Below are 56523 nucleotides of genomic sequence, written 5' to 3'. Positions count from 1 at the left end.
GGTATCGTAATGCAGTTTAATAAGCTTTAGGGTTCCCGCTTTCGCGGGAGTGACGAGCTAGGCGATAAGGATGTTGGTTCAATTTACCTTTAGGTCTAAAAATGCGATATCAAAGGGTTTGGTAATTGCTTTAAGATTGCTTCGTTCCTCGCAATGACGGGTATCGTAATGCAGTTTAATAAGCTTTAGGGTTCCCGCTTTCGCGGGAATGACGAGCGAGTGGTGCGATGAGCGGGCTGCTGTGTTGGGTGTGGACATTATAGTGGGTGTTGGTTTTTGTTTGGTGTATTGTTTTGAGTTATTTAAACCTGTATTGTAGTGTAAAGCCCGCAAGTTGAGGTACGAAACGAGGACTTGTAACGTAAAGCAGGGCTGACATTAATAGTAGAACTGTATGTGCTTTTCTGAATAAAAATCTGTGTAATCATTTTAATCTGTGTAAGCATCTACTTAAATTAGCCGTCTATAAATCTATATATGAATACACATTTTCAATCTATTGCAAGCGCATTAACTATTTCGATTAAACAGGTTAGCGCAACGTTAACTTTATTAGATGAGGGGGCAACTGTGCCTTTTATTTCACGTTACCGAAAGGAAGTAACGGGGAGTTTAGATGAGGTGCAGGTTGCTGCGATACGAGATTTAGCGCAACAGTTAAGGGATTTGGATAAACGACGCGAAGCGATTTTAAAATCGCTGACTGAGTTAGAAAAATTGACGCCCGCTTTGGAAAAACAGTTGAGCGAGGCCAAAACACTTACGGCTTTAGAAGATATTTATTTGCCCTATAAACCGAAACGTAAAACTAGGGCATCGGTAGCGAAGGAAAAGGGTTTAGAGCCTTTGGCATTGCGTATTTTGGCACAAAGTAGAATTGATCCGTTGCAAGAGGCTGCGGGTTATGTTAATGATAAAAAAGGTGTAGCGAATGAAACGGAAGCTTTGGCTGGGGCGAGAGATATTATTGCTGAATTAGTGAGTGAAAATGCTGAAGCTAGAACTAAAATGCGCCATCATTTTATGCAAAAAGCGACTTACAAGACTGTTTTGGTAAAAGGGAAGGAAGAAGCAGGTATTAAATATAAAGATTATTTTGAGTGGGAAGAGAGTGCTAAATCGGCACCATCGCACCGTGTGTTGGCCATGTTGAGGGGTGAACAAGAGGGGTTCTTGAAGTTAGATGTGCTTCCTCTGGATGAGGCTGCGATTGCTGTATTGGAAAATCAGTTTATTACGGCTCATAATGCAAGTGCAGATCAAGTTCAATTGGCCATAACTGATGGATATAAAAGATTGCTTCGCCCTGCAATGGAAACAGAATTAAGGGCTACGATTAAACAAAAGGCAGATGAAGAGGCTATTAAAGTTTTTGCAGAAAATGCTCGTCAGTTGTTATTAGCTGCCCCAATGGGGCAAAAAAATGTATTGGCTATTGATCCTGGTTTTAGAACGGGTTGTAAGGTTGTTTGTTTAGATAAACAAGGTCAGTTAGTGGTAAATACTACTATATATCCACATACTGGACAAGGAAATTTAAAGGATGCGGCTTGGCAATTGACACAACTGTGTGAAAAACATGCTATCGAAGCAATTGCTATTGGTAACGGTACTGCTGGTAGAGAAACGGAAGCTTTTGTACGCGGATTAAAAATCCCTAATGTGGTTGTGGTGATGGTGAACGAAAGTGGGGCCTCTATTTATTCGGCATCACCTTTGGCTAGAGAAGAATTTCCAACGCAGGATATTACGGTTCGTGGAGCGGTTTCTATTGGTAGGAGATTGATGGATCCGTTGGCAGAATTGGTAAAGATTGATCCGAAATCTATTGGTGTTGGTCAATATCAGCACGATGTTGATCAGCATAAGTTGCAACAAAGCTTGGATGATACGGTGATGAGTTGTGTTAATGCGGTTGGGGTTGAATTAAATACGGCATCTAAACAGGTGTTGGCGTATGTTTCTGGTTTGGGAGATACGTTGGCACAGAATATTGTGAATTATCGCAATACGCATGGGGCATTTAAAAATAGAGAGAGTTTAAAGAAGGTTGCTCGTTTGGGCGATAAGGCTTTTGAGCAGGCTGCTGGTTTTTTGCGTATCCGCGATGCGAAACAGGTGTTGGATAGAAGTGGAGTGCACCCTGAACGTTATGATTTAGTAAATCAAATGGCGAAGGATTTAGGTTGTACTGTTGATGAATTAATGAAAGATGTAAATCTGCAAAAGCAAATAAACTTGCAGCGTTATGTAAGTGCAGAAGTTGGTTTGCCCACATTAACGGATATTGTAAAAGAGTTGGCTAAGCCTGGTCGCGATCCGCGTGAGCAGTTTGAAGCGTTTAGTTTTGCCGATGGAGTGAACTCGATAGAAGATTTAAAACTCGGAATGAAATTATCGGGCATTGTGACTAACATTACCAATTTTGGTGCTTTTGTAGATATTGGTGTTCATCAGGATGGTTTGGTGCATACGAGTCAGTTGGCAAATAGATATGTTGCAAACCCGAATGAGGTAGTAAAAGTAAGTCAGGTTGTTGAGGTAACAGTGGTTGATGTGGATGTGGCGAGGAAAAGAATAGCTTTATCGATGAAGACCGAAGATAGTCCGAAAGACCGGAGGTCGGGAAATCAGAAAGATAATGGAGCAAAGAATAAGGAGCAAGGAGCAAAGAGTTTTGTGCCAAAAGAGAAACCAAATTTTGCAGCTAAGCCACAACATAAATCTGAGCCTAAAGAAGTGGATGGAGATTTGCAAGCAAAGCTGGCGGCGCTGAAGGGAATGTTTAAGTAAGCTCGTTTCATCGTCTTTGCGAGGTTCATTCTCCGATTGTCATCGTTAATGACCGTAGCAATCTCATTTTTGAGTTGTTTAGAATGAGATTACTTCATTCCTCGCAATGATGGACTTATGTTATAACTCTATCTGTCTTTTAATGCTTTCTTCTAAAGAAATTAGTGTTTCAGTACGTTGAATACCTTTTACGGCTTGTATTTCTTCATTTAGTACATGGCGTAAGTGATCAGTATCACGACAGGTTATTTTAGCGAACATACTATACGAGCCTGTGGTGTAATGTAGTTCGACTACTTCTTTTATTTTGCTGAGTTGTGCTACAGCATCTTTATATAATGAGCCTTTTTCTAAATAAATACCTAAAAAGGCGGTAATATCAAATCCTGCTTTTTTTGGGTCAATAATTAAATGCGAGCCTTTGATAATTCCTAGATCTATCAATTTTTTCATCCTCACGTGTACTGTTCCGCCAGAAATGATGAGTTCTTTTGCGATTTCGGTATAAGGTTTAGTTGCATCTTGCATCAATTGTGTTAAAATCTGAATATCTAGGTTGTCAATTTCTAAATTTTGAGTTTCTTTTTTAAGCATAATTTTCTTAAATTTTATTGATAATGCTAATTTATTACAATTATTGTAAAAATAAAATAAAATGATTAAAATATTTGCAACGTATTTGTTATTTGTCTTATGTTTGTATCAAGCAAGTACAACGAAATAGTTCTTTAACATTTGCTTATACTCTGTAGGGTGGTGAAATTGGCAGACACACCTCCTTGTCTCGGTGGTGGAGAATATGGGAAATCCGGTAACGGTACAACCGCTCTATGAAGGTTCGACTCCTTCCCCTACAGCAATTAGTCCGAAGTCTATAGTCGGCAGTCCGAAGTCAAAACGACTAAAGACTATTGACTAATAAATCAAGACTTTTTAATAATGTTGGGTGGTGAAATTGGCAGACACACCTCCTTGTCTCGGTGGTGGGGATTATGGGACAAACGCAATTTATGGGTTGACCACAAATTAATTTTGAATTGCAGCTAACTACCCCTTGAAGGTTCGACTCCTTCCCCAACAGCCAGTTTTATAAATAATAAGTTAGTTAAGGAAAGCGGCCCAGGTACAGGTCGCTTTTTTTGTATGAGGAATTTAGATCTGGCTGCTTAATAAGAAAGCCGCAGATTTGCAGATTATAATTATAAAATAATCTGTGAAGCTGCGGCTATACTATTGCTAAACTTTAAAGTCAAGTTCAGCGAAAAAGATGCTGAAATAAATTCAGCATGACGAATGGTTATTTTATTCCGTACTTATCACTAAACTTTTTATCTAATTGTTTATGCAAGTTATCTAGGTTTATATCTCTTCCTTGGATAAATGCTTGTTCAACTTTGTTACCAATCATATCTAGTGCGTCTCCACTTGAGATAAAGAATGTGGCGTCTTTTCCAATTGCTAAGCTGCCTGTAGTTTTATCCACTCCCATAGCTATTGCAGCATTTAGGGTAATTGTTTTTAGGGCATCCTCTTTACTCATTCCCCAAGCAGATGCTGTACCAGCCATAAAAGGCAAATTACGTTGTCTCCAGAAGCCATCACCCCCATCAAAACTAATCACAACTGTAACGCCGGCATTGCTTAAACGAGCCACATTTTTATAGGGCATATTTACGTCGTCATCAACATTGTTAGGTAAAGATTGAGGTTTTTTAACGACAACAATCACATTGTTAGTTTTCAAGAAATCGGTTAGTAAATAAGCATCATCACCACCTACAATTACTGGTGTAATTCCGAATTTCTTTGCAAAGTTAACTGCAGCTACAATTTCTTTTTGTCCATCTGCTGTGATAAATAATTTTTGTGTGCCATTAAACAAACCTTTCATTGCAGCCAAACGTGTATTGGTTACTGCTGGATTTGTTTCGGTATATGCTTTAGCTTCTGAGAAAAACTTATTTAACTCAATTATGGCGTTGTTGGTGCGTTCGTTTGGATCAACAGCGGTTGCACCAACTGGAAGTCTACCGCCAAAACCAAATCCACCTCTTCCTCTTGGAGTAACTGGCCATGTCATGTGCATTGCATCTTCCTTTTTAATAACTGCATCTTCCCAGTTCCAGGCATCTAATTGTACAACAGATGAACTGCCTGAAATAGTACCGCCCGAAGGTGTAATTTGAGCCATTAAAATACCATTACTACGTAAAGTATTAATTACTTTTGAATCGGTATTATAGGCAATTATGGAGCGAATATGTGCGTTGTTTTCTCCTAGCTCATCATCATCAATAGTTGCTTTTACTGATTCGATTTCAATTAACCCTAAATTTGTTGCCGGAGAAATAAAGCCTGGGTAAATATGTTTACCATTTGCGCTGATTACTTTAGCATCTGTTAGTGCTAATTTAACTACTGTTGCGTCTCCAACACCAATAATTTTACCTTTATCAAATATTAAATAACCGTTTTCTATTACTTTTCCATCGCCCACGTGAATAACGGCTCCCATTACCACTGTTTTTTGTGATTGAGGTTTTGCAGGAGAAATAGTTGCTTGTCCGTAAGTTAAACTTACCGTAACAAATAAGGCGATTGCAGTACTTATATACTTATTCATGATTGTTTGCTCCTTCCATTTCTAATTGATTTTGTTCTGCCCAATAATCTTCTTCAGTTTCACAAGCGTACAAACGAGGAGGTCTGTTACCAAAAGCACGTTGAGTACCTGCGCCAGCACTTTTAGTAGCTGCAAGTTTTTGAATGATACGGGCCTTTTCTGCTTTTTGTGCAACTTGTAAAGCAGCATCACGATCAATATCCCAGTATGGAATACCATCAATAAAAGTTTTTTCTGCTTTTGCGTAAATAGAAAGCGGGTTAGCTGACCAGATTACAACATCAGCATCCTTACCAACCTTTAAGCTTCCAACTTTGTTGTCAATGTGCAGCATTTTAGCAGGATTTAACGTAACTAATTTCAAGGCTTCTTCTTCAGAAACACCGCCGTATAAAACAGATTTACCAGCTTCCTGATTTAAGTGACGAGCCATTTCAGCATCATCGGAGTTAAATGCAGTGGTAATACCTACGTTATGCATAATTTTTCCGTTGTAAGGGATGGCATCTTGAACTTCCATTTTGTAAGCCCACCAATCTGAAAAGGTTGAACCTGCAATACCATGCGCTTTCATTTTATCGGCTACTTTATAACCTTCCAAAATATGTGTAAATGTGTTGATTTTAAAACCTAAACTATCGGCCACATGAATTAACATATTGATTTCACTTTGTACGTAAGAGTGACAGGTAATGAAACGCTTGTTATTTAAAATCTCTACAATTGCATCTAATTCTAAATCTCTACGAACATTATTTCCTTTAACTGCCAAGGCTTTTTCATATTCTTTGGCACGTGTAAACTCATCTACAAATGTTTGCTCAACGCCCATACGGGTTGATGGAAAACGCTGATTGTTTGAAGAAGAACTCTGCTTTACGTTCTCGCCTAATGCAAATTTGATGAACCCATCGGCACCTGCAAATTTTAATTCTTCTGGTAATTTGCCCCAACGTAATTTAATTAATTGGGATTGTCCGCCAATTGGGTTTGCCGAACCATGTAAGATTTGAGATGAAGTAACACCACCAGCCAATTGACGATAAATGTTGATGTCTTCAGAGTTAATAATATCTCCAATTCGAACTTCAGCAGAAACTGATTGTGCACCCTCATTGATACCACCTGTTCCAGCAATGTGTGAATGTTCGTCAATTAGACCAGCAGTAATGTGTTTGCCAGTTGCATCAATTACTTTAGCTGAACCAGCAGATAAATTTTTACCAACAGCTTTAATTTTTCCACCCTCTAAAAGTACATCCGCATTTTGTAGGATACCCTCTTTTTCATTTGTCCAAACTGTTGCATTTTTTAATAAAACAGTTTCTTGCGTAGGAGCTTTTTCACTACCAAATGCAATAAATGGATAAATAAGTGGACCATTTGCGATAGCTGGTTTAGCAGGCTCATCACGTTTTGGCATTTCTTTAGCAGCTTCTGTAAACGAAGCTTTCCAGAAACCCGCAGGAGTAGAATTAATTACTACATCACCACTAAATGCTACTGGATTTCCATTTGTTAAATAACCACTTAAACGTACATCTCCAACTGGATTTTTCTTTAAGTTAAACCCAATTGTTACCCAATCTCCAGTACGTGTAAAAGTGGCTGTAGTTTTAACGCTGTCAGCGCCTAAACGCTCAATTGAAGCCATAGGTGCTGCTGCAGTTCCTGTAATTCTCAATACGGTTGAACCCACACCATCAATAGTTAAATTGTATGTTCCACGTAAATCGGTCACATCCATTTTATTAACGATAAAGCGTTTTCCTTGTACCCAGTTTTCGAAAATGATATTTCCAGCTTTAAAAATATTATCAGATGTAATAAGAAAATTGGCCAATTTACCTTTTTCGATAGAGCCAACTTTATCGCTCACACCTAAAATAGATGCTGGTATTTCTGTAACCGATTGTAAAGCTTGTTTTTCTGTTAAACCGTTAGTTATCGCTTGTTGAATGTTTGTCCAGAAATCTTTTGGCGTTTCTAAACCAAAGGTTGTTAACGCAAATCTCACTCCTGCTTTTTCTAACACACCTGGATTAGTTGGTGCTAATTCCCATCCCTTTAATTGTGCTAAACTTAAGTTTCTAGCTTCAGTAGGATCTTCAACATCAAAAGCTTTAGGGAAACTAATTGGAATAATTAGTGTTGCACCTGTTGCCTTAACTGCATCAATACGTTGATATTCATCGCCAGTAGATTTGATGATGTAGGATTTACCAAATTCTTTCGCAATTTTATCAACACGTAAAATATTTGCCCAACCATCTGCCTCAAAAAGCTGAGGTAAAGTTTGTTGTTTATTAAATTGTTCTAGGGAGATATTGTATTCTTCTTTTTGATTTTTATACCAGCTTGCATCTAAATAAGTTTGACGCAATAATGAAATAGATCCCATTAATGAAGATGGATAATCATTGGTTGAAGTACCTCTGTTAAATGAATAATTCGCTGCACTTTGATCGTTAAGCATTACATCATTTTCTTTGCCATCGTTTAAGGTAACAGCCGAAGATGTACCACGAGCAATTCCATCACGATTAATTACGTTTACACTACCAAATCCTGCTTTGCGTAAATCATCAGCTTTTTTGGTATCGATTGTAAAAATTGTTCTTACTTCAGTTTCTGGACGAATACTTTCATTCCAGCTGTAAGCACCCTTTTTAGTAGAGGTAAAAACAGATTGTCTTCCGAAGAAACCACCTGCTGGAGCAGCACGTTGTGTTTCAGGAATTCCGTAAGATGTAAACGCATCAATTAAAGAAGGATAAATATATTTTCCTTTTAGGTCTATCACTATATATCCCTTTGGAATAGCGGTACCTGTACCAACAGATTGGATGGTTTTGTCTTTGATTAGCAACACACCGTTACTAATGGTTTGATTAGCGTTAACTACAATGTTTGCGTTTGTAAAAGCGTATAATCCCGGTCTAACATCAAAAGAACCATTAACGGGATAAGTTTGCTGCGCAAACAAAAATGCAGTAGAAAACACCAACGCGAGCGCAAGTAGAATTTTCTTCATCATGTTTAGTTTGTTAAGTCTTTAAATCTATTGATAAATAAAGATTTAAATAAATTCTATCCTATATTTTACAATTTTTGCGAGCAAAATATATTTTTTAGAAGAGCAGCGTATTTGTAAATTGCTTTTAACAAAAAAAGCTACCCATTTTTTTAATGGATAGCTTTGTAGACTGCATGATTCTTAAAATCCGTAACGGAAACCTAATTGGAACTGATATGGATTACCTGATGGATTTACAACACCAGAGTTATTTACACGATAAGTAAATGCTTTAGTTGTAGTATTGTAATTTGGAACTGCTGGAGAAGTTACTACACCAGCACTATTTTTTACTTCAGGTATACCCAAGGCATAAAGTGCTTGCGAACCTAATGTTTCAGTTACGCCCCATTTCTTATTCAATAGGTTACCTAGATTAAAGATATCTCCAGAAATTTCGATGTTGTGGGTTTTGTATAGCTTAATTTTTTTGCTAATTCTTAAATCTACTAAGCCAAAAAAATCATTAATACCACCATTTCTCTCTGCTATTTTACCTTCGTATTTTAGGATATAATCTTTTAAACTCTGGCTTGCTAAGGGATTATCTAATAGCGTTTGTAAACCTGCTTTAACATTCGCAGGTGTATTCGAGTTATTTCTGTCAAAAATATAAGCTAAATCATTTGTTGAAACAAAGTCTCCATTATTGTTTGCGCCAGAAAGTAGGCTATAACGAGTTCCGCCAATACCAGAATAACGAACACCAATTTTTATACCATAGAATGTTGGTAATGTACCATAAATAACCACTTTATTACGGAAATGATTATCAGAATAAGTCATGTTGCTCAAATTTCTTGGATCATCTTTTACGGGAAGTGATAATGTTGCAGAGTTGGCTACATTACCATTAAAAGATGTATTGTCCCTAGTATCGTTTAAAGTATAACTAGCACTAATTTCACCGTCTTTAAAATATTGCCAAGTTGCATCAATTACAGCAGCAAATTGATTTACTTTTCCTTTGCTATTTAATTCCAATACTCTACCGAATTGGGTATTTAAACGTCCTGTCTTCCAATCAGCAGCACCACTAGCTGGAATTGAAGGTACAAACACACCTCTATTATCCTCATTAGTTAAAGTAAAAAATGGATTTGCAGCCATATTTCTATCTACGTACATGTAGTTGTGTCGGCCAAGTGTTGCATAACCAGTTATACCTACTTTAAATTTATCAGTAATTAATTTAGTATATGATAAATTGGCTTTATACACTACAGGTATTTGTGCATCTTCTGCATAAGTGTTAATTGTAGGTACTTGGAAAGCAGTTAACGATGGTGTAGGTACTGAACCATCTCTATAGCCAGGGAAATTTGGTGTTGGAACATCAACTCCGAAAACATCTACTGTTGCTAAGTGCTTACCGTCAAAAGTAAGATTGTTGATGGTTACATAATTGTTTACATCCGAACCAAAGATACCAGCTCCCAAACGAACATAATCAGTATGTTTTTCATTAATATCCCAGTTTAATTGGATACGTGGTTGTAACAATAGTTGTGAAAGTTCATGATCTGTTCTCACACCTAATGCATCAAACAAAGTTTGGTTTAATGGAGATTTTGGATACTTGCTATAATCTAAACGTAATCCTCCTGTAAAGTCTAGTCCTAAACCTAACTTGGTTTGCATTTGACCATATACAGCTGCATTCCAAATGCCTGCTGTTACAGTTGGGTCTGCAACCAATGGTACTTCACGATAAAAACGATTTGGAATAAGGTTAGTGAAGTTTTGAAGAGATGTTTGCGCAGTTGCCCCACTTCCACTATTTGTATATTCGAAACGTCCATTTACTTCACTGCCATATAATGATGTGGCATCAGTATACATTAAATCTGCTCCAAAAGTAAATTTGAATTTATCTGTGTTGTAGTAAAAGTTATCTACCAATTGGAAAACATTATTTGTAAAACCCTCTTGACCAAAACGGTGACCACCTATTTGAACCGAAGTAGATTTTGTAGTTCCGTCGGTTAATACTGAAGTTAGATTACCGACAACTGCTCTTGGAATAGCAAATCCCAATTGATCACCTTGTGTACTTGCTTGATAAGTATAAAGATGCTGAACTTTTAATTCGTTTGTTATTTTGCTATTTACGGTTGTACGTAAAGTTGCTAATAAACTATTATCTACGTTTTTATCGTTCCCATAACTTTCAAAGAAATTAATGGCTGTATTATCAGCTAAACCAAGTGGATTTCTGTCATTCGTATAATTATCACGAATGGTTAGCAAGTTTTTATCGTTAATCTGCCAATCTAGACGAGCAAAAGCAGCATCAGAACCACGTTTTTTATCGAAAGAGCCAAATTGTGCAGAGTTTGCAACACCGTATTTACTTTGTGCAACTGCCAAAAAGCTATTTAAGGTAGCATTTGTAATATTAAATCTTGCTTCGTCTGCAGGTGTATTGATATCTGCAATAATTAACGGACGAGCATCTCTCTGATGATCCCAAGCTACAAAATAATGTAATTTATCCTTAATGATTGGACCGCCTAAAGTAAAGCCATACTGATAAGTTGAAAAATCGTTATCACGTTTAACACCTCTAATGTCATAAGGGCTTGCTAACCAGTTTGCACGACCGTAAGAAAATGCACTACCACTAATTTGATTTGTTCCAGATTTAGTAACAGCACTGATGGTACCACCACCTGCACGACCAAAAGTTACGTCGTATTGATTGGTAACAACTTTAAATTCGCGAACAGCTTCAATAGAAATTGAATAAGGAGCGCCACTTCTGCTCGTTGTACTTCCAGCAGATGTAGGATTTTTAGCATTCATTCCGTCAATGGTATAATTAGTAGATGAACCTAACTGTCCAGAAATACCACCACCACGACTTAATGGAGATAAATCCATTAATGAAGAAAAGTTACGACCATTAACAGGTAATTGCGTAATGGTTTTTGCCGAAATTTCTGTAGATGCACCAAACTGTTGCACCTTGTTTTTTAACCCATTTCCATTAATTTGAATTGCTTGCAATGTTTGAGCTGTACTTTGCATAGTAATATTTGCCTTTACTAAATCACCTTGGTTAAGCATGTAACCAGATAATGTTTGATCGCCTAAACCAATATAGCTTGCCTTAATAGTATAGGGGCCACCTAAAGGAAGCTCTTTAAAAGTATAATCGCCATTAGTGTTGGTGTTAGATTTTGTAGTAAAACCTGTAGATTCATTTTTTACAACTACAGAAACACCAGCAATTGGTTTGTTCTGCTCGTCTTTAACTACACCAGAAATGGCGGCTTGTGTTGTTTGCGCATATGTTTTCACATTGCATATAAAACAAAACATTAAAAAAGATAATAAGAGTAGTTTTCTCTTCATGATGATTGAATAATTTAATTTTCACAAAATTCTCTTGCAGAAATTAACTGATTTTACTGCTCTAGTTAATAAATTGTAAAGACACTACCTTATCGTGTAATTTTGGATTATCTTTATGTTAAGAAAGGATATAAATTGCACTGAATTTGAATTACAGTTATTAAGGATTTAATTATTTATTATTTTTGAAATAAAAACGCTATGAATTTTTATCAAATTTTAAAGAGTGCTCACTCGGGTTGGAGATATATTGTTTTTGCTTTACTAGTAATTGCAGTTATTAATGCTCTGTCTGGATGGTTAGGCAAAAAAGCATATACAGAAGGCAATAGAAAACTGAATGTTTTCACTTTAATAAGTGCACATATTCAGTTGTTATTTGGATTAGGATTGTACTTTATTAGTCCACTTACAAAAATTGCTTCCTCTGAACCAATTGGTCGTTATTGGAAGATGGAACATATTAGCATGATGATTTTAGCCATTATCTTAATTACAATTGGCAATTCGAGATCAAAAAAAATTGCAGATAGTGTAGCTAAACATAAAGCAGTTGCCATTTTCTTTGGTTTGGCATTAGTGATTATTGTTGGAGCAATTTTTATGATGGTAAAAGCAGATCCTTCTAGAACCTTCTTTGGCGTTTCTTAAATGATTTCATGAATAAACTTAGTTTAGCACTACATATTTTAGGAGTATTTATACTTAGTTATTTAACCTTTGATCTTTTTAAAGGAGATTTTGCATTGTCCGTAATTCCAGGATGGCACACTACAATCTATCCACCATATTTTATAATTTCTTGCATAAGCCTCAGCTTCGCTTGGATTTTTGCCGTTTTACTAATCTGGAATGGTTATTTTAGGATTAAAAAGAAGTAGAGGACTGGAAACATTAATAAAAATCTTAAAATATTTTGATTATTTAACTTTTTGTATATTTTTGCTGCTCAATGATTAACAATAACTTACATACATGGCAATGGCGTGATACTCAAAAGAGTTTCGTCGTAGCTTTGTGCACCTTATAGTTTATCAACCTAAACCTAAACCACATTTAAAACCCGACGTAACCACACGCCGGGTTTTTTGTTATAAAATAAATTCGTTTTACGAGTTAAAAGAGAAGAATGAAAACATATACAATACAAACACATGTTAAAAAGCGATTAGCAGATACTACTACTCCTGTAAGTATTTATTTGCGTTTACGCGATGTTTTTCCGAACACCATACTATTAGAAAGTTCAGATTATCACAGTCGTGAAAATGCAACTAGTTATGTTTGCGCTGAGCCAGTTGCTGGAATTATTCTCCAAGAGGGAAATCTGATGACATATTTTTCTGATGGTACAAAAGAAACAAAAACCGATTTCGTTTTAGCAGATGAAATTGCTGGTTTTAAAGCTCGCTTCGATCCAATTCACCAAATAAGAGACAAACATATTTCTACAGGTTTATTTGGCTATTTTACATGGAATGCGGTTCAGCATTTCGAGGATATTTCGTTTACTTCTACTACGCCAGATGATGAGAAAATTCCAACCATGCAATACCATGTGTATAGATACATTATCGCAATAGACCATTTTAAAAACGAAGTTACTTTGGTTAAAAATGTATTTAATGAGGATGAAAACGAAGATTTAACGAAAGTCGAATACATTATTCAAAATAAAAACTACCCAGAATATAGTTTTAAAACCAATGGTGAAGAGGAATCTAATTTAACTAATGAAGGTTTTATGGATATGGTGGAACAAATGAAAAAACATATTTACCGTGGCGATGTTTTTCAAATTGTACCATCAAGAGCTTTTAGTCAAGGTTTTTTGGGTGATGAATTTAATGTATATCGTTGTTTACGGTCTATAAATCCATCTCCGTATTTATTTTATTTCGATTATGGCAATTTTAAATTGTTTGGTTCATCGCCAGAAGCACAAATCACAATTGGTAATAACGTAGCGAATATTTTTCCGATTGCGGGAACATTTAAACGCACTGGAAATGATGAAGAAGATGCAGCTTTAGCTAAGAAATTAGAGCAAGATCCAAAAGAAAGTGCTGAACACGTAATGTTAGTTGATTTAGCTAGAAACGATTTGAGCAGACATTGTAGTGGAGTGGAAGTGAAATCGTTTAAAGAAGTTCAATATTATTCGCATTTAATTCACTTGGTTTCAAAAGTAAGTGGAAATTTGCAAGATGGTGTAAGTGCGTTTAAAGTTGTAGCAGACACCTACCCAGCAGGAACTTTAAGCGGTGCACCAAAATATAAAGCCATGCAATTAATAGATCAGTATGAGAAGTTAGGTCGTAATTTTTATGCTGGTGCCATTGGTTATATGGGCTTTAATGAAGATTTTAATCATGCGATAATGATTAGAACTTTTATGAGTAAAAATAACCATTTACATTATAGAGCTGGAGCAGGAATTGTAGCGGATTCTATTGCGGAGAATGAATTAAATGAAGTGAATAACAAGATAGCGGCATTGCGTAAAGCAATTGTAATGGCAGAGGAAATATAATGAAGAAATCAATTTTAGTAATCGATAATTACGATAGTTTCACCTATAATTTGGTGCATTTAATTAATGAATTAGGGTATGAAGCTGTAGTTTGGAGAAATGATAAGTTTGCATTAGAAGATGTAGCTGCATACGATAAAATTTTACTCTCTCCAGGGCCAGGAATACCAGAAGAAGCAGGGTTGTTATTGGAAGTTATCAAAACTTATGCACCAACAAAAAGCATAATGGGCGTTTGTTTAGGTCAGCAAGCAATAGCCGAAGTTTTTGGAGGAAGTTTATTGAATTTAGGGAGACCGATGCATGGAATAGCTACGCCAATTAAAGTGTTAGATAAAAACGATTTAACATTTAAAGATTGCTTGGAACCAATTGAAGTTGGACGTTACCATTCGTGGGTAGTTGACCCTGCAAATTTGCCTGCAAGTTTAACAGTTACCGCAATTGACGGTGATGGACAAATTATGGCTTTGCGTCACAAGGAATTTGATGTTTGTGGTGTGCAATTTCACCCAGAAAGTGTATTAACACCTTATGGAAAACAGATGATGAAAAATTGGTTGGATAATTAAAAAACGTGTCATTGCGAGGTACGAAGTAATCTTACAACTATGGTGATTTTGTCACTTTAAGATTGCTTCGTACCTCGCAATGACGGTAATAAATAGATAATGAACATTTTAGATAAAATAGTTATCCGTAAAAAGGAAGAAGTAGCTGAGGCTAAGCAAAAAGTTTCGGTTGACCAATTAGAGAAGAGCCCGAATTTTTATAGAAAACCTTTAGTTTTTAAAGATTTTTTGCTAGATGAAAAGCGAACTGGAATTATTGCTGAATTTAAACGTCGTTCACCATCTAAAGGTTTGATAAATGGTAAAGCTGATGTTGCTGAGGTAACTAAGGCTTATAATTTAGCTGGAGCTTCTGCATTATCTGTTCTAACAGATATTGATTTTTTTGGTGGTACAACCGAAGATTTATTTAAAGCTAGAGCGGTAAATCAAATCCCAATTTTGCGAAAGGATTTCATGATTGATGAATACCAAATTTTGGAAGCAAAAGCATGGGGTGCCGATATTATTTTGTTAATCGCGTCTATCTTAACGCCACTACAAATTATAAATTTCGGCAAACTAGCACAAAGTTTAGGCTTAAACGTTTTGTTAGAAGTCCATAATTTGGAAGAGCTGGAAAAATCAATTTGTCCGCACTTAAATGCCATTGGTGTAAATAATAGAAATCTTGGAGATTTCACAGTCAACATTCAAACTTCGTTCGATTTAGTAGATAACATTCCAAGTGAATTTTTAAAAATTTCGGAGAGCGCAATTGATAATCCTGAGGTTATTAAACAACTAAAAGCAGTGGGATATAATGGATTTTTAATTGGAGAAAACTTTATGAAAACGGATAATCCGGGCTTGGCAATTAAAGAGTTTGTAGAGCAGCTTTAAAGTGCTTATTGTTGTACAAGCTTTGCGTTTTAAACCCGACAGCAGCGAGCACGACGCGTAGCGAGTAAAGCGAATGGCGGGACTAAAATTGCTATAAAAAACTGTCTTTGCTTTTCAAAAAAAATCAAACATTAATCTCTATGTAAGGTTTTGTTAGTGCAAAGCCAAACGAATATAGATTTTGTATCTTTGTAAATATACATGGGAAAACAAAAAACATACGATACTGCCCTTAAACAAGAAAGAGCGGTACTTGTTGGGGTGATTACACCTGGAGAAAAACCTGAACAAACAAAGGAGTATTTAGATGAGCTGGCCTTTTTGGTAGATACAGCTGGTGGTGTAGTAGAAAAAACTTTCACTCAGAAAATGTTGAAACCCGATAGGGCAACATTTGTTGGAACGGGTAAATTGGAAGAGATACAAGCTTATGTAAAAGCTGAAGAAATAGATATGGTTGTTTTCGACGATGAATTATCGCCATCGCAACTGCGGAATATTGAGCGTGAGCTTCAGGTTAAAATTTTAGATAGAAGTAATTTAATCTTAGATATTTTTGCCGGTAGAGCACAAACAGCGCAAGCAAAAACACAAGTAGAACTGGCCCAACTACAATATCTATTGCCTCGATTAACGCGTTTATGGACTCACCTAGAGCGACAAAAAGGTGGTATTGGGATGCGTGGACCTGGTGAAACACAGATTGAGAGTGATAGAAGGATGATTTTAGAAAAAATCTCTTTACTGAAAGAACGCTTGAAGTTAATTGATCGCCAGAATGAAACACAGCGCAAAAACAGAACGCAATTAATTCGTGTGGCATTAGTAGGTTATACGAACGTGGGTAAATCTACTATTATGAATATGCTGGCTAAATCTGAGGTGTTTGCAGAGAATAAATTATTTGCAACATTAGATACAACCGTTCGTAAAGTTGTAATAGAAAATTTGCCGTTTTTACTTTCAGATACTGTTGGATTTATTAGAAAACTACCTCACCATTTAGTAGAATGTTTTAAATCAACTTTGGATGAAGTAAGAGAAGCTGATATTTTAATTCATGTGGTGGATGTTTCTCATCCGAATTTTGAGGATCAAATACATACCGTTAATGAAACTTTAAATGATTTAGGTGCAAGGGATAAAGACACCATCATGATATTTAATAAAATTGATGCGTATGTAACCCCAAAAGCAGACGAATATAACGAAGAAGAAGAAACCGCACCTTTAACTTTAGGAGATTTTAAAAAGAGTTGGATGGCGCACCACAATGCACCAGCAATTTTTATATCGGCTACGAAAAAAGAAAATATCGAAGAGTTTAAACAATTGTTATACGATAAAGTTAAGGCTATACATACTTCACGATATCCTTACGATAAGTTATTATATTAGCTGGAACAATAACCATTTTTAGGATGAAGAAACTAATTTTATGTAGCATTTTCTGTTTTTTATGTAGCGTATCAAAAGCTCAGATAGTAAGTTTAAGCACAACAGAATTAACAAAGTTGAAAGGTTTGATTAAATCTGATGACGATGTTAAAAAGCAGTGGAATGATTTATTGAAAACAGCAGATGAATCGCTCACTGCGGCTCCAAATCCTCCTGATACTATTTTAACAGAAGGTATTTTACAAGGCGATCCACGTAAAACCAGAACTTGGGCTTCGTTAGAAGATATGCAAAAGGTTTATTCCCTAGCATTGGCCTACAAAATTACTGGAGAACGGAAATATTTGGCAAAAACGAGTGAGTTTTTATTGGCTTGGGCGAAAAGAAACCAACCACAAGGAAATCCTATTAACGATACAAATTTAGATCGTATAATTTTTGCCTACGATTTGGTTAAAAATGATTTATCAGATGATATTAACTTGGCGACAAATCTTTGGTTAATGAGAGTTGGTTTGCAAGAAATAAAAACCTTTAATAAAGCGGCGAGTGGAAAGAGTTTAACGTATATGAACAACTGGAACTCACATCGCATTAAGGAAGTTGCAGAAGTTGCATGGGCGATTAACAATGATAGCTTAAAAACATGGGTAATCGATGTTTATAAAAAACAAATCGCAAAAAACTTATACCCTGATGGAAGCAGTTATGATTTTCATGAAAGAGATGCTTTGCATTATCATATTTATGATGTTGATCCATTAATGGTTGCTGCTACAATTTTAAGTAGAGATGGAAAATTTGGTGAAAATCCTTACAGTTATACCTCAACAGAAGGAAGTTCATTAAAAAAATCCGTCGATTGGTTAGTTCCATTTTTTACAGGAGAGAAAACACATGCTGAATGGGTAAATTCTAAATCATCTTTTGATAAAAAAAGAGCGGCGAATGGAGAAAAGGGTTATATTGCAGGAACACTATTTAAGCCACAAGAAGGAAGATCAAGTATTGCTTTGGCAAATTATTTCGATAAAGGAATGTTGTCTATTTATCAAGCAAATATCAATAGCATATCGAAATATCCTACATGGCAGTTTGTGTTAAATGAGGTAAAGAGAAAATAAGATTATGGAAAGTAAAAGACAACAGAAGTTTGCAGGATTATTACAAGAAGAACTTGCTGCTATTTTTCAACGTGAGGGAGCAGCTTACTTGCCCAATACATTGGTTACCATTACAAAAGTTCGGGTTTCGCCAGATTTGGCTGTGGCTAAAGTATATTTAAGCTTTTTAAATACCAACAATACAAGTCTATCTGTAGCTACAGTTAATTCGCATGCCAGCGAAATTAGATATAAATTAGGTTCACGTATTCGCCATCAGGCAAGAGTTATTCCAACACTTTCATTTTTTGTTGATGACACCAATGAATACGTTGAGCACATGGATAAAATTTTCGATAAAATTGCCAAAGAACGTAAGGATACCGACGAAGAAGACAATGAACAATCCTAAGTACATCCGCGAACCGGGAAACTTCTTTACTCATGTTATTCCAGCGCTTTTAGCAATTCCAGGATTATACCTTTTACTTCAAAAATCACATACTTCTTTGGAGTATTTGGCAGCTTTTATTTATGGAATTGGCATATTGATTTTATTTGGTGTAAGTGCAACTTATCACAGTGTTCCTAAAACAGAATATGGCATTCGTTTCTGGCAAAAATTTGATCATTGTTGTATTTATTTAATGATTGCAGGTTCTTTTACACCAACTGCTTTATTGGTTTTTGACGGTTGGTTACAATGGGTGCTATTTGGTGCAGTTTGGTTAATTGCATTAATTGGTTGTTTATTAAAGATATTTAATCGTTTAAGAAGTCAGGCACTATCTACAGGATTGTACATTGCAATGGGCTGTTTAATTATTCCTTTTGTGCAAAAAATGTTACAAGTTTTACCAACTACATCAATTGTTTGGTTAATTATTGGCGGAATATTTTACGTAGGAGGCACCTATTATTATGCAAAAGATAAACCATTAAATAGATTTTTCCATAGTCATGAATTGTGGCATGTGTTTGTGAATTTTGGTGCGCTCTCTCATTTTATTTATAATTACGTTTACGTTTTTAATGTGTGATGAACTCCTTGCAAAAACTTCAGGTTTTTTTAAATAACCATCAAATTGGAAAAGTTGTGGATTTCAATCTATCAACTGATAAGTTATTGTCTTTCGATTTTACCTCAAGTAATATAGAGTTAACACCAGAGATTTTAGCAGATACAACATTATTTTCCCTTTGGGTTGATGAAAAATTAGCAAAAAATAATGCTAAATACGGTATTGGAGGTTACAATGAGCATCGTACAATTTATAGTAGAAGTACTCATTTCGATACGGTTGAAGAGCCACGTAGACTTCATTTAGGGATTGATATTTGGGCTCCAGCAGAAACTCCAATTTATAATTTTTACGATGCAAAAGTGCACAGTTTTCATTTCAATGATAATTTTGGAGATTACGGCGCAACTATAATATTGCAATACCAATTGGATGACTTGATATTGTACGCACTCTATGGTCATTTAAGTTTAGCCTCGTTAACAGGTTTACAAGAAGGTGAATTTATTCCGAAGGGAAAACAATTTGCAAGTTTTGGTATCCCAGCAGAAAACGGATATTGGCCACCACATTTACATTTTCAGTTAATGTTTGATATGGAAGGTTTCAAAGGTGATTATCCTGGAGTTTGTCAGTTTTCTAAGCGTAATGTGTATTTAAGTAATTGCCCAGATCCTGCATTAATTTTGCAACACACTTTTACATCGGCTTTGCCTTAAATTTCGTAAATTTAAATATGTTCAAAATTGCAGCAGCTTTTCTTCTGTTAATTTCTGTTTCAGTTGGTGCGCAAGAACCTCAACTAAAAGGTGGTTTATCGTCTTATTTAACTGAACACAAAATTTATCCACCATATTCCTTACACAATTGTATTCAAGGAACTGTTAGTATTGGGTTTAAATTAAACGCAAAAGGAACAATTTACTATTCAACTGTTAAAAAAGGCATAGGGACTGATTTAGACGATGAAGCGTTACGATTAATTAGAATGACTAATGGAAAATGGATAGTTCCATTAACTCACGACACAACAACTTTAGTAATAGTTTCGGTTAATTTTTCATTAAGTGGTTATGATTGTGATCGAAAAGATAAAAAGGAAATTGCTTTAGCGATTAAAGCATATAAAGACGAAAAAGAGTTGATTGATGTTGTACTCAACTTTTACCGCAATAAAGAAAAGGGAAATTACAAGCAAGAAGATGAGATTAAAATTTTGCAGATTAAAGCTGATTTAGGAATTGATGATGAATATTTAGATGATAGAGTTAATGCTGGACTTAGAAAACAAAAGCAAGGCGATATACAAGGTGCTTGCGAGGATTTTAACTTTGTAAAATATATGGGCTCAGATAAAGCAAATGATTGGCTTGTAAAATACTGTAAATAATATGCGCTTACTTTATCGTTCTCTAGCTTTTTTAGATTTAATATCGTTGGTTTTTATGAGCATGCAATTGTGGAATATTGCAAACCATTATACAGAACTACCTAACCAACTCTCTGTCAAAATAGAAGCTATGCTTATGTTTCCAATGTTTTTGTTGGTTTTAGTTGGCGCCTATGGATTGTTTTTTACAAAAAAGTTTGGCTTCATTTTATATTATATTCAATTCCCTTTTAGACTTTATTTGTGGGTTTTTACACTTGGTTTTATCACATTATTACCAGAAGCACTCAATAATTTCGAAGATAAATGGCCTAATATCTTATTGAAAGTCTGCATCATGGCAGAATTTATTAGGCTGTATTTAACTGTAAGAGGGCACCTTAAGCTGAAGGGCCAGCAATAATTCTAATTGCTTTTGGAATTAGAGTTGCCGCTATCTCATTCACTTTACCTATATATTCACCATCAACCTGAAAATGTACTTTATGTTTGGTCGTTATTTTTAAATTCGATGCTTGAAAACGCTGAATCTTTTTAGGATTCCATGGTAATTTGCTAATCCATATTTTAAGAATTTCCATTACCGCATATTCTTTTACCAGAATAATTTCGAAAAGATCATCGTCCAATTTTCCATCGGGATTTATTTCTAAACCTGTGCCATAAGCTGTTGCATTTGCAATAGCTACCATGGCAGCTTTGTGTTTAATTAACTTTTTTCCAATTTTAAACTCAACTTCCATTTTCCGATGATTCCAGAATGCCTGCCATGCAGCTTTAGCATACGTCCACATTCCACGCTCATTTAGTTCATCAAATCGTTTTACTAAATACGCATTAAAACCAATATCAGCTAAATGAATGCACAATTCGTCGTTAATAGAAATAGTATGTATTTGTTTTGGTTTACCGGTTATTGCAAGTGCGAGTGCATCTTTTATTTCCAATGGGATATTTAATTCCTTTGCCATACCATTTGCAGATCCTGCCGGAATAATGCCAATAGGAGTGGTAGTTTCTAACAAACATTCGGCAACAAGTTTTAAAGTTCCGTCTCCACCAACAGCAATTACGCGATCTGCTTTTGAATTTTTAATGGTCGTTTTTAAATCAGCAATTGCGCAGTCTTTTGGCAATTCATAAATTTCAAAATCTTCATCTTTTGATTTAAAAAATGCTTTTATTTCTTTTTTATAGTCGATAGTATCGTTGCCAGAACCCGGGTTTACGATAAAGAGCAATTTTTGAGTTTTCGATTTCACAGATGGTTATTTAATCTTTCATACAAACAACTGATGTTAAACTCTGTTTTAATTATATCATGAATAACGCTGCAAGTGTAAAAGTATATCACGGTTATGGTCACACACAAAATTTAGTGGTATATGGTCATGTGTTTAAATTTAAAGCAAAAACCACACAAAATTTCAGCAATAATCTTTTTGTAAATATTGTTCATCTATTTAAACTTTTTGTAGTAAAACCTTATGCTTTTGCAAGAGTTAGGTTAAATTTTTATGGGCAAATTGTTTATCAAAAAGCAGAATATGATGGTTTTTTTAAATTTGAATGGAAAGCCGAACAAGATATTTCAGCAGGTTGGCATACGGTAAAGGTTGAGGCATTAAATGACGAAAGTGATGAAGTAATTGCAGAGGCAGAAGGCAAAATATTTATACCACACATTACCCAATATGCTTTCATTTCTGATATTGATGATACAATTATGATTTCTCATTCGGCAACCATTGCAAGGAGATTAAGAGAGCTTTTCATCAAAAATCCACGTACGCGAAAAACATTTCCATCTGTACAAAAACATTATCAATTATTGGCAAAATCACATACAGAATCAGATCAGCAAAATCCATTTTTTTATGTATCGAGTAGCGAATGGAATTTGTACGATTATTTAGTAGAAACCTTTCGTTTTAATAAACTACCAGAAGGTGCTTTTTTATTGAATCAACTTAAACGTTGGAAAAGCTTAATTAAAACAGGTAAAACCGAACATCAGGGGAAATTGCTAAGGGTAATGAGAATTATTGATGCGTTTCCAAATCAACTTTTTGTTTTTTTTGGTGATAATTCACAGCAAGATCCAGCCATTTATCACGCAATTGCTGAGAAATATCCGTTAAATATTGCAGCGGTTTATATTAGAAATATCAGACCATCAAAACAAACTGAAACGGAAAATTTATTATCACAAATGGAACAACAAAACATAAAAACTTGTTTATTTTCACATAGTGATGAAGCAATTGCGCACTCGAAAAAAATCGGATTAATTAAATAAAAATCAACTGATATGAAAAGAATATTTTTAGGATTTATCCTCGTAATTATATTGCAAGCGTGTTCTACTATGAACACAGATTCCATTAAAGGCACAAAATGGGTTTTAACAGAATGGCCTGGACAAACAATGCCAAATACGAGCAAAAAGGCAACTTTAAACTTTGATAATGAAAACAAAGTTAGTGGTAAATCTTTCTGTAATGGGTTTGGTGGAACGACAACCATAACAGGTAACACTATTAAATTTAGCGAACTAATTGGAACGATGATGTTTTGTGAAGACGTTGGTCAGGCAGAAGGGAAATACACCGAAGGACTTAGAAATACAACTAATTTTAAATTAGTGGATGGGAAATTACATTTACTCAATGGGGATAAATTATTAATGGTTTTTAGCAAGGCAGAATAATTTAGCTAATCGATTTGCCAAAAGGAGAAAAAGCTAAATTCATCAATTTAAAATGCTGCAATCCAAATGGAATGCCTACAATAGTGATGCAAAATAAAAGACCAAAAACTAGGTGAGTTAATACGATCCAAAATCCACCAAATACCAACCAAATGATATTCATTATGGTTGATAAACAACCAATATTTGAAGAAGTATCGGTTATTTTAACACCAAATGGTGCTAAACCTACTATCGCAAATTTAAAACACTGAATACCAAATGGGATACCTACAATGGTTAAACACAACACCAGTCCTCCAAAAATATATTGAAAGAAAATAAAAATTCCTCCAAAAATAACCCAGATAATATTGCCGATAAAACTCATGTTTTTAAGACAGGGTTGATGGATTTTTGTTACAATTCAATTTGTTATAATTGCACATGGTTTTCAGACTGCTTGAAGATGTTTTAATTTTTCCAGATACTGCTTTGGCTGAGCCAGATGGATTATTAGCTATTGGTGGAGATTTAAGTGTAGAGCGATTACATTTAGCTTATCAAAGCGGAATATTTCCATGGTTTAGCGAAGGCGAACCTATTTTGTGGTACGCACCTCATGAACGTTGTGTAATTTATCCCGATAGGTTAAAAATTAGCAAAAGCATGCGTAAAGTTTTGCAGTCTTATATGTTTAAAATAACAGTTAATGAGGCATTTGAAAACGTGATTAAACATTGTTCAATAACTCCTAGAATTGGTCAAGATGGAACATGGATTACCACTGAAATGCAGCAAGCCTATATAAAACTTCATGAAAAAGGTTTAGCGCACAGTGTAGAAGTTTGGCAAGATGACAAACTAGTTGGTGGTTTATATGGAGTTAAAATAAACAATGTTTTCTGTGGAGAAAGTATGTTTAGTTTGGTAAGCAATGCTTCTAAAGTTGCTCTAGTTCATTTGAGTAAAAACATGGGATTTGACTTAATTGATTGTCAATTGCCAAATGAACATTTAATGAGTTTGGGCGCAGAAATGATAAGTAGGGAAGAATATTTGAAGAAGTTAACGTCACTTTAAAATCTCATCAACCTGATCTCTTGTCATTCCAGCTTTGATAGCCGGAAAATATAAAGCAGAGATTATGTGTATATCGAAATCTTCGATTTTTATATAGTTGTTATTTTTAATGGTAAAAACACTTCCAGGAGCAAGTTCAGAATTGCCTGAAAATCCAATACATTTAACAATATTTTTTTTGATGGCATTTTTAACATTTGCTCTAGTACCAAATTTTTTAGTGTTAACTAAACTTTGTGCCCAATAAATTTCACCACTATTTGTCGTCCTTATTCTGTATGAACCAACAGCTTCTAATGGCCTATTTGTAGAAGTATAAGCTTGGAAATCTGCTGGTTTTTCTCCAAAAACTAACATTAAATTTTCTTCAGATTCATTATTTGCTTTTTTAATATCAAGAGGTGTTATTTTTTTGAGCAAGTTGAAAAAGGAATCGACTTCTTTAACAATATAATCGGAAGTATCGCCGTAGATTTTATATCGAATAGGCTTTGCCCATTTTGATAATGTTTCATATTCCCCAATTTTTTTTCTCTTGTACACAACTTCATCGAAAATAGCTTTTTCGTTTTCAGTTAACTTTTGAGCAAAAGAATTTATGCTCGATATAATTATCAGAAATAAAATAAGTGTTGTTTTAGAGATCTTCATATATGCAATTTAATGAATATTCGACATACAAAGAACAAAAACTAATTCAATAACTCTCTAATATCATCTTTACTTAATGATTTAAAGAAACTTTCTTCAGTAGTAATTAATGAATTTGCTAATGATTTTTTACGTCTTTGCAGAGCCAGAATTTTCTCTTCAACTGTATCTTTCGAAATAAATTTATAGATAAAAACCTTTTTATCCTGTCCAATACGATGGGTACGATCTATGGCTTGTTGCTCAACTGCAGGGTTCCACCACGGATCTAAAATGAAAACGTAATCTGCTTGTGTTAAATTTAAACCTACTCCACCTGCTTTTATGGAAATCAAAAACACTTTTAAATCCTTGTTTTCTTGAAATTCAGCAACAATTTCTCCACGATTTTTAGTGCCGCCATCTAAATAAGCAAAAGGAATTTCTTGTTTTTCAAAACAATCTTTAAATATGCTGAGGTGTTTTACAAACTGAGAAAAAATCAACACTTTATGGCCGCCTTTTAGAACATTATCTAAAGTGTGCATTACATTTTTGAACTTACCAGAATCAGAAGTATACTCTTCGTTAATCATCACAGGGTGATTTGCTAGCTGTCTTAAAGCTGTTAAACCTTGTAATAATTGAACTTGTTTTTTAGCATAAGTTCCATCATCCATACTAGTTAAAAGATCATTTCTATAAGCAGATTTAGTCTTTTCATATTCTGCCGCTTGATCTTCGCTCATATCGCAATAATAAATTTGCTCTGTTTTTGGAGGAAGTTCTGCGGCGACTTGTTCTTTCGTTCTACGCAATACAAATGGCTTAATAATCGCCTGTAATTTCTTCGCTTTTTCTTCGTCTTTTCGTTTTTCTATTGCTTGTACATACTCTTCGTTAAAGAAAGATTGTGTACCCAATAATCCTGGGTTTAAGAAAGTAAGTTGCGTCCATAAGTCGCCAACAGAATTCTCTACAGGTGTACCACTCAAAACCAGTTTATGTCTAGATTTTAACATTCTAACTGATTTGAAAGACTTAGAAGATGGATTTTTTATATTCTGACTTTCATCTAAAATAATGTAGTTGAAGTAGAATTTGCTAATAATTTCTATATCAACACGTGTAATGCCATAAGTTGTAATTACGACATCGTACTTGTCGAAAAGGCTAATGTCCTTATTACGGAAAGTACCCGTATGTGCATGTATTTTAAGTTTTGGAGTGAACTTTTTTGCTTCGTTTAACCAGTTATAAATTAACGATGTTGGCATTATAATTAGCGAAGTGCTATGTGTTGTATTGTGCTCATCTTCCTCTTTTAGCTTTTGTAACATGGCCAGAGTTTGAATGGTTTTACCCAAACCCATGTCATCTGCAAGACAACCACCAAAATTATATTCGCGTAAAAAACTAAACCAATTGTAACCAGCTTTTTGATAATGACGCAAATCTCCTTTAAAATTTATAGGCATTTGTGTGTCATTAATATGATCGAAATCGTTTAATCTTTGAAGTTTGCGATCTAAAGTTACATTCGCTAAACTATCTTCGGCTAAATCGTTAATTAAACCAATATGATGTTTTTTTAATTTTAGATTTTTAGACCCATCTGCTAGGCTAAATAAGCTACTATATTGTGTAAACCATTTTTCTGGAATGATAGCAATATCGCCATCTGGCAAAATAAACTCTCTTTTTTTATGAAGAATATGCTGTTTTAACGATATAAATGGAATAGGATGAATACCAAAATATACAATTGCATTGATGTCAAACCAATCATTATCTGCTGTAATTTCGAAATCAATTTTATTAGCCCCAAATACAAAACGCTTACTACTACTGGCTTGTTCAATTTCAAAACCCTGCTCTTTTAAAGTCTCAATATGCTCATTTACCCAAGTAATAATAGCATAAGATGGATTGTCATTTTCACTCAGGTTTGGCAATTCTAAATGGTGAAAAAGTGCACTTATTTTTTTTAATCCTAAATTTTGTAAGGCAGAAAATTTCTGTTTTTCCCAATCAGTATTACGTTTAATGCGAGTAAAGGTATAGTTGTCTTCGTCTTTGCTTAAACGAACAGTAACTTTATGTTCATTACCCATTGCAAAGGCATAAGGTCCGTATTTAAAATAAAGTTGAATTTGTGAAACACCCCCATCAACATAAATAACTTTAATGATAGCAGTTGGATCATGTTTTTCTGTTCTAATTTCAAATCCTTCTGCATATACATGATGTTTTTCTATCAACGGAGCTACAAATTTTTCGAAATAGGTTTCTTCTGTGGCTTTTGGAATAGCGATGTAACGTTTGTTTAAAAACGGAACAAATTTCTTCCCCTCAATATCACCTTCAAAATAATAAAGTACATCATTTAATAACATCCAGGCAGGTTGATTGCAAACTACTTGAGCGTCTTTAAACATAAAATCGATGCGTAAACCCTGATATTTTATGGTTGGAAAATAGCGAGTTTCTGTTTCTCCGCGTCTAAAATGAAAAAGTACAGTTGCAGGTTCAGTCGCTAAATCTATTTTTCGCTCTGCTGGCCAACCGTCTTTATCCATTAAATATAAACCATCTTTTAGTTTAAGGATTTCCAGAACTTCTGCTAATTTCTTTTCAATCTTTGGTCGAACGTTTTCATAAAATTTTTCATCATAAAATTTGCTAAAGAATTCAAATGGTCTAATTACTTTTTTATGGTATTTCTTAATGATGAAATCCTGTTCAGTTTCATCTAAAATCTTGATCAATTTAAAATCAACATCTGTCAAATGTTTGGCAAATTCTTTGGCAGTATGTGTAAATAAACGCTGATAAGTTAACGAAAAATCGCCCTGTGGATTAAGCTGAACAATGTGAGGTTCAATTAAATAGCCTAAAAACTCATGCTTACATAAGGAATATACGATTTTGCAGGGTTTGGAGCTATTTACACGTAACATTGGTTAAGGGCTAAAAGAAAAAAGATAAGGAGCTAAAAATTTCTAAACATACAGTAAAATGTTGTTTAATCAAATAACTTGAAAACATTTATTTCAATAAAATTTCACTGTTATTACTCAATCTAATAATTAGCGGACCATTTTTCTACTTGAGTTCGTCGAAAAATTACAGGCGTTCGTCGTGATTGAACTGCTTGTGGTATAAAAGACTATAAAACACTGCAACCTTTCTCACTAAACGGCGTCTTAATTACGAAACCTGCCAGCAAGGGCTTGCAGAAAAAACAAATTATAAATAACAGATTAACAATCACATAAAAATATTAAAGTTATGAAAACTTCTATTAAAACCCTATTCGCAGCAGCATTAACACTAGTAGTATTAACCAGTTCTGCCTTCGCATCAACAGATGTAAAAGAAAACAACGTTACGACCTTAAATCAGGTAAAAAACATTAACAAAATTGTAGTAAACGGTAATGTTGAAGTAATTTTAGTTCAAGCACCAACTGAAAGCGTAAAAGTGTACGATAGCTACTATTCGAAAAATGCTTTAGTGCAACAAGAAAATGGTGTATTACGCATCAGCTCTTTTCAAAACGAAACATTAACTGTAGCAGTTTATGTACGCAATCTTTCTTCAATTGAAGGTGGAGACAATTCAAGAATCAAAACATTTGGTAAAGTAAATTTCTTAAGCTTAGATGTAATTTTAAAAGATAAAGCAACTGCTGATCTTAATACCACTACAGTTAATTTATATACTTCTGTAAAAGATAATGCAAGCTTAAAATTAGGTGGTTCAACTACTGATTATTATGCAGTATTAAGCTCAAATGCAAAATTAAACATGGGTTGTTTTGTAGCTGAAACTTCAAGTGTGAATTCTACTGCAACTGTGTATGCAAAAGGCCCAATTGCGCAAACTTTAGAAAACATAAAAATCTCTGATGATTTATACGAATTAGGAAAATAAACAACCCATCATATATCAGTTTTTTAAAATGAAAAAGCGTCCCTAACTGGAACGCTTTTTTTATTTGTAGAGAAGTCCTTCAGAATTATAAATCAAATTTAATTCCCTGTGCTAAAGGTAATGTGTTGGCATAATTAATGGTATTGGTCTGTCTACGCATATAAGCTTTCCAAGCATCTGATCCACTTTCTCTACCACCACCTGTTTCTTTTTCACCACCAAAAGCACCACCAATTTCTGCGCCCGATGTGCCAATATTAACATTTGCAATACCACAATCAGAACCTTGAGCAGATAAAAACTGTTCAGCTTCTCTTAAATTCAATGTCATAATTGCAGAAGATAATCCTTGAGGAACACCATTTTGCAAAGCGATGGCCTCATCTAATTCTTTATATTTTATCAAATATAAAATTGGGGCAAAAGTTTCATGCTGTACAATTTTATAATCGTTTTTAACTTCAGCAATGCAAGGTTTTACATAGCAACCCGATTCATAATTTGAACCACTTAAAACACCGCCTTCAACAACGAAATTTCCCCCTTCTGCTTTACATTTTTCAATAGAATCTAAATAACTCGCAACGGCATCAGTATCTATTAATGGTCCAACATGATTGTGTTGATCTAAAGGATCCCCAATTCGTAATTGCCCGTATGCTTTAACCAGTTTAGCTGTAAACGCATCGTATACACTTTCGTGAATAATTAAACGACGAGTAGTAGTACAACGTTGTCCGGCTGTACCAACTGCACCAAACACAGCTCCGATAATAGACATATCTAAATCTGCATCTTTGGAAATAATGATCGCATTGTTTCCACCTAATTCTAGTAAACTTCTACCTAATCTAGCACCAACAGCAGCACTAACAGCCTTACCCATTCTCGTAGAACCTGTTGCCGAAACTAATGGAATTCTAGTATCATTACTTAACAACTCTCCAACCTCTCTATCTCCAATAATTAAATTAGAAACACCTTCGGGTACATCATTAGCTGCCAAGACTTTTTCTATAATATGCTGACAAGCGATAGCCGTTAAAGGAGTTTTTTCTGATGGTTTCCAGATGCAAACATTTCCACAAACCCACGCCAAAGCTGTATTCCAACTCCAAACAGCCACTGGGAAATTAAAAGCAGAAATTATTCCAACAATACCTATTGGATGCCATTGTTCATACATGCGATGATTTGGTCGTTCGCTATGCATAGTTAAACCATATAACTGACGAGATAAACCCACTGCAAAATCACAGATGTCAATCATTTCTTGTACTTCACCAAATCCTTCTTGCAAGCTTTTTCCCATTTCGTAAGAAACCAAAGTTCCTAAGGCTTCTTTGTTTGCTCTTAATGCCTCACCAAATTGACGCACTATTTCGCCTCTTTTTGGAGCAGGTACAGTTCGCCAGTGTAGAAATGCTTCCTGTGCAGTTTTTACTACTACATCATAATCTTTTGCAGAAGCAACTTGTACTGATGCTATTTTTTTACCATCTACTGGTGAATGGCTTTCAATAATTTTTTCGTTAGCTGTTTTACCCCATTTACTGCCCGTACTATAAGCAGGATTACTATCTTCAATTCCTAGCTGCTTTAAAACAGCGTTGATATTTGTTTTCATGTGATGATGTTTAATCTGAAAATCGATTTATACAAAACAACAAAAAATTAAGCAGGTTTACCAATTATAAATAGCTAGTAATGTTTGCAGTTTCTGCTTACCTTGTAACTTTATCTTTCAAATTAAATCAAAATAAAAAATATAAACCATGAATAAACATTTTATAGCCGGATTAATGAGTCTGGTAATTTTAGGTGGAATTTCTTCTGCAAATGCGCAAGAAGAAAAGGAAAAAGTAAACCCAACCTATCGAGCAACTGCCACAAAAGTTAACGATTTAGTGCACACCAAATTGGATGTAAGCTTCGATTACGCAAAGCGATACTTATATGGAAAAGCTTGGATAACATTAAAACCGCACTTTTATACTACAGATTCCGTAACGCTTGATGCAAAAGGAATGGATGTTAAAAGCATTTCTGTAGTTGGGACCAAAGGAAATACACCTTTAAAGTTTACGAATGATAAAGAGAAATTATACATACAGCTAAATAAAAAATATGTTAAGGATGAAAAATATACCTTATACATTGATTACACGGCAAAACCGAATGAATTAACCATAAAAGGCAGTGCAGCTATCACTGATGCAAAAGGATTATATTTTATAAATCCTGATGGTACAGAAAAAGATAAACCAACACAAATTTGGACACAGGGCGAAACAGAAGCTTCATCTGCTTGGTTCCCAACTATTGATAAACCTAACCAGAAAACAACTGCCGAAATTTCGATGACAGTTTTATCTAAATATGTGACTTTATCAAATGGTAAATTAGTTTCTCAAAAAGCAAACACAAACGGAACAAGAACCGATATCTGGAAAATGGATTTGCCGCATTCACCGTATTTATTTATGATGGCTGTTGGCGATTTCAAAATTTATAAAGACACCTATAAAGGAAAAGAAGTAAATTATTATTTAGAACCAAAATATGCACCTTACGCTAAAGCAATTTTTGGTAAAACACCTAAAATGATGGGTTTCTTTTCTCAAGTTACTGGAGTTGAATATCCTTGGAATAAGTATTCGCAAATTGTTGCCCGAGATTATGTTTCTGGAGCAATGGAAAATACAACTGCTACTTTACACGGTGAAGCTGTACAAGCAACGGATAGAGAATTGTTAGACGGCGATCAAGAAAGTACTATTGCACATGAATTATTTCACCAATGGTTTGGCGATTATGTAACTGCAGAATCATGGTCGAATATTACGGTTAACGAATCATTTGCTGCTTTTTCTGAAATTATTTGGAAACAATATGATGCTGGTAAAGATGCAGCAGATAGAACGAGATATGAAAAATTAAACACCTATTTATCATCTACCAAAAATGGTGAAAGTCCAAATTTAGTTCGTTTCAACTATAACGATAAAGAAGATGTTTTTGATAATGTGAGTTATCCAAAAGGAGCGGTAATTTTATATGCATTGAAAAATCAAATGGGAGATGATGCCTTTTTCAAATCTTTAAACCGTTATTTAACAACAAATGCTTTTAAAAATGGAGAAGCTCAACAATTGCGTTTAGCTTTTGAAGATGTAACCGGAAAAGATTGGTCACAATATTTTAACCAATGGTATTATGCTGGTGGACACCCAATTTTAGATGTGAAATATGATTATAAAGATGGAAATGCAATTATAAATGTTAAACAAATTCAAGGTGCGGATGTACAAACATTCACACTTCCTATAAAAGTTGACATTTATATTGGTGGTAAAAAAACGACTAAAGAAATTGTAATTAATAGTAGAGAACAGAGTTTCAGTTTCCCTGTTTCCTCAAAACCAGATTTAATTGATTTTGATGCTGACAAAATTATAGTTGGACAAGTTAAGGAAGATAAAACTTTAGAAAATTATATTTTCCAATATACAAATGCTCCATCTTATGCGAATAGAATTAAAGCGATTGAGCAAGCAACGTTAAAAAATAAGGAAACTGCAGCTCAACAAATGCTGTTATTAGCATTAAAAGATCAAAGTGAAGTTTTAAGAGCATTAGCGATTAAAGGATTCAATGTAAAAGATGAAACCATAAAAGCTATGGTTGCGCCAACATTGGCTACTATGGCCAAACAAGATAAAAATTCAAATGTTAGAGCAACTGCTTTAGCCAGATTGGCTACCACTGGTGATAAAGCTTATTTGCCTTTAGCAAAAGAGAGTTTAAACGATCGTTCTTACAAAGTAATTGGTACTGCTATACAAACAATAAATATGTTAGAACCCTCTTCGTTAAGTGGAGTTCTTACAAATTTAGATGCGGATACTAGAGCGCATATTCCTTCTCAATTGGCACAGGTTTACGCAGCTTTAGGAGATGATAATTATAATGATTTCTACCTAAATATTGTGAATACAGAGGGAATTAATAAACTGGCACAAGTAGTAGGTTTTTATTCTACATATTTGAGTAAAAACACAAATCCTAAAATTACGCAATCTGGTATTCAAGCTATCATTACAAATATGGATAGAACTAAACTGACCCAATATTTTGGTAAACAATTTGTCCAAATATTTACAACTGCAGAACAAGCTAAATTAAAAGCCGCAGAAACAGCTAGTAGCCAAGAAGCAAAAGATAACTTAATTAAACAAGCAGGGTATTTTAAAGCAGGCGCTGATGAACTAGCTAAAAAATAATTCCAAACATAATTTAAAAGCCGCAGATTTGTAGACTAATTAATCTACGAATCTGCGGCTTTATTGTATCGAATCAACTTACAAATTACAATTATCTTTTCTTCTGGTATCGATAATATAAATAATTTTCCAGCCATCTTCTCCTTTAAAAAGTTGAAAAGAATTAACGCCGCAATGGCTAAATTTTTCACCCACATAAAATTTGTAATCCGTCCACACGCTGGCAAGGTTAGCATCAATTAATATTTTAGTAAATACAATACGTTCATCATATTTTTCGGGATGCGGAGCACCAATACTTTTAATAAAATCGCTTACGTTTTCTGTCCGAACTACAAAATTTCCCTCTTTGTTTTTCGCGATAGTTTGCATTGTGTTTTGAGTGGCAAAAGCCTTGCGTATCATGGCGGTATCGGCATTTCTCATACCGTCAAATAACAAATTAATGGCAGATTTTACCGCTGTTTCCTCACTGTATGATTGTGCATAAAGCTGAATGCTTCCGAACAATGAAAATAATAGAATAATGCTTAATCGTTTCATGACTTGAATTTTACTGATTTAAGTTAAATATATGGTATTTTTGTAAATAGTTAAAAGAACAAAGTTGGAGATCAACTACCCATTACCATTCACATTAGCTTAAGGCTAAATCTTTTATTATTAATCAATTACCTTGTTGAGTGTGTGTATGTTGAAAATTATTTTCGTAATCAGCCTGTAAATAACGTAAACTTATAAGGTATTTGAAATAATAGGGTTGTTCTTTAAATATTCGAGAAATGGAAGAAGAATTTGAATTTGATTTTAATGATGATGCGCAACATTCAGTAGAGCGTTACGAAGAGATGATCCGAAACCAGGATCAATACTTTTTTGATGCGCAGGCATTTGAATATATAATTGACAATTATATAGAAAAGAACGATCCCGTTAAAGCATTGCAGGTTATAGAATATGCTTTAAACCAACACCCGTATGCTGCGGTTTTTTTAATTAAACAAGCCCAGTTATTATTGTTTACCAATCAGGTAGATAAGGCATTTGCTGCACTAGAAAAAGCAGAAATGTTAGAAGCATCTGAGCCAGATATTTATGTGTTACGTGGAAATATTTATCAAAACTTAGATCGCCATGCGGAGGCTTTAGAAAATTTTGAAAAAGCGTTAACTCTAGCAGAAACTACCGATGAAATTTTATTGCAAATGGCATACGTGTATCAAAATATGCACGATTATGAAACTGCAATTGTTTATATCAAACGTAGCTTAGAACAAAATATGGAAAATAAGGATGGTTTGTATGAACTAGCCTTTTGCTATGATATTTTAGATAAACAAGAAGAAAGCATTCAGTTTTACCAAGAATATATTGATAGCGATCCGTATTCTTATGCGGCGTGGTATAATCTAGCAAACTCCTATCACAAATTAGATTTGTTTGAAAAAGCAATTGATGCATACGATTATGCTATTCTAATTAAGGAAAACTTCGCTTCAGCATACTATAATAAAGGAAATGCTTTAGTGCAATTGGATAAATATCAAGAGGCAATAGACGTTTATAAACAAACTTTTGAGTACGAACCACCTAACGCAGATACATATTGTGCAATAGGAGAGTGTTACGAGAAGCTCGAGAAAATGGACGAAGCCCGTTCTTACTACAAGAAATCTGTAAAAATGGATTCTAAAATGGCTGATGCTTGGTTTGGAATTGGCGTAACATTAAACTTTGAAGAACGTTTTTTCGAATCACTTCATTTCTATAAAAAGGCCTTAGAATTGGATGAAGAAAATCCAGATTTTTGGTTTGCAATGGCCGATGCACATTATAAATTGGGTCAAATAGAAGAATCGGTAGAAGCGTATTACAAAGTTTTAGAATATAATCCGCTAGATATTGAGGCCTGGTTAGATTTTTCAACTGTGTTGTATGAACAAGGAAAACTGGTAGAGGCTTCAGAAACGATGGCAGAGGGGATTAAAAATAACCCAGACGCGGCAGAGTTATATTACCGAATGGTGGCTTATTTATTTGCACTTGGCCAAAGTAATGATGCTATTGCGTATTTAGAAACAGCTTTGGTTACCGATCCAGAAAAGCATTATATTCTGTTTGAATATTTACCTCAATTGCAAGATAATGGATTAATCATTGAAGTTATCAATAAGTATATCAAGTAGAAATTAACAAGAAATAATAGCTTTATATTAAAAAATAGCAGAGTTTTTTTAACCTTTGCAGCATATATGAATTACAAATTAAAAGATATTCCTGATCGTTCAGTAAAACCTCGTCAAAGTGGTTTAACAATGGTGATGGATAAAGGCCTAAGTCTTAGACAAGTTGAAGATTTTATAGATATTGCAGGCGTACATACAGATATTGTAAAATTAGGATGGGCAACCTCATTTGTTACACCTAAATTAAAAGAAAAACTAGCTATTTATCGTGATGCTGGTATTCCAACTTATTTTGGAGGAACATTGTTTGAGGCTTTCGCAATTCGTAACCAATTTGATGATTATCGCAAAGTTTTAGATGAGTTTGGAATGGAATACGCAGAAATTTCGGATGGTTCTATGGATATTGAGCATGATGAAAAATGCGAATTTATTAGAAAACTTTCATCTCAAGTAACTGTAATTTCTGAAGTAGGTTCTAAGGATGCAGCTAAAATATTTGCCCCTTATAAATGGATTGCTCTAATGAAGGCCGAAATCGAAGCGGGTTCGTGGAAAGTTATTGCTGAAGCTCGTGAAGGAGGGAATGTTGGTATTTATCGTGGGACAGGTGAAGTTAGAGAGGGACTAGTAGATGAGATTTTAACACAAATACCTGAAGAAACGATTATTTGGGAAGCACCTCAAAAAGAACAACAGGTTTGGTTTATCAAGCTAATTGGTACAAATGTTAATTTAGGTAATATCGCACCAGCGGAAGTAATTCCATTAGAAACTATTCGCTTAGGCCTAAGAGGAGATACTTTTGATTATTTCTTAAATAAAAAATAACTCGTTTTTTCGAGAAATGCATTGCCGTCGACTTTTAGTCGACGGTTTTTTTATAAAATATGAGAACATTCGGATTAATTGGCTTTCCTTTATCACATTCATTTTCAAAAAAATTCTTTTCAGAAAAGTTCGAGAATGAAAAAATTGCAGATTGTAGCTATGAATTATTTCCGATTGAAAATACAAACGATATTCAAGATTTAATTGCTGCAAATCCATCGCTTTGCGGATTAAATGTAACTATACCGCATAAAGTAAATGTAATTCCGTTTTTGAATGAAATTGATGATGCAGCAGAAGAAATAGGTGCAGTAAATTGTATTTCTATTAATCAAAATGATGATAAACTAAAATTAAGAGGATACAATACAGACGCATATGGTTTTTCTGAATCGTTAAAACCACTACTGGAAAAACATCATCAAAAGGCATTAATATTTGGAGATGGAGGGGCTGCAAAAGCTGTTAAATATGTCCTTAATCAGTTAGGTATTTCGTATTTAGTAGTGGTTAGAAATCCTGCTCCAAATGCAATTTTATATTCAGCAATTACTAAAGAAATATTGAATGAATATACTATACTCATTAATACAACTCCACTGGGAATGTTGCCAAATTTAGATTCTTACCCGCCAATTCCATATCAGTTTTTAACAGCACAGCATTTAGCGTACGATTTAGTATATAATCCAGAAGAAACTGAATTTTTGAAGAAAGCAAAAAATCAGGGGGCAAAAATTAAAAATGGATTAGAAATGCTATTTCTCCAAGCAGAACGTTCATGGTATATTTGGAATTCATAATATGAAGAAAAATATCCTCTTGCTGTTCATTTTGTTAGCTTTTTTTGCTGCTTGTACAAGTGAGAACACAAATACACCAAAACCTAAGGGTTATTTTCGTATTCAATTCCCAAAAAAGCAATACAAAGTTTTCAATTCAGATTGCCCCTTTACGTTTGAATATCCTGTATATGCTCAAATCACAGTGGATAGCGATAAAAATGCACAACCTTGTTGGAATAACATGAATTTCCCTCAATTTAATGGCAAACTTCATCTTACTTACCACGGTGTTTTTTCGGAAAAGAATTATAACGAAATGACAGAGTCTGCTAGGACATTAGCCATGAAACATACAATTAAGGCAAATTCAATCGACCAAAGATTAATCAATTATCCTGATAGAAAAGTATATGGGATTTATTATGCGATTGAGGGAAATACAGCGTCTTCAGTACAATTTTTCTTAACTGATAGTGCCAAACATTATTTTAGAGGCGCTTTATATTTTAACGAACGTCCACAGTATGATTCCATTCAACCTGTAGTTAAATTCCTTAAAAAAGATATAGATAGAATGATTGAAACGTTTAAGTGGAAAAACTAATGTAAAGTTGAAATGTTATAAACTTGCAGTGTTTTAACGTTCAAATATTCAACCTTACAAATTGTAAAATATGATCAGTTTAAAGAAATTTACATTTAATCCTTACCAAGAAAATACCTACGTTTTACATGATGAAACTGGAGCTTGTGTAATTATAGATCCAGGAATGTACGACGGGGCTGAGCAAAACGAACTGGTAGCTTTTATCAGAGATAATCAATTAAAACCAGAACTTTTGCTTAATACGCATTGCCATATCGACCATGTATTAGGGAATAAATTTGTGTTTGATAACTGGTCTTTAAAACCGCAATTTCATCAGGGAGAATTATATATTTTACAAGCTGTAGCTGGTTACGCACCACAAATGGGCATGCGTTACGAACTTTCTCCAGAGCCTGAAGTTTTTTTACCAGAAACCGGAACCGTTACTTTTGGTAAAAGTAAACTGAACTTGATTTTTGCACCCGGTCATTCGCCAGCACATTTATGTTTTTATGCAGTTGATGAAAACTTTTTAATAGGTGGAGATGTGTTGTTTTACCGAAGTATTGGAAGAACGGATTTACCAGGCGGAAATCACCAACAATTGATCACAAGCATTAAGAACAATTTATTTCAACTACCAGATGATTGCGAAGTTTTTCCAGGTCATGGACCTTCTACAACTATTGGTTTTGAAAAAATGAATAATCCTTTTTTAGTATAAAGACTACAGTCTTTTACCGCTTACATTTCCATATATTTGAAAGGTGAATACAGCATTTTATATTGCCCGAAGGTATCTTTTTGCAAAAAAATCGACTAATGCCATAAACATTATTTCGGCAATTTCTGTATTGGGTGTTTTTGTAGGAAGCACGGCTTTAATCATTATTTTATCTGTATTTAATGGTTTTGAAGAAGTGGTACTTAAAATGTTCAATACCATTACACCACAAATTATTATCATGCCTTCTCAAGGCAAAACTTTTAATCCAAATACAGTTTATTTAAAGGAACTACAGGCAGATAAATCAATATTTTCCTATACCGAAGTCTTATCAGAAAATGCGTTAATTTGGTATAATAATAAACAATCTCCAGCCTTAGTGAAGGGTGTGAGTAGTGATTTTTTGAAGAATAAAAGCTTAGATACCATCATGATTGAAGGTAATTTTGTATTGGAAAATAAGAATGGCCCAAATGCAGTTATCGGTTCTGCTTTACAAGCTTACTTAGGTGTAAATTCTAGTGATCCTTTCGAAAAACTGCAAATTTATTCTCCCAAAAAAGGAGTTAAAGCGAGTTCTATTAATCCAATGGATGATTTTACTGTATTAAGTATTCCCCCTTCTGGAGTATTTGAAGTTCAACAAGATTTCGATAATTTGATTATTGTACCTATCTCATTTGCCCGTGAACTTTTAGGGGAAGATAAAAATGTGTCAGCAATAGAAATAAATGTAAATGATGGTGTAGATGCAGAGTTATTAAAAAATAAAATTGCACAAAATTTAGGCTCTACGTTTACAGTTAAAAATAGAATACAACAAAATCAAGGACTATATAATGTTTTAGGTTCAGAAAAATGGATGGTTTATATTATTCTAACCTTCATTTTAATAATCGCTATATTTAATATTATTGGTTCATTAACAATGTTAGTTATCGATAAACTTAAAGATATTTCTATATTGAATAGTCTTGGAGCAGGCAAAAAATTAATTAAAAGAATATTTTTGGTAGAAGGTATGATGATAACGTTAACGGGTTGTATCTTTGGGTTATTAATTGGATTTGTGTTTTGCTTATTGCAACAACGTTTTGGGTGGGTTAAAATGGGCGAATCGAATTTATTAGTATCCAATGCTTATCCCATCGCTTTTAAATGGAAAGATTTTGTACTCGTTTTTATTACTGTTAGTATTTTTTCTTTTATTGCTTCAGCTTTGGCATCAAATTTAAGTGTAAAGAAAATAGATCAATTAAATCAGGATCTTTAAAATATTATGAATAGCTATAAAAAATTAACTCTCTTATTATTTACCTCGATGGTTGTTTTATCCGCTTGTCATAGTGATAAAAAATCAGGCAATGATTCAACAAAAAAGATTATTGCAAAAGGCCTTTACAGCTTTGGTCCAGAAATTAAATCTTTTACTGATTGTGAAGAACGAAGAGAATATTGGGTAGCAGATAGTGCTAAGACATTAGAACTTGCCTATAATAATCTTGGTTTTGAAAAACCATATACACCTGTTTATATAGAGGTGGAGTGTAAATTAGTAAAATCTGACACAACGACGGTTACAGGGGACTATGATTCGACGATGGTGGTAACGAAGTTGCTTAAAATTAGCAAGCAAATTCCAGAAGGGCCTTGTTCGCAATAATTAAGCAACGTATAAATTCTGTTTAAAAGCTGGAATTACTTCATTTTTAATCGCTTTTTCAAATAAAGTATCAATTGCTTTTTTGCCTTCTTTGCCTAAATCTATCGAGTATTTATTAACGTACAACTCTATATGCTTGTACATCACAGCTTCGTCCATTTCTTGTGCATGCTCACGAATAAACTCGATACCAGATTTAGGATTAGCAAAAGCATATTCTACAGATTTTCTAATTAATCGATTTACCTTTTGCTGTACTTCTAAACTTAAATTTCGATTAATTACAATTCCACCCAAAGGGATGGCACAAGAGGTTAATTGCTCCCAATAAGTACCTAAATCAACTACTTTATGTAAACCTTTATCTTGATAAGTAAAGCGATTTTCGTGAATAATTAAACCCAAATCAATTTCTTCATTTAACAAAGCATTTTCAATTTCAGAAAATACCATCTCCTTTTTATTTGTAAGTTGAGGATAACCCACACCCAATAAAAAATTTGCAGTTGTATATTTTCCAGGTATTCCTGTTTTTAGCTCACAATTTTCAGCTGTCAATTGCTGATTTATTCGTTCAAGATTTTCTTTTTTGCAAATCAATAATGGGCCAACACCAAAACCTAAAGCGCTACCAGCATTTAAAAGCGCATACTTTTCTACTACATATGCAAAGGCATGAAAACTCAATTTTGTAATGTCTAACTCGCCTTGCATCGCCTTTTGATTTAATGTTTCCACATCATCAAAAGAAACATCAAAAGTTAAACCTTCAGTGTCAATTTTACCATGAATTAAAGCGTCGAAAATAAACGTGTCGTTAGGGCAAGGTGAAAAACCAAGTGTAAGTTTCATAAAGCAAAAATAACGTTAAAAGTACGGTGTATCGTCATGTTTAACTCATTTCGTTTGTTTACTAATAAAATCCATTAGCCAATTATTCAAATTTTTAATAGCCAATCCAATTTGCCAGTTTTCTCTATTTCTAGGTTCAACATAATTGGAAATACTCCTTATTTGTGCACATGGAATTTGTAGTGAATTACATGCATAAAATACAGCAGCGCCTTCCATACTTTCGGTTTGCGGATTAAACTTTTGTTCAATTTTTGCAATGCTTTCGGCATTTCCATGAACTTTATTTACTGTAATTCCTTTCGCCATAGGTAAGTCTATTAACTGATAACTGGCGTTAAAAGTGTTTTTACCAAAACCTAAGTCGTCAATCGCAATAAAATCATCATGGTTTTCGGCTCCTAATTCGGCGAAAGTATCTGTATTGATGTTTACTAAACTTCCTAATGGGATATTTTTATCGAAACTTCCAGCAATGCCGACGTTTAAAACCAAATCATAACTACTATTTAAATGTCGGCCTAAAGCAAAAGCCGTAGCCGTCATGCCAACACCAGTAATAAGTAGATCAAATTTATCTTGTTGTATAAAATTTTCATTCGGCAGGCTAAAATGCTCAAATACTTTACTTAACTCAGCTTTTGTGGCAGCAACAACCAATAGTTTCATAAGGTAAATGTAAAGAAATTCTTTATAGGTTACGAAAGCTCAATCTGCTATCAACCTAAACCAATATATAGTATATTTGCTCTTTATTTAATACAAAATGATTTATATAACACGCAGAGAGAGCTTTAATGCAGCTCACAAATTATCAAGAACGGATTGGAGTGAGGATAAAAATACGGAGGTTTATGGTAAGTGCGCAAATCCGAATTGGCATGGGCATAACTATCAATTATATGTAACTGTTAAAGGAGAAGTTAATCCTGAAACTGGTTTTTTGGTAGATTTAAAATGGCTAAAACAAATTATCAATCTATATGTGATTGATAAAGTAGATCATAAAAATTTGAATTTAGATGTAGATTTTATGAAAGATATTTTAGCATCTACAGAAAATCTTGCCATTGCGATTTGGGATATCTTAGAACCGCACATTAAAGAAAGCGGCGCACAATTGCACTGCATTAAAATTTACGAAACAGAAAATAACTTTGTTGAGTATTTTGGTTAATAACCATTAAAATAAAATTATAAACTAATGGAAAACGATAAATACGATCACGAAGAAGAAATGATCGGCTATCAGAAAATAGATCGATACGATGATGAAAAAATCGCTTCGATTGCTGCGAACTATAAGGATATTTTAGGAAAGCTAGGTGAAACGCCAGAACGAGAAGGTCTTTTAAAAACTCCTGAGCGTGTTGCTAAAGCGTTGCAATATTTAACTCACGGTTACGATATTCAACCACATGAAATTCTTCGCTCTGCAATGTTTAAAGAAGAGTATAGTCAAATGGTAGTGGTAAAAGATATTGAGGTTTTCTCTATGTGTGAACACCATATGTTGCCATTCTTTGGTAAAGCACACATTGCTTATATTCCCAATGGACATATTGTTGGTTTAAGTAAAATACCAAGAGTAGTTGATGCATTTGCCCGGCGTTTACAGGTACAAGAGCGTTTAACAAATGAAATTAGAGATTGCATTCAAGATACATTGCAGCCTGCCGGCGTTGCAGTTGTGATGGAATGCAAGCATTTGTGCATGGCTATGCGTGGTGTACAAAAACAGAACTCAGTTACTACAACTTCAGCATTTACAGGAGGATTTTTGAGTAACGACAAAACAAGAGCAGAGTTTTTGAGGTTAATAACTGCAAACCTACATTAAACCAAATTTTTAAAACAACATTAATAAACGACTTCCCCTTGTGGGATTTAATACTATGAGAGCATATATATTTCCAGGGCAAGGCGCCCAATTTGTGGGTATGGGTAAAGACCTTTATGAAAATCCGTTAGCTAAAGAATTATTTGAAAAAGCTAACGAAATTATAGGTTTTCGTATTAGTGATATCATGTTTGGTGGTACGGATGAAGAGTTAAAACAAACTAATGTAACTCAGCCGGCTATTTTTCTTCACTCAGTAATTTTAGCCAAAGTTTTAGGAGATGATTTTAAGCCAGATATGGTTGCTGGACATTCGTTAGGAGAATTTTCTGCATTAGTTGCTGCGAATGCTTTATCATTCGAAGATGGCTTAAAACTAGTAATAGCCCGTGCAAATGCGATGCAAAAAGCATGTGAACTTCAACCAAGTACTATGGCTGCAATTTTAGGCTTAACAGATGAAATAGTAGAGGAAATTTGTGCAAGCATTGATGCTGTTGTAGTACCAGCAAATTACAATTGCCCTGGTCAATTAGTTATTTCTGGTAGTATTGAAGGAATTGATGAAGCCTGTTTAAAATTAACAGAAGCTGGAGCAAAAAGAGCATTAAAATTAAATGTAGGAGGTGCTTTTCACTCCCCGCTAATGGAGCCTGCAAAAGTAGAATTACAAGCAGCAATTGAAAGCACTGATATTTCATCACCAATATGTCCTATTTACCAAAATGTAAATGCGAAACCAACTACAGATCCAGCAACAATTAAAGCAAATTTAATTGCTCAGTTAACAGGTGCAGTAAGATGGACACAAACAGCTACAAATATGATTGCCGAAGGTGCTAATGAATTTGTAGAAGTTGGACCAGGAAATGTATTACAAGGATTGGTTAAAAAAGTAAGTAGAGAAGTACAAACTTCAAGTGCAAGCATTGTTTAATGCCGAAATATATAGTTGCCTTTTCATTTTTTTAAAGCACTATACATTTTAATACCTTATTAAAATAACTTTAACGTGAGTATTGGAGGTAAAATCAGGTTTCTTTTATTATTACTGGGCATTTGCTGTATTGTTACGGCATTGTCTTTAAATAATTCAATTACCAAAAAAGATCTCCTTTTACATGAAGCTGGGGTATTACAACAAAATTTAGCAGCAAAAGAACGGATTGTTCAAAATTATTTGAACAATCCTATAAAACTAAACGAGCTTAAAGAGCTTTATAAAGACGATAAACTAGCCATAAATTTTATTAATACCAATCGTGTAAATGGTATTAATGTTTTAATTTATAAAGATAGAAACTTACAATATTGGAGTTCCATAAAATCATTTCCTGCGAATGTTGATCGCTTAAAAGAAGGAACTTCCTTTACTCAATTATTAAATGGTTGGTATGAGCTGGTTAAAAAAACTTCAGATAACTATACTTTCGTTTTTCTAATAGCTGTAAAAACACAATTCAGCATAGAAAACCAGTACCTAAAGAATCAAATTGTTCCTGAGCTGTTTCCTCGCAACAGTTTGGATTTAGCAACATTTACAGATAAAGATATTACCGAAATCTTTAGTATCCACAAAGAATACCTTTTCCCAGTTAAGTTGAGCGAAGAATATTCTAAAAATATTTATGCTTCTATACAAGTCTGGTTATGGGTAATTGGGCTTTTTAGCATTTGTTTATTTGTTAATTATTATTGTTCCTGGTTAGCAAAAAAAGGTTTAGTTGTTTCTGCTACATTATTGCTAAGCATATTTTTTATTGCTTTTAGATTATCTGATCTTCAATTTTTTTGGTTTAATCACCAATTTAACTTAGAAATATTTAGTCCATCCATTTATGCACAAAGTGATTTCTTTCCCTCACTTGGCGATTTACTCTTAAATGTAATTGCTGTAACATGGATAGCTTTATTTGCGTATACCCACCGTCAGCAATATATTTTGCCTAAATGGATGGTTAAAAATAAAGCAGTTGGAATTTTATTTCACGTTATATTTCTGCTTATTTTGTCTTTAACGGGTTATTTAATTGATAACATTTTCTTTGGACTGATCTATAATTCTAAAATAAATTTCGACATTACAAACATCATTAATCTTGATTGGATAAGTTGGGTATGCATTTTAATTTTATGTATAGTCTGGTTAAATGTTTATTTGGTTACCAATATTTTTATCAAGTTAAGCAAACAACTAGAGGTTACAAATAAAGAACGTTTGCTTGTTTTTTTAACGATGTTAGCTGGCTATTTTATATATAAATTAGTTACTGATTTTAACGTTTTCTTTTTAGTTTATGGGTTGCTAATTTTCATTATAGGATGGAATAATTATATCCAATTACGTAAATTTTCAATAGGAATATTTGCAGTTCTTTTTTTATGCATGGCTTTTCTTACGGCAATTAAGTATATCAAATTTAACGATATAAAAGAGCGAAGTAATAGAGCCGCTATCGCAGAGAAACTATTAAATTCTGATGATCCTAAAGTAATTAATTCTATAGATAGCTTTGAAAAAGGGATTTCGTCAGATTCATCCATTGTAGCATATTTTAAAAATCCTCGTTTAACTAAAACCTTCAGTTTTCACGATTATATTGAGAAGAAATACCTTGATGGATATTTATCTCGCTTCGAATATAACATGTATGAATACAATAATCGAGATTCAACATTGAAAAATGAAGAAAGTATTCCTATTTCGAAGTACAAAAATTTAGTAAAATCAGGAGCTGTCAAAACATCAGAAACGACCTATTCTTATAGAATCAATGACACTTTTGGCTATCAGGATTACTTTGGACTTATTCCAATTTTTGATGGAAAAAACTTATTGGGAACATTAGTAATTGAATTAAAATCTCAACCTTATGATATTAATAGTTACTTCCCAGATTTATTAATTGACGGAAAAACAAAAAGTGATGAAGACTTTACTGACTATTCTTTAGCTTTCTATAAGGATAATTTGTTGTATAGTCAATCTGGAAAATACACCTATCCAATGGTTAATAAACGATTTAAAGGTGCCATTGGTAAGATTGAGTTTGTGAATGATGAAGCACAAGATGAAGTAGATGCAGGAACTGAGAAAAAAGTTGCTTTTAGCCATGCGGTTAATCGGCCTAATAACTCTAAATTAATTATAATAAGCAAAGAAAAAGTACCCTATATAGCACGTTTGGCAACGCTATCCTTCTTCTTTTTGGTATTTATCTTATTTGGAATTGCACTTTATCTAATAATTTGGATAATTAAGAATATTGATGATAATAAAGCTGGTTGGTTTAGTCTTAATCGATATTTAATGATTAATGCAAATAGAATTCTTTATAAGACCAGAATTCAGGTTTCAATAGTTTTATCAGTAGTTGCAACATTACTAATTGTAGGATGGACAACTTTTTTTTACATTAAAGATGATTATCTAAAACAGCAACAAAATACTATTCGTGAGAAATTGAGAAAGATCCAACTTTCTTATGAGAAGCAAATTTTAAAAACAGGCGGAATCAAAAATGATAATGAATCTATTTATGCATTTAATCAGTTTGCCGATGTAAATGCCGCCTTTCTAAATTTATATGATACTAAAGGAAATTTATACCTAACATCTTTACCAAAAATGTACGACTATGGTATAATTGGGAAAAAATTAGGGCCCAAGGCATTTATATCTTTAAACTTAATGCAACGATCAGAATTTTTAAATTCTGCTGAGAAAATAGGAACTTTTACTTATGCTGCGGCATATGCGCCAATACGCAATGCACAAAACGAAACTATTGCCTACATTGGTATGCCTTATTATGCAAATGAGGCAGATTATCAAGCAAAAATTGGATTATTTATTAATACCCTTATTAATATCTACGCTTTAGTTTTCGTGTTAATTGGAGTACTAGCTGTATTCTTGGCTAATCAAATTACCAACCCGCTTACATTTATTCAAGAAAGCATTAGAAAAACCAAATTAGGACAAAAAAATCAACCTATCGTTTGGCATCGGCAAGATGAAATCGGATCGCTCATAAAAGAATATAATAAAATGATTGCTGCTTTGGAGATAAGCGCAAATAAATTAGCAAGATCTGAAAGGGAAAGTGCTTGGCGGGAAATGGCAAAGCAAGTAGCACATGAAATTAAAAACCCATTGACACCATTAAAGTTAGGAGTGCAACTATTGGAAAAATCGTGGAAAGAAAATGACCCTAATTTTGAAAAGAAGTTTGCTAGTTTTAATAAATCATTTGTTGAGCAAATAGATAGCTTAGCTACCATTGCATCCGAATTCTCCAATTTTGCTAAGATGCCTGATACTAAACTACAAGATTTAGAGCTTCTCCCAGTAATTGAGCAGGCAATAGAGGTATTTAATACAGCTGATAATATTGAAATTGTTGTGCTAAATCGTACAAATAGAAAAGTACTTATACTAGGAGATAAAGATCAATTATTGCGTACGTTTAATAATCTCCTCAAAAATGCAATAGAAGCTAGTGAAGGAAAAGGGAAGTGCGCTATTCAAATCCGCCTTATAAATGATAATAAGTACGTATATGTAGAAGTACAAGACAACGGTAAAGGAATTGATTTAGCATTACAGGATAAAATTTTTGCTCCTAATTTTACCACAAAATCATCAGGTACAGGCTTAGGGTTAGCTTTTGTAAAACAAGCTATAGAAAACGCTGGTGGTACAATAGAATTTAAATCAGCAATTAATCAAGGAACTACCTTTTACTTAAGCTTCCCTATTATTTAAGTAGTGATAAAAGATAACTAGCGTAATGTGATTTGACTTTTACCCATTATAAAGCCATCAGTATAAAGGATAATCGAATATGTTCCTTTAATAAACTCTTTTGGGTTTGTCCAATCAACTTTATAAACAGCCTCATCATTATTGTAAGAGAATTCAATTGCACTACTATATTGCATTTGCTGTCCATCAATCTCAAACATATTGTTTTCATTAGCCACTAAATTTCCTGCCGGATCAAATACTCTTAAATAAACTTTATGGTAATTTTTTTCTGCTAATGGATTAGGTACAATAGAAAAATTTATGGTGAATTTATTAGCAGTGCTAGCACGAGTTACTAATACATTTTTACCACTGTCTTTTACTTTAAAAGCTGCAATGTTAATATTAGCAGCTTTTAAGGCTGCGCCTACTTTTACTTTGGCATTTAAGTCTTGATTTTCTTTTTGTAGATCTTCAGCCTTTTCGCTGTAGGAATTTGCAGTGGTTTTAAGACTGTCGCGTTCAGATTTTAAGTAGGTATTTTCCTTTTCTAACCTGGTAATTTTATCGTTGTAATTTTTCACAAATTCTCTCAGTTCCTTAACTTGATTTTGCGCTTTTTCTAAATCACCATGTGTTAACTGGCCTTTTTGCAAAGCTAATTTTAGTTCCGCAATTTTTTCTCTGGCTAACTTTTGTTCTTCCTGTAGCTTGTCGCTCAAGGTTACGTTTAGTGAGTTTACTTTATCAAGCTCAACTTCAATTTTTTCTACTTCAAGGTTAAGGCGGTCTTTTTCTGTATTTACAGTTACAAAACGATTGCTTTGTTGTTTATCTTTAAAATATAGGTATGCATTTATACCTAAAAGTGCAGCTATTACGATAACTAAAAAGTAAACCTTATTTCTATCAATTTTATTAACGGGATCTTGGTCTTGCATGATGTTAAATTTCAAATTGGCCAAAATATGCCGCCAATTAACTTTAATCTAAGTATTTCGATTTTAAAGGACAGCTAACATAATATAAAAAAATGAAAAGTGTAAAATTTGTAGCACTTTTGTGTCAGATTTTTTAAAAAAAGTCGTTTATACTAACTACAGATTAAACCTATTTTTCTTTATACAAAACCAAATAAATGAATAAAAGCCATATTTACGCACTTTTACTCCTAATAGCCGCTCCACTTTTTTCTAACGCACAAAATACCACAAAAATTGCTCCAAAGCGTGAATTTAGAGGCGTTTGGGTAGCTTCAGTTACAAATATAGATTGGCCGTCAAAACCAGGTCTTTCAGCCGATCAACAAAAACAAGAATTTATTGGAATACTAGAACAACACAAGAAAAATGGTATAAATGCCATTATGTTGCAAATTAGACCCACTGCAGACGCATTATATGCTAAATCTAGAGAACTGTGGAGCCATTGGTTAACGGGCACACAAGGTATAGCGCCAGCACCTGGCTATGACCCTTTGGAATTTGCAGTAAAAGAAGCTCATAATAGAGGAATGGAGTTGCACGCCTGGTTTAATCCATACAGGGCAACTATGACTGCGGGACAATTAGTTAGCGCTGATCACATTACTAAAAAGCGTCCAGAATTATTTTATACCTATGGAGGTCAAAAATTATTTGACCCAGGATTGCCAGAAGTGCAAGCGTACATTGTACAAATTATTTTAGATGTGGTTAAAGAATATGATATTGATGGGGTTCACTTCGATGATTATTTTTATCCTTATCGCATAGAAGGGCAGAAAATTAATGACGCGGCTACTTTTGCAAAATATCCTAATGGTTTTACAAAAATTGATGATTGGCGTAGAAACAATGTAGATATGTTAATTAAAACAGTAAATGATAGTGTTCATTATTATAAAAAGTACGTAAAATTTGGTGTAAGTCCTTTTGGTATTTGGAGAAATTTTAGAGAAGATACCTTAGGCTCCAAAACAAATGGCTTATCAAACTATGGGGAATTATATGCGGATTCGAGAAAATGGATAAAAGAAGGTTGGGTTGATTACATCAATCCGCAAATATATTTCACTTTTAGTCGGTCTGCAGCCCCGTTCAAAGTTTTATTGGACTGGTGGAGCAATAACACCTTTGGTAGGCATTTATATATAGGTCAAGCTGCTTATTTAGTTCGTGTACCTACAAAATTAGATCCAACATGGATGAAGTTCGATGAAATTCCTAATCAGATTAGATACATGAGAGAGAATAATAGAGTGCAGGGAAGTGTATTCTTCAGCTCTAAATCTCTTTCTACAAATGCTAGGTCTCTTGCCGATTCACTCAGAAACAATTTATATAAATATCCGGCTTTACCGCCACAAATGCCATGGTTAGATGATGTAATTCCAAATGTTCCACAAAACTTCACAGCTGATGCCCTTGAAGATGGAGTTAACTTAAAATGGGAAAAACCACTAAAAGCCTCTGATGGAGAAACCGCGTCTGGTTATGTAATTTATCGTTTTGAAGAAGGTGAGAAAATCAATGTTTTAAATCCAAAAAACATATTAAATATTAGTTTTAGAGATTTTACTTTTTATGTAGATACCAATGCAGAAAAAGGGAAAAGATATAATTATTTAATTACTGCTTTAGATCGTTTAAAGAATGAAAGCGAACCCAGCAGACCTATAGGCGTACAAGCAAAGTAGGAGGCTATAATAAATCTTTAGTAATTAATTTTCTTTCTTTTAGTTGATTTAAAATATGGTTGAGCTGTAAATCGGTTAAGCCATAAATACTTTCTTGCGCCCAAAATGCATTGTAAAGCTCAGTTTTGCTAGAAATATCTGAATTTATTAAATCTATTAAAACCTTTTCTATATGATTTAATTGAGTAGCAGGATTAGGAAAACGTAATAAATGTGCTTTAAGAGCTTTTTTAAGGAGTGGTAAATTTCCGAAATCTGTAGCTAAAAAGTTTTTAATCCGTTCAAAATCATTTTCAATGTATAAGTCCCAAGCTTTTGTGGCCAACTCTAAATCAGTTTTTTGTAACTTAACTTTTTGAGATAAGAGTTTCTTTAACTGTGTTGTATTTAATTCGCCTAACCCCCGAAAGTTTGGCATTCCATCTATTCTGTCTGGACAAATTAAAGAAATAAGATTTTCGTTTTTATAATCAGCGTTAATGATAGACAGAATAAAAATCAAGTTAATTTGACAAGTTAAATCGTATTCGAACCATAAAACAACTTCATCATATATATTAAGTTGGCTTAATTTTTCAGCTTCTGTAATTACTTTTTGATGGTAATCTACCTGATTTTCACCAAAAGTTTCAGAAATCCAAATCGATCTAAGCTCCCATAAATTTGTTTTTGAAACAGGTCCATCAGCTAAAATTTCACGCCAAACTAGGGTATCTCCTTCAATCTTTGATTGATTAAAAACAAATAAAGTTGCATCCCCATTTAAAATGTGAAGTGTTTTCATGGTGATTTACACCTTAATAATGATGTTTTTCTTGTACATTATCCAAAGTATCACATAAAAGAAAAGTATAACAAATATCGCGTAAGCTAATGATGCGTTTATTGGTGAGAAGTGAGGTGTGAAAAAAGTTTCATTAAAATAAGTTAACGAACCAATTTCATCACCGTTTGCATTTTTAATTTTAATCATATTTAGCAAACGAGGCATTAATCCCGACACAAAAAACACAGTTATTGCGTTTACGCCATAAATTACAAAAGGTTTTGTAAAGCGATTATATTGATGTACATCAATAATCCAATACGAAAGTGATAAAATAATAGTGGCCAAACCACCTGTATAAAGTACGTAAGAACTTGTCCATAGTGCTTTGTTTATTGGGAATTCTAAATCCCATAAAAGGCCAGCAATTACACATACACTTCCTACTGAAAACAACCAAGCAATTTTTGATGCAGGTTCTACATCTTTGCGTTTTAAATAAACACCAACTAAAACTCCGAATAACCCAGTTGCGATAGCAGGTAGCGTACTCAATATTCCCTCAGGATCCCAAGTGATGGAAGATTTCCATAAATGAGCTTCAGTTAAAATTGTTCTATCTAGCCATGCACCCAAATTAGTTTCTTTTTCAAGATTTGCATAACCAACTCCAGGTACTGGTACAAACATCATTAATGCCCAATACGCGATAAGAATTATAATAATCGTTCTAAAAATGTTTTTTTCAGATGATTTTAAAAATATCACAGAACAAATGAAAAACACAACGCCAATTCTTTGTAAAACTCCTGGAATACGAACGTGTTTAATTGATTCTATAAAATCATAATTTTGAAAATTTCTGGGGAAGATAGCGAGTAATAATCCTAAGCCAAATAAGATTAAACCTCTTTTCAGTGCTTTTAGAATCGTTTTTTGATGACTTTTGGGATCTGCTTTTTTGCTTCCCATGGCATAGGCTATGGAAACGCCAACTATAAATAAAAAGAAAGGAAATACAAGGTCGGTAGGTGTACATCCATTCCATTCGGCATGCTCGAGTGGTGCATAAATGTGACTCCAGCTTCCTGGATTGTTAACTAAAATCATTGTGGCGACAGTTAGACCACGAAAAAAGTCTAATGATAATAATCGCTGAGTTTTAAGTTCCATTTCTTTAAATTAAAATTATCTTCTATACGACTAATATATAGAAGATAATTTTAAATCATTAATAAAAATGAAACGCAAGAATGGATTTAGAATTTGTAACGAACAAAAGCTTCCATTGCTTCGTAATCTGCTAAACCTAAATTATCATAGGCTTTTGCTGTTTCTCTGTTCCTATCTTCAGCTCTTTGCCAAAATTCTCTAGCATCATCACCTGGAAAAACAGCTCTATCTTTTTGAGATTGGTGTTTGAAAATAGCAAACTTTTTACGTTCAACTTCTTGTGGACTAAGTGGAACTGCCATTTCAATTTCGTGTGTTTCAAATTCTAGCCATGCACCACGATACATCCATAACCAACAATCATTAACCCAGCTTTCTGTTTTTTGCAATCTCTTTAGTGCTTCTAAAATAATATTGAAACAAACAATGTGTGTACCATGAGGATCTTCAAAATCGCCTGCTGCAAATACTTGATGAGGTTTAATTTTTTGAAGCAATTCCATCGTTAACAAAACGTCAGCCTCTGTAACCGGATTTTTCTGATTTTTTCCGCTTTCGTAAAAAGGTAATGCCATAAAATGAATATGATCATCTTCTAATCCACAATAACGAGCACCAGCAATAGCTTCCCCTTTTCTAATTAAACCTTTAACGGTTTGTATTTCTGGAGTGTCTATTTGATTTGGTTTTTTCTGCTCCATAAACTGGCGCATTCTCGCATACATGTTTTTCATTTCTGGATGTGCCATACCCATTTTTTCAGAAAAATCATTGTTAAACTCCACAAAACGTAATGCGTCATCATCCCAAACAGCGGTATTACCTGAAGTTTGATAGGCCACATGTACATCATGTTTTTGATCAACCAAACGAATAAACGTTCCACCCATAGAAATTACGTCATCATCTGGATGCGGAGAAAAAATCACGACACGTTTTTTAGCTGGCTCAGCTCTTTCCGGTCTTTGACTATCATCTGCATTAGGTTTACCACCTGGCCAACCTGTAATTGTATGTTGTAATTTGTTAAAAATATGGATGTTAATATTATAAACTGGTCCCTTTTCTAACGCTAATTGCGCCATACCGTTGTTATTAAAATCGTCTTCAGTTAATTTTAATATCGGTTTGTTCAAGGTATTTGCTAACCAAATAACTGCTTTTCTAATGAGTTGATCTGTCCAAACACAATCTTTTACTAACCAAGGTGTATCAAATCTAGTTAATAAAGAAGCTGCATCTTCATCTAAAACAAATTCTACATTATCAGAAAGTTGCAAATAAGTAGCAGGTACTTCGCTAGACATTTCTCCTTCAACAGCCTTTTTTATAATTGGAGATTTTTTACGGTTCCAAGCCATCAACACAATTTCTCGTGCTTTAAAGATGGTACCAATTCCCATTGTAATCGCCTTTGTAGGTACAAAAGATTTACCACCAAAATCGCGGGCTGCATCTCTACGCGTTAAATCGTCTAAAGTAACTAAACGAGTACCAGAGTTAGGGGCAGATCCAGGCTCGTTAAAACCAATGTGGCCCGTACGTCCAATACCTAATATTTGCATATCTAAGCCGCCTACTTCACCTATTTTACGCTCATAATCTAAGCAAAAAGCAGGAATCTCTTCCAATTTTAATGTCCCATCAGGGATATGAACATTGTTTTTATCAATATCAATGTGGTCAAATAAATGCTCATTCATAAATGAAACATAACTTTGAGCCGCTGTAGGTTGCATTGGATAATATTCATCCAAATTAAAGGTGATCACGTTTTTAAAACTTAAGCCTTCTTCTTTGTGCAAACGAACTAGTTCTGCATAAACTGCAATAGGAGTTGCGCCAGTTGCTAAACCAAGCACTGCATTCAAATTGTTTTTTTGTTTATCTTTAATGATGTTCGCAATTCTATGCGCTACATTGATAGAAGCTTCTTTAGGGTTTTTAAAGACTGTAACTGGGAGTTTTTCGAACCTCGTTTCTTCTAAAAGATTTAATCTTGCCATTAATTCTGTTGTTATTTAGTGAACGGAGCAGTAAATATAGAGAGTAATAAGCACTTTTTAATAAAGGTTATTTATTTTTATCGCAAGTATTTTTTTGAAATACCATTATTGCCACAATCAAACGTTTGATACTTAGACATTATTTTATTCTTTATGAACATTAATATTAAAAAGCTTTATTCTATAGCGGATAAAAAAGAGAGACTAATTATTGGACTTATGTCTGGCACTTCTATGGATGGATTAGACATTGCTTTGTGTCTGTGTAAAGATAGCGGCAGTAAAACTGAAGTTAAACTACTAAACTTTATAACAATGCCTTACCAGGATGATTTTAGGGCAGATGTAAAAAGTATCTTTTCTAGAAGAGATGCAGATTTAGAAAAAGTTTGCTTATTGAATGAGCTAATAGGTCTTAAACATGCAGAGCTGATATTAAGTGCTTTAACAAAGTGGAATATTAATCCTGCCAATATTGATGTAATTGCAAGCCACGGGCAAACCATATTCCATGCGCCAAAATCATTACATGGCAAAAAAAATTACCCTAATGCAACTTTGCAAATAGGAGATGGGGATCATATTGCAGTGGCAACTGGAATTATAACCATAGCGGATTTTAGGCAAAAACACTTAGCTGCGGGTGGAGAAGGAGCTCCTCTTGCTGTTTATGGAGACTATTTAGTGTTTTCTAAAAAGGATGAGGACAGAATAATGTTAAACATTGGCGGTATAGCTAATTTTACTTTCTTGCCAGGAGATAAGGATGCAACTAAGGTATTTTCAACAGATGTTGGCCCAGGTAATACGTTAATGGACCAGTTTGTGCAATTGCATTATCCAGGAATATATTATGATAAAAATGCAGAAAAGGCTAGTGCAGGAAAAGTAAACCTCTCTTTGTTAAAAGAGTTGTTAGAAAACAACTTTTTCGAAATAGGCTTTCCTAAAACTACTGGACCCGAATTATTTAATTTAGCATACTTGCAAAGAGCGCAGGTAAACAGTAATACGACTAACATTAGTAATGAAGATGTATTGGCCACTTTATGCCACTTTTCTGCAAATGCTATTATCGATGCAATTGAAAAAACAACTGCTTCTACCAAGTTGCCAAAAATATTTATGAGTGGAGGCGGAATGCATAATCCATTATTAGTTAAACTCTTAAAAAATGCTTTGCCTAAAGCTATCTTTAGTACTACCGACGAATTGGAAATAAATCCAGATGCTAAAGAAGCAGTTCTTTTTGCCTTATTGGCAAATGAAACCTTAGCTGGAAGTCCAATAAATTTCGGAGAAAGAGAAGGGGTTCCATCAGTTTGTATGGGTAAAATTAGTTTGCCCAATTAATGTTAGTTTGTTTATAAGTTTTATTCAAGTTAAAACAAACATTTTCGTCATCTTTAATAGATATTTTCAAGCCATTGGTTTTGGAAAAATAATTAATCAGCTTTTGCTGTAATTCTAACCATTTAAAAACTTTAAGTATGACGAAATTTTACATGTTTCGGTGCCCAAAACTATTTTTTTTGTTTTTGACACCCACCCTGATTTTGCTGCTGTTCTCTTCGGCTAGCGCACAAACAAATCGTTATGTAATTAGCGGTAAGGTAATAGAAGAGTCCACTAAAACAGGAATTCCTGGAGCAGGTATTAAATTGCAAGGAACAAATTTTGCGGTAGCCGCCAATAGTGATGGTACTTATTCTCTAGTAGCCAACCTTGCACCTGGAACTTATCAACTTGCAGCTACCTACATAGGTTATAAAACAGTTACTAAACAAATTACTTTGGGTAGTACCAGTAGCTTATCTGCAGATTTTTCTTTATCCCAAGATGCGATGGGTTTAGATGAGGTTATTGTAACAGGTACCTCACAAGGTACTACAAGGAAACAATTAGGAAGTTATGTAAGTACTGTTAAAGGAGATGATTTAAATAAAGCGCCTAGTGGAAATGCCTTAGCTTCTTTGCAGGGTAAAACACCTGGTGCTCAAATTAGCCAAAACTCTGGAGATCCGGCAGGAGGTATATCTGTAAGATTGAGAGGAGTAAGCTCTGTAAATTCTTCTTCAGAACCCTTGTATATTATTGACGGGGTAATCGTTAACAATTCTACCACTAGAGTGACCAATACCTCATCTAATTATGATGGTGGAAACTTTGTAGGTAACATCGGTCAGAATAGAATGGTAGATATTAATCCAGCAGACATCGACCGTGTTGAAGTATTAAATGGTGCAGCAGCAGCAGCAATTTACGGGTCTAGAGCCAATGCTGGAGTAATACAAATCTTTACAAAAAG

General features: G+C 34.0%; 48 protein-coding genes and 2 tRNA genes (1 of these 50 running past the window's edge). 34 read left to right on the top strand and 16 right to left on the bottom strand.

The annotated features are described in order from the left end of the window. Positions 1-477 precede the first annotated feature (477 nt). Entirely contained in the window at positions 478-2793 is a 2316-nt protein-coding gene (locus HQN85_RS14400) for a Tex family protein (protein WP_173273502.1), read from the top strand. A 120-nt stretch (positions 2794-2913) separates the two neighbouring features. On the opposite strand, the gene HQN85_RS14395 is transcribed toward HQN85_RS14400, so the two are convergent. After that, on the bottom strand, positions 2914-3387 hold the full coding sequence (locus HQN85_RS14395; RefSeq protein ID WP_173273500.1) for an Lrp/AsnC ligand binding domain-containing protein: 474 nt from the start codon (positions 3385-3387) through the stop codon (positions 2914-2916). A gap of 153 nt (positions 3388-3540) precedes the next feature. Here HQN85_RS14395 and HQN85_RS14390 point away from each other — a divergent pair. Both HQN85_RS14390 and HQN85_RS14385 read left to right on the top strand, forming a co-directional pair. After that, positions 3541-3650: transfer RNA gene (locus tag HQN85_RS14390), tRNA-Asp, on the top strand. An 83-nt stretch (positions 3651-3733) separates the two neighbouring features. Further along, positions 3734-3877, top strand: a tRNA-Asp gene (locus HQN85_RS14385). A 213-nt stretch (positions 3878-4090) separates the two neighbouring features. Here the strand turns inward: HQN85_RS14385 and HQN85_RS14380 are convergent. From HQN85_RS14380 to HQN85_RS14370, 3 genes are all read right to left on the bottom strand, one after another. Then, on the bottom strand, positions 4091-5416 hold the full coding sequence (locus tag HQN85_RS14380; protein WP_173273498.1) for an amidohydrolase family protein: 1326 nt from the start codon (positions 5414-5416) through the stop codon (positions 4091-4093). Then, on the bottom strand, positions 5409-8450 hold the full coding sequence (locus HQN85_RS14375; protein WP_173273553.1) for an amidohydrolase family protein: 3042 nt from the start codon (positions 8448-8450) through the stop codon (positions 5409-5411). Before HQN85_RS14375 ends, HQN85_RS14380 begins: the two co-directional genes overlap by 8 nt. A gap of 183 nt (positions 8451-8633) precedes the next feature. After that, a complete protein-coding gene (locus HQN85_RS14370) occupies positions 8634-11849 on the bottom strand; it encodes a TonB-dependent receptor (protein WP_173273496.1) in 3216 nt (1071 codons plus the stop codon). 201 nt (positions 11850-12050) lie between these two features. Between HQN85_RS14370 and HQN85_RS14365 the strand changes: the two genes are divergently transcribed. The 12 genes from HQN85_RS14365 to HQN85_RS15720 all read left to right on the top strand — a co-directional run bounded on the left by HQN85_RS14365 (position 12051) and on the right by HQN85_RS15720 (position 21152). Next, positions 12051-12500: a cytochrome B gene (locus HQN85_RS14365; RefSeq protein WP_173273494.1), complete on the top strand. Its 450-nt coding sequence runs from the start codon at positions 12051-12053 to the stop codon at positions 12498-12500. 8 nt (positions 12501-12508) lie between these two features. Continuing rightward, on the top strand, positions 12509-12730 hold the full coding sequence (locus HQN85_RS14360; protein ID WP_173273492.1) for a hypothetical protein: 222 nt from the start codon (positions 12509-12511) through the stop codon (positions 12728-12730). A gap of 248 nt (positions 12731-12978) precedes the next feature. Continuing rightward, positions 12979-14382, top strand: coding sequence for an anthranilate synthase component I family protein (locus tag HQN85_RS14355; protein ID WP_173273490.1), 1404 nt, complete (start codon positions 12979-12981; stop codon positions 14380-14382). After that, positions 14382-14954, top strand: a complete 573-nt coding sequence (locus HQN85_RS14350; RefSeq protein ID WP_173273488.1) for an anthranilate synthase component II — start codon at positions 14382-14384, stop codon at positions 14952-14954. The genes HQN85_RS14355 and HQN85_RS14350 overlap by 1 nt, the downstream gene beginning before the upstream one ends. Before the next feature lie 99 nt (positions 14955-15053). Next, positions 15054-15836, top strand: coding sequence for an indole-3-glycerol phosphate synthase TrpC (gene trpC / locus HQN85_RS14345; protein ID WP_173273486.1), 783 nt, complete (start codon positions 15054-15056; stop codon positions 15834-15836). A 201-nt stretch (positions 15837-16037) separates the two neighbouring features. Next, positions 16038-17234 carry a GTPase HflX gene (gene hflX / locus HQN85_RS14340; protein WP_173273484.1) on the top strand — a complete coding sequence of 399 codons (1197 nt, stop codon included), beginning with the start codon at positions 16038-16040 and terminating at the stop codon, positions 17232-17234. 23 nt (positions 17235-17257) lie between these two features. Beyond that, complete coding sequence (locus tag HQN85_RS14335; RefSeq protein ID WP_173273482.1) at positions 17258-18358, top strand: alginate lyase family protein; 1101 nt, start codon at positions 17258-17260, stop codon at positions 18356-18358. 4 nt (positions 18359-18362) lie between these two features. After that, positions 18363-18749, top strand: coding sequence for a 30S ribosome-binding factor RbfA (rbfA, locus tag HQN85_RS14330; RefSeq protein WP_173273480.1), 387 nt, complete (start codon positions 18363-18365; stop codon positions 18747-18749). After that, positions 18736-19377, top strand: coding sequence for a PAQR family membrane homeostasis protein TrhA (gene trhA / locus HQN85_RS14325; protein ID WP_173273478.1), 642 nt, complete (start codon positions 18736-18738; stop codon positions 19375-19377). Before rbfA ends, trhA begins: the two co-directional genes overlap by 14 nt. A gap of 56 nt (positions 19378-19433) precedes the next feature. Further along, positions 19434-20078, top strand: coding sequence for a peptidoglycan DD-metalloendopeptidase family protein (locus tag HQN85_RS14320; RefSeq protein WP_317170036.1), 645 nt, complete (start codon positions 19434-19436; stop codon positions 20076-20078). 17 nt (positions 20079-20095) lie between these two features. Then, positions 20096-20749 (top strand): energy transducer TonB, encoded by a 654-nt coding sequence (locus HQN85_RS14315; RefSeq protein ID WP_173273476.1) that lies wholly within the window; start codon positions 20096-20098, stop codon positions 20747-20749. Position 20750: 1 nt separating this feature from the next. Beyond that, positions 20751-21152, top strand: a complete 402-nt coding sequence (locus HQN85_RS15720; RefSeq protein WP_216847294.1) for a hypothetical protein — start codon at positions 20751-20753, stop codon at positions 21150-21152. On the opposite strand, the gene HQN85_RS14310 is transcribed toward HQN85_RS15720, so the two are convergent. Continuing rightward, on the bottom strand, positions 21130-22011 hold the full coding sequence (locus tag HQN85_RS14310; RefSeq protein WP_173273474.1) for a diacylglycerol/lipid kinase family protein: 882 nt from the start codon (positions 22009-22011) through the stop codon (positions 21130-21132). The two genes, HQN85_RS15720 and HQN85_RS14310, sit on opposite strands and share 23 nt — an antisense overlap. 59 nt (positions 22012-22070) lie before the next feature. On the opposite strand from HQN85_RS14310, the gene HQN85_RS14305 reads away from it, so the two are divergent. Both HQN85_RS14305 and HQN85_RS14300 read left to right on the top strand, forming a co-directional pair. Beyond that, positions 22071-23048 (top strand): App1 family protein, encoded by a 978-nt coding sequence (locus HQN85_RS14305; protein WP_173273472.1) that lies wholly within the window; start codon positions 22071-22073, stop codon positions 23046-23048. Positions 23049-23060: 12 nt separating this feature from the next. Beyond that, positions 23061-23459 (top strand): META domain-containing protein, encoded by a 399-nt coding sequence (locus HQN85_RS14300; protein ID WP_173273470.1) that lies wholly within the window; start codon positions 23061-23063, stop codon positions 23457-23459. Position 23460: 1 nt separating this feature from the next. Here the strand turns inward: HQN85_RS14300 and HQN85_RS14295 are convergent, their stop codons facing one another. Beyond that, complete coding sequence (locus tag HQN85_RS14295; protein WP_173273468.1) at positions 23461-23829, bottom strand: YccF domain-containing protein; 369 nt, start codon at positions 23827-23829, stop codon at positions 23461-23463. A 56-nt stretch (positions 23830-23885) separates the two neighbouring features. Here HQN85_RS14295 and aat point away from each other — a divergent pair, with 56 nt between their 5' ends. Further along, the gene (gene aat / locus HQN85_RS14290; RefSeq protein WP_173273466.1) at positions 23886-24521 is read left to right on the top strand and encodes a leucyl/phenylalanyl-tRNA--protein transferase; all 636 of its coding nucleotides are present in this window, start codon (positions 23886-23888) and stop codon (positions 24519-24521) included. Here the strand turns inward: aat and HQN85_RS14285 are convergent. Further along, complete coding sequence (locus HQN85_RS14285; protein ID WP_173273464.1) at positions 24513-25172, bottom strand: DUF2927 domain-containing protein; 660 nt, start codon at positions 25170-25172, stop codon at positions 24513-24515. The two genes, aat and HQN85_RS14285, sit on opposite strands and share 9 nt — an antisense overlap. Before the next feature lie 41 nt (positions 25173-25213). Further along, positions 25214-28111, bottom strand: a complete 2898-nt coding sequence (locus HQN85_RS14280; RefSeq protein ID WP_173273462.1) for a DEAD/DEAH box helicase — start codon at positions 28109-28111, stop codon at positions 25214-25216. Positions 28112-28442: 331 nt separating this feature from the next. On the opposite strand from HQN85_RS14280, the gene HQN85_RS14275 reads away from it, so the two are divergent. Then, positions 28443-29087, top strand: a complete 645-nt coding sequence (locus HQN85_RS14275; protein ID WP_173273460.1) for a GIN domain-containing protein — start codon at positions 28443-28445, stop codon at positions 29085-29087. A gap of 85 nt (positions 29088-29172) precedes the next feature. Here the strand turns inward: HQN85_RS14275 and amaB are convergent, their stop codons facing one another. Beyond that, positions 29173-30714 carry an L-piperidine-6-carboxylate dehydrogenase gene (amaB, locus tag HQN85_RS14270; protein WP_173273458.1) on the bottom strand — a complete coding sequence of 514 codons (1542 nt, stop codon included), beginning with the start codon at positions 30712-30714 and terminating at the stop codon, positions 29173-29175. A gap of 148 nt (positions 30715-30862) precedes the next feature. On the opposite strand from amaB, the gene HQN85_RS14265 reads away from it, so the two are divergent. Continuing rightward, on the top strand, positions 30863-33370 hold the full coding sequence (locus HQN85_RS14265) for a M1 family metallopeptidase (RefSeq protein WP_173273456.1): 2508 nt from the start codon (positions 30863-30865) through the stop codon (positions 33368-33370). Positions 33371-33448: 78 nt separating this feature from the next. Here the strand turns inward: HQN85_RS14265 and HQN85_RS14260 are convergent, their stop codons facing one another. Beyond that, the gene (locus HQN85_RS14260) at positions 33449-33913 is read right to left on the bottom strand and encodes a nuclear transport factor 2 family protein (RefSeq protein WP_173273454.1); all 465 of its coding nucleotides are present in this window, start codon (positions 33911-33913) and stop codon (positions 33449-33451) included. 239 nt (positions 33914-34152) lie between these two features. Between HQN85_RS14260 and HQN85_RS14255 the strand changes: the two genes are divergently transcribed. The 7 genes from HQN85_RS14255 to HQN85_RS14225 all read left to right on the top strand — a co-directional run bounded on the left by HQN85_RS14255 (position 34153) and on the right by HQN85_RS14225 (position 40151). Next, positions 34153-35556 carry a tetratricopeptide repeat protein gene (locus HQN85_RS14255; RefSeq protein ID WP_173273452.1) on the top strand — a complete coding sequence of 468 codons (1404 nt, stop codon included), beginning with the start codon at positions 34153-34155 and terminating at the stop codon, positions 35554-35556. Positions 35557-35622: 66 nt separating this feature from the next. After that, positions 35623-36387: a phosphosulfolactate synthase gene (locus tag HQN85_RS14250; protein WP_173273450.1), complete on the top strand. Its 765-nt coding sequence runs from the start codon at positions 35623-35625 to the stop codon at positions 36385-36387. Between the two features lie 59 nt (positions 36388-36446). Next, positions 36447-37190 carry a shikimate dehydrogenase family protein gene (locus HQN85_RS14245; RefSeq protein ID WP_173273448.1) on the top strand — a complete coding sequence of 248 codons (744 nt, stop codon included), beginning with the start codon at positions 36447-36449 and terminating at the stop codon, positions 37188-37190. Between the two features lies 1 nt (position 37191). Continuing rightward, positions 37192-37776 carry a gliding motility lipoprotein GldD gene (gldD, locus tag HQN85_RS14240; RefSeq protein ID WP_173273446.1) on the top strand — a complete coding sequence of 195 codons (585 nt, stop codon included), beginning with the start codon at positions 37192-37194 and terminating at the stop codon, positions 37774-37776. Positions 37777-37846: 70 nt separating this feature from the next. Beyond that, positions 37847-38485: an MBL fold metallo-hydrolase gene (locus HQN85_RS14235; protein ID WP_173273444.1), complete on the top strand. Its 639-nt coding sequence runs from the start codon at positions 37847-37849 to the stop codon at positions 38483-38485. A 43-nt stretch (positions 38486-38528) separates the two neighbouring features. Further along, positions 38529-39761 (top strand): ABC transporter permease, encoded by a 1233-nt coding sequence (locus HQN85_RS14230; protein WP_173273442.1) that lies wholly within the window; start codon positions 38529-38531, stop codon positions 39759-39761. A gap of 6 nt (positions 39762-39767) precedes the next feature. Then, positions 39768-40151, top strand: coding sequence for a hypothetical protein (locus HQN85_RS14225; RefSeq protein WP_173273440.1), 384 nt, complete (start codon positions 39768-39770; stop codon positions 40149-40151). On the opposite strand, the gene HQN85_RS14220 is transcribed toward HQN85_RS14225, so the two are convergent. After that, a complete protein-coding gene (locus tag HQN85_RS14220) occupies positions 40152-41003 on the bottom strand; it encodes a menaquinone biosynthesis family protein (RefSeq protein ID WP_173273438.1) in 852 nt (283 codons plus the stop codon). A gap of 45 nt (positions 41004-41048) precedes the next feature. Then, positions 41049-41672 carry a futalosine hydrolase gene (gene mqnB, locus HQN85_RS14215; protein ID WP_173273436.1) on the bottom strand — a complete coding sequence of 208 codons (624 nt, stop codon included), beginning with the start codon at positions 41670-41672 and terminating at the stop codon, positions 41049-41051. A 97-nt stretch (positions 41673-41769) separates the two neighbouring features. Here mqnB and HQN85_RS14210 point away from each other — a divergent pair, with 97 nt between their 5' ends. The 4 genes from HQN85_RS14210 (at position 41770) to HQN85_RS14195 (ending at position 47611) form a co-directional block, all read left to right on the top strand. Then, a complete protein-coding gene (locus tag HQN85_RS14210; RefSeq protein WP_173273433.1) occupies positions 41770-42180 on the top strand; it encodes a 6-pyruvoyl trahydropterin synthase family protein in 411 nt (136 codons plus the stop codon). A 27-nt stretch (positions 42181-42207) separates the two neighbouring features. Next, on the top strand, positions 42208-42843 hold the full coding sequence (folE, locus tag HQN85_RS14205; protein ID WP_173273431.1) for a GTP cyclohydrolase I FolE: 636 nt from the start codon (positions 42208-42210) through the stop codon (positions 42841-42843). A 55-nt stretch (positions 42844-42898) separates the two neighbouring features. Continuing rightward, positions 42899-43780, top strand: coding sequence for an ACP S-malonyltransferase (gene fabD / locus HQN85_RS14200; RefSeq protein WP_173273429.1), 882 nt, complete (start codon positions 42899-42901; stop codon positions 43778-43780). A gap of 75 nt (positions 43781-43855) precedes the next feature. Further along, entirely contained in the window at positions 43856-47611 is a 3756-nt protein-coding gene (locus HQN85_RS14195) for a sensor histidine kinase (RefSeq protein ID WP_173273427.1), read from the top strand. A gap of 17 nt (positions 47612-47628) precedes the next feature. Here HQN85_RS14195 and HQN85_RS14190 read toward each other — a convergent pair whose 3' ends face one another. Beyond that, positions 47629-48534, bottom strand: a complete 906-nt coding sequence (locus HQN85_RS14190) for a coiled-coil domain-containing protein (RefSeq protein ID WP_173273425.1) — start codon at positions 48532-48534, stop codon at positions 47629-47631. A 197-nt stretch (positions 48535-48731) separates the two neighbouring features. Here HQN85_RS14190 and HQN85_RS14185 point away from each other — a divergent pair, with 197 nt between their 5' ends. Next, positions 48732-50270: a glycoside hydrolase family 10 protein gene (locus tag HQN85_RS14185; RefSeq protein WP_173273423.1), complete on the top strand. Its 1539-nt coding sequence runs from the start codon at positions 48732-48734 to the stop codon at positions 50268-50270. Positions 50271-50274: 4 nt separating this feature from the next. On the opposite strand, the gene HQN85_RS14180 is transcribed toward HQN85_RS14185, so the two are convergent. From HQN85_RS14180 to HQN85_RS14170, 3 genes are all read right to left on the bottom strand, one after another. Further along, positions 50275-51054, bottom strand: a complete 780-nt coding sequence (locus HQN85_RS14180; RefSeq protein WP_173273421.1) for a DUF1835 domain-containing protein — start codon at positions 51052-51054, stop codon at positions 50275-50277. Positions 51055-51060: 6 nt separating this feature from the next. After that, positions 51061-52209: an acyltransferase family protein gene (locus HQN85_RS14175; RefSeq protein ID WP_173273419.1), complete on the bottom strand. Its 1149-nt coding sequence runs from the start codon at positions 52207-52209 to the stop codon at positions 51061-51063. A gap of 86 nt (positions 52210-52295) precedes the next feature. Beyond that, a complete protein-coding gene (locus HQN85_RS14170; protein ID WP_173273417.1) occupies positions 52296-54215 on the bottom strand; it encodes a glucosamine-6-phosphate deaminase in 1920 nt (639 codons plus the stop codon). A 153-nt stretch (positions 54216-54368) separates the two neighbouring features. Here HQN85_RS14170 and HQN85_RS14165 point away from each other — a divergent pair, with 153 nt between their 5' ends. Next, entirely contained in the window at positions 54369-55568 is a 1200-nt protein-coding gene (locus tag HQN85_RS14165; RefSeq protein WP_173273415.1) for an anhydro-N-acetylmuramic acid kinase, read from the top strand. Between the two features lie 179 nt (positions 55569-55747). Further along, positions 55748-56523 carry the 5' portion of a SusC/RagA family TonB-linked outer membrane protein gene (locus HQN85_RS14160; protein WP_246249820.1) on the top strand. The gene runs 2263 nt beyond the window's last position, so only the first 776 of its 3039 coding nucleotides appear in the window; its start codon is at positions 55748-55750; the stop codon falls past the right edge of the window.

Origin of the sequence: Pedobacter boryungensis (assembly GCF_013204825.1) — a bacterium.
GTDB lineage: Bacteria > Bacteroidota > Bacteroidia > Sphingobacteriales > Sphingobacteriaceae > Pedobacter > Pedobacter boryungensis.
Note: the sequence above shows the minus strand (reverse complement) of the source record. Positions and strands in the feature narration are given on the sequence as shown.

Excerpts from the sequence above, each read along its gene's own strand:
- HQN85_RS14400 (WP_173273502.1), top strand. The coding sequence starts at position 478 with ATGAATACACATTTTCAATCTATTGCAAGCGCATTAACTATTTCGATT.
- HQN85_RS14395 (WP_173273500.1), bottom strand. The coding sequence starts at position 3,387 with ATGCTTAAAAAAGAAACTCAAAATTTAGAAATTGACAACCTAGATATT.
- HQN85_RS14380 (WP_173273498.1), bottom strand. The coding sequence starts at position 5,416 with ATGAATAAGTATATAAGTACTGCAATCGCCTTATTTGTTACGGTAAGT.
- HQN85_RS14375 (WP_173273553.1), bottom strand. The coding sequence starts at position 8,450 with ATGAAGAAAATTCTACTTGCGCTCGCGTTGGTGTTTTCTACTGCATTT.
- HQN85_RS14370 (WP_173273496.1), bottom strand. The coding sequence starts at position 11,849 with ATGAAGAGAAAACTACTCTTATTATCTTTTTTAATGTTTTGTTTTATA.
- HQN85_RS14365 (WP_173273494.1), top strand. The coding sequence starts at position 12,051 with ATGAATTTTTATCAAATTTTAAAGAGTGCTCACTCGGGTTGGAGATAT.
- HQN85_RS14360 (WP_173273492.1), top strand. The coding sequence starts at position 12,509 with ATGAATAAACTTAGTTTAGCACTACATATTTTAGGAGTATTTATACTT.
- HQN85_RS14355 (WP_173273490.1), top strand. The coding sequence starts at position 12,979 with ATGAAAACATATACAATACAAACACATGTTAAAAAGCGATTAGCAGAT.
- HQN85_RS14350 (WP_173273488.1), top strand. The coding sequence starts at position 14,382 with ATGAAGAAATCAATTTTAGTAATCGATAATTACGATAGTTTCACCTAT.
- trpC (WP_173273486.1), top strand. The coding sequence starts at position 15,054 with ATGAACATTTTAGATAAAATAGTTATCCGTAAAAAGGAAGAAGTAGCT.
- hflX (WP_173273484.1), top strand. The coding sequence starts at position 16,038 with ATGGGAAAACAAAAAACATACGATACTGCCCTTAAACAAGAAAGAGCG.
- HQN85_RS14335 (WP_173273482.1), top strand. The coding sequence starts at position 17,258 with ATGAAGAAACTAATTTTATGTAGCATTTTCTGTTTTTTATGTAGCGTA.
- rbfA (WP_173273480.1), top strand. The coding sequence starts at position 18,363 with ATGGAAAGTAAAAGACAACAGAAGTTTGCAGGATTATTACAAGAAGAA.
- trhA (WP_173273478.1), top strand. The coding sequence starts at position 18,736 with ATGAACAATCCTAAGTACATCCGCGAACCGGGAAACTTCTTTACTCAT.
- HQN85_RS14315 (WP_173273476.1), top strand. The coding sequence starts at position 20,096 with ATGTTCAAAATTGCAGCAGCTTTTCTTCTGTTAATTTCTGTTTCAGTT.
- HQN85_RS15720 (WP_216847294.1), top strand. The coding sequence starts at position 20,751 with ATGCGCTTACTTTATCGTTCTCTAGCTTTTTTAGATTTAATATCGTTG.
- HQN85_RS14305 (WP_173273472.1), top strand. The coding sequence starts at position 22,071 with ATGAATAACGCTGCAAGTGTAAAAGTATATCACGGTTATGGTCACACA.
- HQN85_RS14300 (WP_173273470.1), top strand. The coding sequence starts at position 23,061 with ATGAAAAGAATATTTTTAGGATTTATCCTCGTAATTATATTGCAAGCG.
- HQN85_RS14295 (WP_173273468.1), bottom strand. The coding sequence starts at position 23,829 with ATGAGTTTTATCGGCAATATTATCTGGGTTATTTTTGGAGGAATTTTT.
- aat (WP_173273466.1), top strand. The coding sequence starts at position 23,886 with ATGGTTTTCAGACTGCTTGAAGATGTTTTAATTTTTCCAGATACTGCT.
- HQN85_RS14285 (WP_173273464.1), bottom strand. The coding sequence starts at position 25,172 with ATGAAGATCTCTAAAACAACACTTATTTTATTTCTGATAATTATATCG.
- HQN85_RS14280 (WP_173273462.1), bottom strand. The coding sequence starts at position 28,111 with ATGTTACGTGTAAATAGCTCCAAACCCTGCAAAATCGTATATTCCTTA.
- HQN85_RS14275 (WP_173273460.1), top strand. The coding sequence starts at position 28,443 with ATGAAAACTTCTATTAAAACCCTATTCGCAGCAGCATTAACACTAGTA.
- amaB (WP_173273458.1), bottom strand. The coding sequence starts at position 30,714 with ATGAAAACAAATATCAACGCTGTTTTAAAGCAGCTAGGAATTGAAGAT.
- HQN85_RS14265 (WP_173273456.1), top strand. The coding sequence starts at position 30,863 with ATGAATAAACATTTTATAGCCGGATTAATGAGTCTGGTAATTTTAGGT.
- HQN85_RS14260 (WP_173273454.1), bottom strand. The coding sequence starts at position 33,913 with ATGAAACGATTAAGCATTATTCTATTATTTTCATTGTTCGGAAGCATT.
- HQN85_RS14255 (WP_173273452.1), top strand. The coding sequence starts at position 34,153 with ATGGAAGAAGAATTTGAATTTGATTTTAATGATGATGCGCAACATTCA.
- HQN85_RS14250 (WP_173273450.1), top strand. The coding sequence starts at position 35,623 with ATGAATTACAAATTAAAAGATATTCCTGATCGTTCAGTAAAACCTCGT.
- HQN85_RS14245 (WP_173273448.1), top strand. The coding sequence starts at position 36,447 with ATGAGAACATTCGGATTAATTGGCTTTCCTTTATCACATTCATTTTCA.
- gldD (WP_173273446.1), top strand. The coding sequence starts at position 37,192 with ATGAAGAAAAATATCCTCTTGCTGTTCATTTTGTTAGCTTTTTTTGCT.
- HQN85_RS14235 (WP_173273444.1), top strand. The coding sequence starts at position 37,847 with ATGATCAGTTTAAAGAAATTTACATTTAATCCTTACCAAGAAAATACC.
- HQN85_RS14225 (WP_173273440.1), top strand. The coding sequence starts at position 39,768 with ATGAATAGCTATAAAAAATTAACTCTCTTATTATTTACCTCGATGGTT.
- HQN85_RS14220 (WP_173273438.1), bottom strand. The coding sequence starts at position 41,003 with ATGAAACTTACACTTGGTTTTTCACCTTGCCCTAACGACACGTTTATT.
- mqnB (WP_173273436.1), bottom strand. The coding sequence starts at position 41,672 with ATGAAACTATTGGTTGTTGCTGCCACAAAAGCTGAGTTAAGTAAAGTA.
- HQN85_RS14210 (WP_173273433.1), top strand. The coding sequence starts at position 41,770 with ATGATTTATATAACACGCAGAGAGAGCTTTAATGCAGCTCACAAATTA.
- folE (WP_173273431.1), top strand. The coding sequence starts at position 42,208 with ATGGAAAACGATAAATACGATCACGAAGAAGAAATGATCGGCTATCAG.
- fabD (WP_173273429.1), top strand. The coding sequence starts at position 42,899 with ATGAGAGCATATATATTTCCAGGGCAAGGCGCCCAATTTGTGGGTATG.
- HQN85_RS14190 (WP_173273425.1), bottom strand. The coding sequence starts at position 48,534 with ATGCAAGACCAAGATCCCGTTAATAAAATTGATAGAAATAAGGTTTAC.
- HQN85_RS14185 (WP_173273423.1), top strand. The coding sequence starts at position 48,732 with ATGAATAAAAGCCATATTTACGCACTTTTACTCCTAATAGCCGCTCCA.
- HQN85_RS14180 (WP_173273421.1), bottom strand. The coding sequence starts at position 51,054 with ATGAAAACACTTCACATTTTAAATGGGGATGCAACTTTATTTGTTTTT.
- HQN85_RS14175 (WP_173273419.1), bottom strand. The coding sequence starts at position 52,209 with ATGGAACTTAAAACTCAGCGATTATTATCATTAGACTTTTTTCGTGGT.
- HQN85_RS14170 (WP_173273417.1), bottom strand. The coding sequence starts at position 54,215 with ATGGCAAGATTAAATCTTTTAGAAGAAACGAGGTTCGAAAAACTCCCA.
- HQN85_RS14165 (WP_173273415.1), top strand. The coding sequence starts at position 54,369 with ATGAACATTAATATTAAAAAGCTTTATTCTATAGCGGATAAAAAAGAG.